Raw genomic sequence first — 57671 nt, 5'->3', positions numbered from 1 at the left:
CGCCGGATATGGGTAAGTCCAATCCCCGACGGATCTTTCTCATACGCCTATGCCTAAGTTTCTAGTTTAAAAAAATTGCAATAGGACCCACCGTCCCATGCCTGGGATGACGGGTCCTATTGTGGAATTCCGTGCTGCGAGGGCTTATGCCGTATCACCCGTGAACCGGGAGGAAGGAAGCTGACTAATTGGTTGTGCGCGCTAACTTCTCGGCGCACGGCCGCCCCGCAAAATCGCGCGCATTATAAAGACGGGCCAGGATCTTTACCAGCCTGGAAAGTCGTTAAGTGGCACTAAGATCGGAAATTTCTGTTGAAAAAACAGGGATTTGGGGAGGCATGGCGCGGCGACTGGGACAGTCGCCGGAACCCCGCAGTCGGCTCTGGGTACCGACTGCGGCGAGGAGGCTTGACGCCTTAGTCTTCTTTGGGGAACTGCTTATAACGAACGCCAGCCATATCTTCCAGGCAGCGAACCACCTGACAGCTATAGCCGAACTCGTTGTCATACCAGCAGTAGAGCACAGCGTTCTTGCCATCCACGATAGTCGCAGTGGAATCGAATACGCAGGCAACGCGGGAGCCAACAAAATCGCTGGACACCACTTCCGGGGAGTTGGTGAAATCGATCTGCTGACGCAGCGGCGAGTGCAGTGCCACATCGCGCATATATTCGTTCAGCTCTTCCTTGGTGGTCTCTTTACCCAGGTTCAGGTTAAGGATCGCCATGGAAACATTAGGGGTCGGAACGCGAATTGCGTTGCCGGTGAGCTTACCTTTCAGCTCGGGCAGCGCTTTGGCAACCGCCTTGGCAGCACCGGTTTCAGTCAGAACCATATTCAGCGCTGCTGCGCGACCGCGACGCTCACCTTTGTGGTAGTTGTCGATCAGGTTCTGGTCGTTGGTGTAGGCGTGTACAGTTTCTACGTGGCCGTGCTCAACGCCGTAGCCATCCATCATCGCTTTCAGGACAGGCACGATGGCGTTAGTGGTACAGGAAGCGGCGGACAGTACCTTGTCTTCCGGCTTGATGTCGCTGCTGTTGATACCGTAAACGATATTCTTGATATCGCCCTTGCCCGGTGCGGTCAGCAGCACCTTGGAAGCGCCTGGGCTCTGCAGGTGCTGGCTCAGACCTTCTTCATCGCGCCATACACCGGTGCTGTCAACGATAATCGCATCGTCGATACCGTGCTGGGTGTAATCCACTTCCTGAGGGGAGTTGGCGTAGATGATCTTGATTTCGTTACCGTTACAGATCAGGGAGTTGGTCTCCTCGTCCACACGGATAGTGCCCTGGAAGGCGCCATGTACGGAGTCGCGACGCAGCAGAGAAGCGCGCTTCACCAAGTCGTTGGGGGCCTTGCCCTTGCGCAGTACGATAGCGCGCAGACGCAGAACATCACCACTACCAGCCTTGTCGATCAGCAGGCGGGCAACCAGACGGCCGATGCGACCAAAACCGTAGATCACAACATCTTTGGATTCGGGCAGAGGCTTGCCGGCACCCGCTGCGTCGGACAGCTCTTCACGTACAAACTCGTCCACAGACAAGCCGCGATCGTCGCGCATGTACTTGTTGGTCATGGTTCCCAGGTCGATATGTACGGGACCCAGCTCCATCTTGCAGATGGCTTCCAATACAGGGAAGGTTTCAAACTCGGAGAGTTCATTTTCCTCAACCTGACGCACGAAACGGTGCGCTTTCATAATGCTCAGCACTGAGCGATTAACCAGGTTGCGGCCGTACATATAAATACCGACGTTGCTCTCACGGTTGAGCTTTCCAATCATCGGAATCATGGATTCAGCCAGTGCTTCACGCTGTTTCCAGTCCTTGAAAAAGTCCGCGGGCTTCGGTCGCTTCTGAGTCACTATCGGACACCTCTGCAATGTATTTAGTAGGCAAGAAATACGGCCTTGAAACCACTCAGGACCGCATGGCTGCGCATTATAGTGTTCGCTTTACACTGCGCAACTGAGCAAAAAAGAGCCAAAAAAATGTAGTAAAACTACCTTTTTGTAGTCCACCCGAGCGACATTGCGCAATCCATAAAAAAGCGTAGTTGTTCCCGACTGGAAACACAGGCAGGGTTAACATTCCCTGCAAGCAAAACTGTTCGCGGCTACAATAGCCGACCTCGAAGACATCTCGAATGAATGCGCGGATATATAAGGAAAGATGACAGAAATACAGCCCCTGACCCCACCGAAGTTTCGCTCCTCCAGTGACCGACAATTTTGGGGACAACTGCATGGCGCAGCTGCCGCGCTCGCCATCCTCAACGCGGCACGCAATAACAAAGCGCCCACCCTGTTAATCACAAAGGACAGTCTCGAAGCGCACCGTTTAGAGGTGCAATTGAAATTTTTTAACAAAGCGCGGCGAGATAAGGGGGAAAACAGGGAGCTGGAAATTTTCCATTTTCCCGACTGGGAAATTCTCCCCTACGACACCTTCTCTCCCCACCAGGATATCATCTCGGATCGCCTTGCCACCCTCTACCAGCTGCCGAAAATGGGGGCTGGGATCGTCATAATCCCAGTCAGCACCCTGATGCACCGGCTACCGCCCTGCAATTATATTGCCGGCAATGCGCTGATATTGGAGGAGGGGCAGCAGTTTGATATCGATATCCAGCGGAGACTGCTGGAGCAGGCCGGCTACCACTGCGTAGACACCGTCTACGAACACGGCGAATTCGCTGTGCGTGGCTCACTGATGGATATTTTCCCAATGGGCAGCCCCCTGCCCTACCGCATCGATCTGTTCGACGATGAAATTGAATCCCTGCGCACCTTTGACCCGGAAACCCAACGCACCATCGACAAGGTGAAAACCATTCACCTTTTACCTGCACGGGAATTCCCTTTGCACAAGGCTGCCCTGTCAGGGTTTCTGCAAAATTGGCACGGTGAATTCGATAGCGATCCCAGCCAAGTGCCAATTTACCAGGATATCAGTGCAGGAATTGCCCCGGCGGGCATTGAGTACTACCTGCCCCTGTTCTTCGATGGCAACTGCTCAAGCCTGTTCGACTATCTGCCCGAGGGCAGCCAGGCATTTTTACAGGGAGATATCCAACAGCCGCTGGACAATTTCTGGCGCGAAGTCAGCAACCGCTATGAAAGTCGTCGCGGCGACCTGACCCGCCCCATATTGCCACCGCGCCAGATTTTACTGGAAATTGATGAGCTTAACGGTGCCCTGAAGTCCATGCCCCGGGCAATCTTCTCTGCGGAGAGTCTTCCGGAAGCCCAGGGCAACTGTAATTTTGACACTTCCGTACCCCCCTCACTGCCAGTAGATGGCAAGTCCGAACAACCCCTGGCTGCACTGGAAAGCTACCTGATGGAATACTCCGGTCGGGTGCTATTTTGTGCTGAAAGTAGCGGGCGTCGCGAAGCGCTGCTGGAGCTATTAAAGGGCATACGGCTCAGCCCTCCCAGCTTCCAAAGCTGGCAGGACTTCCTCGCAGCAAAGGACACTATCGGCATTACCGTAGCCCCCATCGATCAAGGGCTGCTGCTTAAGGACCCGCAAATCAACCTGATCGCAGAACCGCAGTTATTTGGTGAGCGGGTACTGCAGCAACGCCGCCGTAAAAAAGCCAAAGATGAAGCGGACAACGCGGTTAAAAACCTGGCTGAACTGCGCATGGGCACTCCCGTCGTTCACATTGATCACGGCGTAGGTCGTTATCGCGGCCTACAGCACCTGGAGATCGACGGGCAACCGGCAGAATTCCTGACCCTTGAATATGCCGACGATGCCAAGCTCTACGTACCGGTAGCCAGCCTGCACTTGATCAGCCGCTACTCCGGTGCCGATGAAGCCCTGGCCCCACTGCACAGAATGGGCAGTGAACAGTGGCAAAAAGCCAAACGCAAAGCCGCCGAGAAAGTCCGCGATGCAGCTGCGGAGCTCCTGGATATCTACGCCCGCCGCGAAGCCCGTATTGGCCATGCCTTCGATAACCCTCAATTGGCCTACCGAGAATTTTCCGCAGGTTTCCCCTTCGAGGAAACTCCAGATCAACAACAAGCCATCGAGGCAGTTCTGGGGGATATGCTCTCAGATAAGCCGATGGACCGACTGGTTTGCGGCGACGTGGGATTCGGTAAGACAGAAGTGGCCATGCGGGCTGCATTTGTCTCGGCCCACGCAGGTATGCAAGTGGCCATGCTGGTTCCCACCACCCTGTTGGCCCAGCAACACTATCAATCCTTCCAGGATCGCTTTGCCGATTGGCCGATCAATATCGAGGTGATCTCCCGCTTCCGCTCTGGCAAGGAAGTGGACAGCGTGAAAGAGAAGGTTGCCAGTGGCAAGGTGGATATCCTGGTTGGCACCCACAAGCTGTTGCAAAGCGATCTGGACTTTAAAAATCTCGGCCTGCTGATTATCGACGAAGAACACCGCTTTGGCGTCCGGCAGAAGGAGCGCCTCAAGAGCCTGCGCTCCGAGGTGGATATCCTCAACCTTACCGCCACCCCTATTCCCCGCACCCTAAATATGGCCATGGCCGGTATTCGCGATCTATCGGTGATCGCCACCCCACCAGCGCGGCGTCTCTCTGTGAAAACCTTCGTGCGCGAGCGCGATGATGCCTTGGTAAAAGAGGCTATCCTGCGGGAGATCTTACGCGGCGGTCAGGTGTATTTCCTGCACAACGAAGTCAAAAGCATTGAGCGAATCGCGCGGGAGCTACAGGAGATGATTCCCGAGGCCCGTATCGGCATAGGCCATGGCCAGATGCGCGAACGGGAGCTGGAACAGGTGATGAGCGACTTCTATCACAAGCGCTTTAATGTCCTGGTCTGTACCACCATCATCGAAACCGGTATCGACGTCCCCACAGCCAACACGATACTGATCGAGCGCGCAGACAAGTTCGGCCTGGCCCAGCTTCACCAGTTGCGCGGTCGCGTGGGGCGCTCGCACCACCAGGCCTACGCCTATCTACTGACTCCCAACAAGCGCTCCATGACCAATGACGCCGTGAAGCGCCTGGAAGCGATTAGCGAGGCCCAGGATTTAGGTGCAGGCTTTACCCTGGCTACCCACGACCTGGAAATTCGCGGTGCAGGCGAACTGCTAGGTGAGGAACAAAGCGGGCAGATTCAGAGTGTCGGCTTCAACTTGTATATGGAGATGCTCGACAAGGCAGTGAAGGCCATTCGCGAGGGCCGCACACCGAATATTGACGAACCCCTCGAATCCCCTGCGGTGGACGTCAATCTGCGGGTTGCTGCGCTGATTCCCGAGGACTACCTGCCCGATGTCCACGGCCGTCTGATCATGTACAAACGCATTGCCAATGCCACCGACGGGCAGCAACTGAAAGAACTTCAGGTAGAGATGATCGACCGTTTCGGGCTACTGCCGGAATCGGTAAAACACTTGTTCCGCACCACGGAGATCAAGTTAAAGGCCGAGAATATGGGCATCCGCAAACTTGAGGCCTCTGCGGCAAGAGGGCGTATCGAATTTGCGGAGAATACCCGTGTAGATCCGCTCACTTTGGTTAAGATGGTGCAAACCCAGCCGGGACGCTACCAGCTGGCCGGCGCCAACCAACTGAATTTCAGTCTCGATGAGGAGGGTACTGATCGCAAGCTCCAGGAAATTAACGAAGTTCTGGAAAAGCTTGCACAGTGATACCATCCGGCAGGCAGCAGCGGGAGCTGGCGGCAAAACTAATTAGTCTCCTACTCCCGCTTAAACGGCCTGTCGGCAATGACACCCTCGGCACCCAAATAGAATTGTTTAAGTGGTAAACCCATGAAAAGGATAATTAGCCTCTGCTCAACCCTGGCGCTCACGCTGGCAGCAACCAGTGCCCAGGCCGTCAACTACGCTGGCAATACTTTCGAAATAGAAATGATCGTATTCGAGCGCCCCCAGGGGATGGAAAGAACCGCAGAGACCTGGCCGACGGCACCCCGTCTTCAGTATCCATCAAAGTGGATCGACTTTGACACCCTGCGCACCCCAACTCAGCCAACAGAGGATGAGGTGCTATCGCTTGAAGACATCATCTCGAGCCCAGAAACGAGCGGCCCAGCCGATATTGAATCATCGGAGCTTGAGGGCGACGCATCTACTAGTTCGCAGAACTCTGAGCAAGCACAAAGAAACTTGCTGCTAAGACCTGTACCCAGGCTGCTGGACAACAAAGCCGCCGCAATTTCCAGGGCTGGTGACAGGGTCCTGTTTCACAAGGCCTGGCGCCAGGTTTTAAATACCAAGAGAAACTCTCCGGCCATTCTGATTGATGGCGGTAGCCAGCTCAGCGGCCACAGCCAGCTTGAGGGATCTATCACCCTGAGTGTCGCTCGCTATTTACATATCAGTACTAATTTGTGGCTCAGCGATTTTTATACGCAACCCGGGGAACACAGTATTCTTCTTCCTCAACGCCCACAAAATAAAATCGAAAAGCCGCTACAAATCCTAACCGGCAATTACAGTGATATTGAAAATTCATATTCACAAAATAACGGGTTTGATATCGAAAATAGTCAGGGCGCAATTAACACAACTGAGCCACTCACACTGGGCGAGCCGGAATTTATAAAAGAAGAGCCATTATATGTAGCCCATACTGCGAGACTGCAACACGAGAGACGTTTGCGTAGCGGACAACTTCATTATATCGACCACCCTGCATTTGGAATTCTTATTGAAGTGCGCACTGTAGCCAAACCCAAAGAAGATTCGCAAAATATGGATATGCTTAATTCCGACCAAGAAAAAGATAACCGCACGGAAAGTTAATTTATTTAAATAATCGACTTTCGCCAAAAGCCCCAGCAAATCTTGCCGGGGCTGTTATTTTAAATATACCTTTAAAACTCTTCACCTCAAACGAATTAATTTCACCATCACTGCAAGCACACCCCACCCAACCGATATTTAATCAATTTATCTTTAATCAAAATACAGCCAGCAAACAAGCAAATACCGCCACCCCACAACAACAAAAAAATTACTATCAGTAGGCCAATATTCCGGGAGTATTAAAGTAATAATTAGCACAGGGTATTGCGCACAATAAACTCACTCATATACACACAATTACATTGGGGGCTTTAGGCGGGGCGGGATATGACCAAACCTACAAAGAGGGACACAAATGCAACTTAAAGAAGAAAAGCCTATATCCACTGCAAAGTAGCAAACAAAAAAGCGGATCATAAAGATCCGCTTTTCAGAGGCGCTGACAGGGCCGGCGTCAATTGAGCCGCAGGACCCTACACGACAACAGTTCTTTCAACGAGTGATCTATAAATCACTCACAGGGAACAACATCTTCCGCCAGCAGTCCTTTGTCACCTTGTTGCATTTCGAACTCTACCGCCTGCCCCTCATTAAGGGTTTTGTAGCCCTCGCCGCGAATGCTGCGATAGTGAACGAAAATATCTTCAGTTCCTTCTCCACAGGTGATGAAGCCATAACCCCGTGCGTTATTAAACCACTTCACTGTACCTGTAACGCGATCACTCATTGAGAAAACCTCATTATTGTTATTGCGCCTACCTCTTTTACCTCACTGCTCAATTCGGCAAGAGGGGCAAACGCCACCCCATTGTTAACAAACTGCTCCATGCAGAATGCTATCTTGCTTAATCCGATGAGCATATACTCAAAGGACGTACCCTGATTCTTAGATAAAACAGCGCCAGTGTCTAGTTTTCTATGTGAAATAAATACTACGTTTTTCCCAATATGCGTAATTAACCGTCAAAATCTTCAATAGTGCTCAATTAGAAACTAATCATTTGTACCTTATTGCACTCCCATTCCTCAACTGTCTAACGCGGCCTCTCGCGTTAATGAAGGTATATCGGCAATATGTAATGTTGAGGTTGGGAATGCACAGGATGCCCCATATCCCTCAATTATTTTAAGAATCGTTAATAGAACATCCTGTTTTACTTCATGATAACGAACCCAATCGGTAGTGCGGGTAAACGTATATATAAAGAAATCCAAAGAAGAGGAAGCAAAACTATTAAAATTAACAATAAGCGTACGATTAGAATCAATTTCCGGATGTTCCTGTAACATATTTTTAACATCCGCCACGATTGCCGCCATATGATGGGCATCTTCATAACGAATACCAATCGTTTCAAAAATCCTACGATTTAACATACGGGAAGGATTTTCTACCGCAATCTGGGTGAAGATGCCATTGGGAACATAGACGGGTCGCATATCAAAAGTGCGGATTCTGGTCAGGCGCCAACCGATATCTTCCACGGTCCCCTCAATCTCCTTATCGGGGGAGCGAATCCAGTCGCCCACCGCAAAGGGCCGATCCAGATAGATCATCAGGCCGCCGAAAAAGTTTGCCAGCAGGTCCTTGGCCGCAAAACCGACAGCCAGTCCGCCAATACCACCAAATGCCAAAACACCGCTGACGCTATAACCCAGGAACTGCATGACCACAATTCCCGCCGTGATCACGATTGAGGCCCTGACCAGTTTGCCGATCGCACGTACCGTAGTGGCATCCATCGGCTTGCCCATATAGCGCGGATCGCACAGATTGTGTTCCACGCTGTGTGAGAATCGCCAGGCAAACCAGGCCATCACCAGGATCAAGCCTATTTCCCGCGTCGGTGCAGCCAGGGAGAATATCTCGGCTCCAGTGGCGTCCCCCGCTCGCTGGGCAGCGACAGTCAAGCCCAGCAGCCATACCAGTACCTGCCCGGGAGGGGAGAGTGCCCCAACCAAAGCATCATCCCAGGGATTAACCGTCTTTTCCGCCTTAATGGCCATGCGCTGCACAAACCGGCCAAATAACCAGGCCAACACCCCAGACGCAAGTACTATGAGGAAAACAGAAACTATCCAGACCCGGTTCTCACCAAGCCAGGACAACAGCACGCTCTCAACGGACTCCACTCGAACCCCTCCGCTTTAACCAACAATCAGTAATATCCGTACAGCACCTTCTCAATAGACGACAGATTTAAACAACTTATCTCAACGCATTATGGAAGCTAACCACTCCCTGGTTCTGTGCCACCGCGCACTCTTCTCAAGCTCCTCCCAGGAGCCGATCACCGGCCTGCCACCCATGGCCGACAACCGATGAGTAGACTCCGGTTTGGGCACAAAGGTATCCAGTGCCGCCAGCGCCTCAAAAGCGCCGACACGATTGTTGCATACGATACCCATATCACAACCGGCTTCCAGGGCTGCGCGAATCCTATCGCCATAGCCTCCGGCCGCACCCGCCCCTTCCATAGACAGATCATCACTAAAAATCACTCCATTGAATCCCAGCTGTCGCCGCAATACATCCTGTAGCCAATAGCGGGAGAATCCCACCGGCTGGCTATCAATGTTGATGAAGCGGATATGGGCCGGCATCACCGCGGTAAGTTCCTGGGTTCCAATACAATCGATAAACGGAAGTGCATCGGTTGCCAAGACCTGATCCAACGAGCGCTTATCCTCTGGCAACTCCACATGACTGTCTTCCAGCACGTGGCCATGCCCCGGAAAATGCTTGCCTGTCGTGGCCATTCCCGCTTCGCGCATCCCTTGGATAAAGGGGCGAGCCAGTGCGGTTAACTGGGCCGGATCGGGACAAAAACTCCGATCGCCGATCACCCTGCTGTGACTGTCATCCGCATCCAAAACCGGCGCGAAGCTAAAATCCACTCCTACAGCCAGCAACTCTGCGGCCAGCAGCCACCCCACATCCTGCAACTGCTCGTTACTGGCGACAGCACTAAGGGCCTGCATTGAGGGTATTCGCGTAAAGTCATCGCGAAACCGCTGAACCCTGCCACCCTCCTGATCTACCGCTAGCAGGATCTCTGGTCGCACCGCACGGATGGAGTTAACCAATTGGATAAGCTGCTGGCGATCCCGATAGTTTCTCGCAAAAAAGATCAGCCCGCCCACCATCGGATGCCGAAGCAACTCACAGTCTTCCTCGGTGAGTTCAAGCCCCTCGATATCCACCATGACCGGTCCGGGTGGTAAAGACATATTAAGTTCCTTATCGATTTAAGAGTGCGCCCACTAATTATCTACCTTCAACATGGCCGAAGCAGCGGGTACCAATCGCTCAAGAGTCTGGGTCAGGGTACTGTCAGAACCGAAATCCTCCCGCAGGATAGCCTCAATCGCATCGTGGCTCGACAGTGTGAAAATGGTCGCTCCCAGCATAAAGTAGAGGCGCCAATAGAAAGTTTCTGGGTCCAAGCCCGGTAACGCTTCAGCCAGCAATCCGGCAAAACGGCGGTAAGTATCCCCGTATCGAGATACGATAAATCGACGCAAATGCCCCTGGAACTGGGTATAGGCCAATCCTAAAAGACGCATAAATCGCTGTGGATCCTTTCCCTCCAGCCCAAGGCTTCCCAACCCAACTCGATACAGGCATTCGATCAGCTCCTCCACCCCCAGGGGCTGCCCCAGGGCAATACGGCGATCAAGCTCTTCTTCCAGAGCGTTAGTGAAAGGCGTTAGAAAGCGTTCAAATACCGCCTGTATCAATTCTTTCTTGGAGCCGAAATGGTAGTTAACTGCCGCCAGATTAACCCCGGCCGTGCTCGTAATTGTTCTCAATGAGGTTTCAGGAAAACCCCGTTCAGCAAACAGCACTTCCGCTGCATCGAGTATCCGGCTGACCGTATCTATCTGGCTCATAAGTATCAAACCACCATTTAAAACATACGTTTAATCGACGCCAGAGTAGCATATTCTCACTGATCTAGAGCCCGCCAGCTAAGCTCTCCACTCAGCAAGGTACAAGAGTAAAAATAACAGGGAAATGTATGTCAGGCGGTAAGATCAATACTGCAGGAGTTGATCTCCCGCCAACTTGTGCAAGTACGCCACCCCACCAGCCGGCATAGCCTTTTAGTCCGGAGGCAGCTTTAACAAAAATAACTTTGAAAATTTTTTCGGTATTTTAAGATCGCCCGAATAATTATTCCTTCACCTGCATATATTTCATAATCAGGGCCGCAGCCTCCTCCACACTATCAACGATATGAAAAAGGTCTAGATCACTGGCATCGATACAATCGCGCTCTAACACTGTATCTACCAACCAATCGTACAGCCCGCTCCAGTAACGCTTACCTACCAACACAATTGGGAAACGCCGCACTTTCTGCGTTTGCACCAAGGTAAGAGCTTCAAACAGCTCATCCAACGTGCCGTAGCCACCGGGAAGTCCAACGAATCCAAGTGCGTGTTTTACAAACATAAATTTCCGTACAAAAAAGTATCGGAAGTTCAAACTAATGTCCTGATATGGATTTGCCGCCTGTTCAAAAGGCAGCTCTATGTTTAACCCAATTGATGCGCCGGGCTGCCCGAAAGCCCCTCGGTTACAAGCCTCCATCAGCCCCGGCCCACCACCGGTAATCACGGGGATCCCTTCAGCCGCGAGCAACTCTCCCAACTTTACCCCCTGCTGATATTCAGGACTGTCCTCTGTAAATCTCGCCCCTCCAAACACTGTCACTGCACCACCTAACGCTATCAGCCGCTCTATCCCATCTACCAATTCAGACTGAATACGAAGCACTCTCCAGGCTTCCGGCATTTTTGCATCCAGCATTATTTTTCCCTCTTTGTCAGTTCCTTCAACGCTTTCTTCTCTCTTTACTTTCTCCATCAATGTAGCAGCTCACAAAGACTAAAACCTGAGGATTGCACGAACAACAAATCTGTATATAATTCCAGCAACTGTATATAAATACAGAAAACTAGGTAAATCTATGACCAATCTCACCGCTCGTCAGTCCCAGGTTCTCGACCTGATCAAGTCTTATCTGGATGAAACTGGCTACCCGCCAACGCGGGCAGAAATTGCCCAGGAACTCGGCTTCCGCTCACCCAATGCCGCCGAGGAACACCTGAAAGCGCTCGCCAGAAAAGGCGCCATTGAGATGGTTGCCGGCGCTTCCCGAGGCATTCGAATTCCGGATCACCAATCCGGCTTGCCGATTGTGGGTAGAGTAGCTGCGGGGAATCCCATACTCGCCAGCGAACATATTGAAGATTACTGCGACTTGCCCGCGAGCTTCTTCCATCCTCCCGCAGATTATTTGTTGAGGGTGCATGGTATGAGTATGCGAGATGCGGGCATTCTCGATGGAGACTTGCTGGCAGTGCAAAAGACCGAGCAAGTGCGCAATGGCCAAATCGTCGTTGCCCGTATCGATGACGAAGTCACAGTGAAACGCTTTCGCCGCAAGGGAAATCAGGCAACCGTTCAGTTGCTACCTGAAAATGATGACTTTGAGTTAATTCAAGTCGATATGAGAGATAAGAACTTTGTGATTGAGGGATTAGCCGTAGGGGTTATTCGCCAAACGCCTTAAGCCCCCAAAAACGACAACAGCGGCCATTGGCCGCTGTTGTTAAGACTCGAACTAACGCTGATGTTAGTGAATAGTATGATTTACCGGCATTAAATCGTCTTCTTCCTCGAAGTAACCAGCCTCAAGATCGTCTAGATTTTGTACGGCTTCAATACCCGCTTCCAACATAGCCCTTGCCACAGCAACCTTGTTCTTGCGCAGAAACTGAAGGCTTTCCGCAGAAAAAGAAATGCTTACCAAAGGGTCCTCTTTATGGCCAGCACGACGCAAAGCTACATCGCCATTAGCCAGCTCGATTATTTCAAAAGTTTCGGAGGACATTCGCTTTTCCTTCACGGCACAACAGTTTGCGCCCAGTGTACCACAGGCTTGCGATAAGTTTCATTCCTCCAATTTGAGAGGCTTCTGGCTCCTGACTTTCGAGGCAGTCTATTACCAGCACGCTGTATCAAAGGATTATCTAAACCACTGAAGAGATCACAAGAGAAGAGTGAATTGCTTTATACGTTACACAGGTTGTGTCGAGTGGGCCACAACTACCCCATTGTGGCCCACTCAAAGGACAGCGAACTTTCTCGCAGAGGTACGCCTAATATCTACAACCTTCAAAATTCGCAGAAATATTACGAACCTATTCAGAAGTTCACCGAGGTCGAGTAAGCGTATTAGTTAACATTCATCCAAGTGAGCGCGCTGCCTCACCACCAACTCACTCAGCGAGCGATGCCACTGAAGCAATAATTCTTTGGACAAAGGTGCAAACTCGGGCTTGGCAACTTCGTTGTGTAGCGGGATTAAATTAACCTGTTGCTGTTTTTCATCAGCACCCACAGATATTTTCTGCTGCTCTTCCCAGGCGTAAAGCATATGGGATAACCAACTCTGCGGGTCGCCGACCAGGCCGGACAGCTCACTGGCCTCTGCACTAGCCCTACCCTGAACGCCCAGCGCATCAATGATCAACTGCGGAGACTCCGGTTCGAATCCCAGCTGAAGTTGGGCTGCCTGCTCTGCAAGAAAAGCCCGATAGGCCTTGCACAACTGCATCAACGCTGCCTCTTCCAGCGCATCGCGCTGGAGAGGTAAGTCCCACGACTGTTGCAGCAACAGCTGGCTCTTGCGTAGAGCCGAAGTGACATGAATCGTGTAAGAGTTACTCATTACCTACTTCTTTGCCGCTGTCTTTTTAGCTGCCGGTTTCTTGCGCTTGGCAGCAGTGCTCTTGGTGGAGGCCTCTACTTTCCAACCACCATCGCGATAAAAAGCACGCCAACCGGTCGCCTTGCCCTCTTCCTCAGATTGAACATATTGCTCCTGGGTTTTGCGGCTAAATCGAACTACGGTATCCCGCCCACTGTCATCTTGAGTCGGTGCAGAGAATAGGAAGCTGTATTTTGGATCGATCTCACTCTGGTGAGGCAGCAGCTCTTTAACCAGGGGCGCACGGGTCTCACGGTTTTTCGGGAACTGGCTGGCAGCCAGGAATAGACCCGAGGCACCATCGCGTAGGATATAGTGATCCTCCACTTTGATACAGGCCAATTCCGGCATGGGAACCGGATCCATTTTCGGTGGCGCCGGCTGCCCATTTTTCAGCAGCTTGCGGGTGTTTTTACAGTCTTCATTGGTACAGCCGAAGTACTTGCCAAAGCGACCAGACTTCAACTGCATATCACTGCCACACTTATCGCACTCAATAATGGGGCCGTCATAGCCTTTAATTTTAAAAGTGCCCTGCTCAATCTCGTAGCCATTGCAATCCGGGTTATTGCCACAGATATGCAATTTACGCTGCTCATCTAACAGGTAGCTATCCATAGCCGTGCCGCACTTGCCGCAGCGGCGCTTCTCCCGCAGCAACCTGGATTCAGCTTCCTCGTCCTTATCCGCATCGACCGCCTCATCACCAGAAACCAGGTTCATGGTATTGGTACAACGCTCTTTTGGCGGCAGTGCGTATCCAGAGCACCCCAGGAATACACCGGTGGAGCCAGTGCGGATCTGCATATGGCGGCCACATTTGGTGCACTCGATATCGGTGTCTGTCGGCGTATTGCGACGCATACCTTCATCGGCAGACTGGGCTTTTTCCAGGCGCCCGGAAAAGTCCTGATAAAACTCATCGAGCAGTTGCTTCCAACCCTTATCGCCGTCGGCAACCGCATCCAGGGATTCCTCCAGGTTTGCGGTAAATCCGTAGTCCATCAGGTTCTTGAAGCTTTCGCTGAGACGGTCGGTAACAATATCCCCCATTTTCTCAGCGTAAAAACGACGGTTTTCCAAGCGGACATAACCGCGATCCTGGATCGTGGAAATAATGGAAGCATAGGTGGAGGGGCGTCCGATACCGCGCTTCTCCAGTTCCTTAACCAGGGCCGCTTCACTAAACCGCGCAGGCGGCTTGGTAAAGTGCTGCTTGGGATCCAGCTGTTGCAGGGATAGCTTTTCGCCTACCTTCACATCTGGAAGCACCAGATCTTCATCTTTTTTGCCGCTCGGTGGCGCAACTTTCAGGAAACCATCGAAACGAATTACTCGACCCCGCGCACGCAATTCAAAGTCACCTGCGCTGACCACGATTGAAGAGGAGGTAAATTGGGCAGGCGTCATCTGGCAGGCCACGAACTGCTGCCAAATCAGGTTGTATAACCTCTCCGCATCCCGCTCAACACCGGACAACATATTTGGGGCGATACGAACATCGGATGGGCGAATCGCTTCGTGCGCCTCTTGAGCGCCCTCTTTACTGCTGTAGTTATTGGGGCTCTCTGGAAGATACTTATCGCCGTAATTCTCGGCAATATAATCCCGTGCAGATTCCACAGCCTCTTTACTGAGATTGGTGGAATCTGTACGCATGTAGGTGATATGACCGGCTTCATACAAGCGCTGGGCCAGGGTCATGGTCTTCTTCACACTGAAGCCAAGGCGGTTACTGGCCGCCTGCTGCAAGGTGGAAGTAATAAATGGTGCGCTGGGCTTGGAGCTGGTTGGCTTATCGTCACGGGCGGAAACAACAAACTCACTGGACTGAAGCTGCTTGGCAGCACTCATTGCCAGCTCTTCGTTGGTAGGACGGAAAGCCTCACCAGCCTGCTTTTTCACTTCGAGGCGCAGCTTGGAAGCCTTTGCCGTCGCCGTATCGGCAAACAAGGTCCAGTACTCTTCCGGGATAAACGCGCGAATCTCCCGCTCCCGCTCAACTACGAGGCGGACCGCAACAGATTGCACACGACCCGCAGACAGGCCCCTGGCCACTTTTTCCCACAGTAGAGGGGACACCATATAGCCAACGATTCGATCGAGGAAACGGCGCGCTTGCTGGGCGTTTACCCGATTAATATTCAGACGGCCGGGATCTTTAAAGGCCTCCTGAATCGCAGACTTGGTAATTTCATTAAACACTACCCGGCGGTAGCGATCGTTATCGCCACCAATTGCTTCACGCAAATGCCAGGCAATTGCCTCTCCCTCGCGATCCAAGTCCGTTGCGAGATAGATATGATCGGCGCCTTCGGCGAGTTTTTGTAACTCACTCACCACTTTCTCTTTACCCGGCAGTATCTCGTAGTGGGCTTGCCACTCGTGATCCGGGTCGATCCCCATACGCTTAATCAGCTGATCGCGGTTTTTCTTCCGCTTATAAGCCTCTTTCGCCTCGGGGGAAAGCTTGCGTGTTTCCGCTGCACGACGGGCGCGCTCCTTTGCGTCAACCGGCTGTTTATTGCCCCCACCTGTGGGCAAATCGCGAATATGGCCGACACTGGACTTCACAACAAAGTCCTTGCCGAGATATTTATTGATGGTTTTCGCTTTGGCCGGTGATTCGACGATGACCAGTGATTTACCCATAAGCCTTTGATTTCAAATGAAAATTTACTGCTATTGCAAGTCTTTCAAGCCCTCTTATCGGGCTTGTGCTGCGCGAATATATAAGCCTCACTTCAAGCGCGGTCAAGCAAAGCTGACAATTTTCCACTCACAGTCACCAAAATTGGCACTGGGCAGTCCGCCTAAATGCGACTCAGTAGACGCTCTTTTACACCGCTATTACGGCAATCAAGACAGCCCCTCAGTCGCCGCGCGCGAACTCACTTTTCGAATAGCTTCTTCTATTAAGGGGGTGTACTCATCGAGCGACGCCATTAGTTTCTGGAAGGCTTGTTTGCCTCCTGACTCCGGCCACTGAATACCGAGACCCACTGGTGTTGCAGTAATCGCACAGGCGTCCCGAGGGATTTTTTCCAGTAGCTCGCGCAAATATTTCCATGCCCCTTGCGGAGCTGGCTGGCCATCAGCCCAATCCCAAACACCGGAAAAATTCAGCTCGTGCTCAATCCGTTGTTTATCCAAAACCCACCCCACACTCAGGCCTTTACGGTTCTGCCAGCGGTGATAATAGACAGCTGCAGTCCCATCACCCAACGCCGCAGGCAGCGCTTGGATTTGTACGGTAATGCCAGCCTGGGCCGCCCGGCTACGCAAATCTGCAAGACGGCTGTCACGGGCATTGGGCTTGAGCCACATCACCGGCCCCAGCACCAAAGCGATGGCAAATCCGACGATAATCACCGGCAACCAATCAGACATAACCACTCCTCATCAGTGGAAAAAAGTGACTATTGTGCGGTGTTCCGCGTGATCTATGTCAATCGGTTTTTTTTGCGGTAGACTCAAAATAGGTGTCACAAGGGTGTTTTTCACAGTCAATAAAAGGGATAGGAGCAGGTAAATTATGGCGAAATACCGACACATCCTCGTGGGCTTGGACCTGTCAAAAGAGTCTTCCCAGGTACTTGATAGGGCCGCTGATATGGCTGAAGCATTTGGTGCAGAGTTAAGCTTACTTCACGCCATTGAGCCCCTGACTTTTGCCTATGGCGGCGACATCCCAATGGACCTCTCCGAGGTACAGGACCAGCTACAGTCCCAGGCCAAGGAGCAATTGCAAAAAGCCGCCGATCGGCTGGATATCCCCGCAGATCGCCATCACGTAATACTCGGCCAGCCATCTACTGAGATTCATCGCTTAGCCAAAGATATCGAAGCCGACTTAATCATTATTGGCAGCCACGGTCGTCACGGCTTAGCGCTATTACTCGGCTCCACCGCTAACGGCGTTCTCCATGGCGCCAAATGCGACGTTCTGGCGATTCGGGTACATATGGAAGACGAGTAATCCTTCAAAATTGAGGGGAAGCCGCAATGATTGCAGCTTCCCCTTCAACTTAGTCGTCTCCCCCCTCCAGCTCTGACCAGCGTTCAAATGCCTCTTCGAGCTGGGCCTGTCTTTCCGTCAGGGTGTTCAGCTTAGCCTGCACCAACGCCTGCTCCTGCTGATAAAAACTGGGGTCGGCAACCTCTTGCTCGATAGCCCCTATCTCTTCTTCCAAAGACTCAATTAAGGCGGGCAGGCTATCCAGCTCTCTTTGAAGCTTATAGCTCAGTTTCTTTTTCTTCGCTGGAGCCGCCTCCTGGGACTGGGGCTTTTCCTTTGGTTTACTAGCAGCTGGCTTAACTTCTTTCAGCTCAGCGACAAAGCTGCCACCTTGGCGCACAAAATCCCCATAACCACCCACGTATTCACGGATGCGGCCATCCCCCTCAAATGCGAGGCATGAGCCCACCACATTATCCAGGAAAGCACGGTCATGGCTCACGAGCAGAACCGTTCCGCCAAAGTCCAGGAGTAACTGTTCAAGCAGCTCCAGGGTTTCTACATCCAGGTCATTGGTGGGCTCGTCGAGCACCAAAATATTGGCGGGCTGGCTAAACAATTTTGCCAGCAAGGCGCGATTTCGCTCTCCACCACTCAAAGCGCTGACTTTAGTACGGGCTTTAACACCACTAAAAAGAAAATCAGCCAAATAAGACATTACGTGGCGGCTTTTACCACCAATAGTCACTGAGTCGCGCCCTTCTGCGACATTATCTAGCACAGTCAAATCGGGATTCAGCTGATCTCGGCGCTGATCGAAATAGGCCACTTGCTGCTTGGTACCCAGGCGCACACTCCCCCCCTGGGACTTTAGCTCTCCCAGCAGCAATTTGATCAGGGTACTTTTGCCGACACCATTGGGGCCTATTAGGCCAACGCGGTCTCCACGCATCAGCGTGAATGATAAATCCCTAATCAACGGTTGCTCATCGGGGTAAGCAAAAGTGACGCCCTTCAACTCAGCGACCAATTTGCCGGACATCTCACCGCTATCCAGGGCCATCTTGGCTATACCCTGCTGGGACCGGCGCGTTTCCCTTTGGCGACGCAGTGCTTGAAGCGCTCTTACCCGCCCCTCATTACGGGTTCGGCGCGCTTTAATTCCCTGCCGAATCCAGGTTTCTTCCTGCGCCAATTTTTTGTCAAACAAGGCCTCGTTTTTTGCCTCTTCTTCGAGAAGCTTCTCTTTTTCTTCCTGGTAACGATCAAACTTGCAGCGAAAAGTCCGCAAGTGTCCTCGATCTAAATCCCATACACTGGTGGCCAAACGTTGTGCCAATGCACGATCATGGCTCACAAACAAAAGAGCTCCACGATAGCTGGCGAGGAAATTCTCAAGCCATTCGACTGCAGCAATATCCAGGTGGTTGGTTGGCTCATCCAGTATCAGCAGATCAGGCTCCACCACCAAGGCGCGAGCCAGAGCAGCACGACGCTGCCAGCCACCGGAAAGGTCGGCAACCTTTTCGTCTGCATCGAGCCCCAAACGATCTAATACACTGTCCACTTTCGGCAGCAGCTCCCAACCGTGAGCCGCTTCGATTTTGGCTTGTAGCTCTGCTGTGGGGGAGTCCCTGTACGCCGACAAAACAGCGCCTATTTCGCCCAACCCCATAGCCACATATCCGTATACAGAGTCGGCGTAATCGGCAGGTAACTCCTGCTCCAAAACCGCTTGAACCATACCGCTGGCACGAACAATCTCGCCGTTGTCCGCGTCAACTTGCCCCGCGATCAAGCGCAACAGGCTGGATTTCCCCTCCCCATTACGCCCCACAAGGCATATACGATCTCCACGCTCAACTTTTGCGCTGACATTGTCTGCCAGTACCTGGGTCCCGTAACGAAGACTGACCCCATCCAATAGAAGCAACATAAATAGGCACTACAATTATCAAACCCGAACCTCAATCCCGCTGATGAAAGAAGCGAAGTCGGCTCTTTCGGGTTCTGTGAAAAATCAGCTATTTTACGCGTTTTTACCGTATAGTCAGTCATAGCTGGAAACACACGTCCAACTGAGGTAATTGAGATGTCAGCTGACGCAAAAGGAATCGCGCTTCTTTCCGCCCTAATCATCACCTGTCTCTGCACAGCCGTGCCCACAAATGCACAACCTGTTCAGGCAACCGCTATCGCACCGGAAGTATCCGAAGATAATCGTGCGGCGCAGAGAGAAAAGCTGCGCCAGGCCCGGCAGGCGATAAAATACAGGGATCGACGGAAACTTCGAGCACTTAAAGCTGAGCTCAAAGATTATCCCCTCGCTGCTTATATTGACTATTGGGCGCTCAGTGAAAAACTGCACCAACTGCCCTTAAAAGAAGTTGATCAATTCCTGGAGAGCAACAGAGGCACGGCTATTGGCGACTGGATGATGGTCAGGTTGTTGCGCCAACTCGGTAGTCAAAAAAAGTTCTCGACTTACCTGCGCTATTACCAACCTTCGCAACACAGTCGCACCTCCCTCCGCTGCTATTACGCCGATGCCCTATCGCGCCGAGACGGCTATCAGGCAGAAACACAGCAGTTGATATCAGAACTCTGGCTTGTTGGGCGGTCCCAAGTCGAGGAGTGCGACCCCGTTTTTGCCCGCTGGATGAAAAACGGCGGCTTGACGCAGGAACTCGCTTGGAAGCGGCACCTGCTGGCAGTCGAAGAAGGCAATCTCGATTTGGCACGTTATATCGCCAGAAAAATGACGCCAGCCCAAGCAGAGAAAGCCAAACTTTTACGCTCGGTCCATCGCAACCCACAGATGCTTCTCACTGACACCAAGTTCGCCTACAACCCACTGGAATATCGCGATATCGTGTTGAACGGATTGCACCAATTGGCGAAAAAAGACGCTATCAAAGCGGAAACTGCCTGGCACCGCTATCAGGCCAGCTACTTGTTTTCCGATGCCCAGCAAGAAGCCATGTTCAAGCACTTGGCGCGTCAATTTGCTCGCCAGGATAATATGCAGCGCTTACAACAGCTGGTTGAACATCACACAGTGACCGATGGCCGCACCATCGAGTGGCTAGCCAGACAATCCCTACGTGAATTAAATTGGCAACAGGTCGCGTTCTGGATTGACCGCCTGCCTGAGGAGAAACAACAACTCGACCGGTGGATATATTGGAAAGCCCGCTCACTGGAAGAACTTTATGGCACAGGAAGTTCTGAAGCTTCCTCTCACCTTTACCGCAAAGCCGCCCGCAATCGCAGTTACTACGGTTTCCTTGCCGCTGATACCTTGGGGCAACAGTACAGCTTTGAGCACAGGCCGGCACCAATCACCCCCATTCAAGTGCAGGAGATGGCAAAGCGCCCCGAACTGCAGAGAGTCCGAGAATTACAAGCAATAGGCGAACTCTTCCATGCCCGAAGGGAATGGAGCTATGCCACAAGAGCTATGGACCACCAGGAATTGCTTGCGGCCGGCAAAGTAGCTAGCGCCTGGGGTTGGTACCACAAATCAATCCAGTCAGTGCTTGCGGCTGACTACCTCGACGACTTGGAACTGCGATTCCCACTCGCTTTTTCCGATATTGTTCACGATGTAAGCAAACAGGTCGGCGCCCAGAGCTCGGCTCTTGAACCTTATCTGATTTACGCTGTAGCACGACAAGAGAGCCACTTTAGCCACGATGCAAAATCCAGCTCCGGGGCCCTGGGACTTATGCAATTGCTCCCATCGACCGCAAAAGCTACTGCACGCAGAGCGGGGGTGCGCTATCGACGCAGCTGGGACCTTTTGAGCCCCAACACCAATATTGCGCTGGGCAGCTTTTACTTAAGTAGCTTACTTAACCGCTTTGACAATAACCGCTTTCTGGCAGCCGCCGCCTATAATGCCGGGCCAACCCGCGTAGCGGGATGGCTAAAAGAGACCCGAAAACAGCTGCCCTATGATGTGTGGATTGAAACCATTCCATTCCGGGAAACGCGTAATTATGTGCAAAATGTACTTGCCTATTCGGTAATTTACGCCTACCGAAGCGGCACCAAGCTGCAACTATTAAGGGAGAGTGAAGCTGCGAGCCGGCTGTAATTTAAAGCCGCTCCTTCAGCCAATCTTGCAATTGCACCTGGTCAAACGGCCAACCGCAAACATCGTCGGGGTCTCCAAGGCCAACCACCGGAATGCGGATAGAAAAGCGCTCCATTAACGCTTCATCCTCGGCGATATCCACCTCGCGAAGACGCAAGTTGAATTTTTCCAGCGCAGGCCAAATTTCAATTTTGGCTTTTTCGCACAGGCCGCAACCCAAAGTGGTGTAGAGCAAAAGCTCTTTTATATCGCTCATCCAAAAACCCCCTGGCTGCTGCCCCAGAGATATCCCGCAACACTTAGCGCAAGCCCCACTATTAAAAGCCACGTTTTACTTTTAGCCTTTGGCTTATCGACTTCCTCAGGTACCTCCTCGGACAAACTGGGTTGCACTGCGTAGGGGACTGTATCGGCTTCTCCAGAGACAGAGGTAGAACTGGGCAATTCGAACTCCGGCAAAGCCGGGCGTACAGCCGTGCGGTTGTTATCGTCAGCTGGGCCGACAATTGAAAAACTTAAAGTGTCGAGCCGGAGCTCATCTCCCCTGCGCACCCGACTCTCACTAACCTTTCTATTATTGACAAAAGTCCCATTTGCCGAACCTAAGTCAATAACGAACAGTAAGCCCTCCCTTACTTCGAGACGAGCGTGCCTACGCGAAAGATGAGAAAGCGAAAAAGTTATATCACACTCATCGGAGCGCCCAATTACCGCACTCTCTTTCACAGGGAACACCTTTCCTGCAATAGCCCGGTGATTGGCTCTTAGCGCCCAGGCAACGCCCTGATTCGAAGCAGCCTTAGGGGGGCCAGACTTAAGCTTAGTTACCTTAGGGTCGATTACCTGGAGTAAACGGCTGCCCACTTTGACCTGATCGTTTATTTTTAACTGGCACGGTGTACCAGTTGGCTGACCATTAAGCAAGACACGGGCCGCGCCCGACAAATTGTGCAAAGTCAGAACATCGCCATTAACCGCAATTTTAAGGTGCGACTTCGCTACGGAATCATCGGCAATACACAAGTCACTACTCTGCGCCCGCCCCACAGTTACTCCCGGCGATACCAGCCATACGCTCTGGCTGAGATCATTGACATCACAAAGTTTGAGCATCGAAATCGCTCCTAAAGCCAAAATGGCCGTGTGAAATTGGCCAATTATTGAAGACAGTGAGCTTAACTAATGTTAAAAAGCAGCCGAAACACTCACTTTTATTGATAAAGTTGAGTTTATCATGGGCGATATCATTAGCGTGTGATTCGGTTTGCAGCTTAAAATGGCCCAAAGGTCTAGTATTTAACAGATTCAGCGATGACCTACAAAGTGATTGGCAACTTGAATAAGCCGAGAGCACAACAGGGAAGAGGCGTGTGATTACCGGAGGGTTATCACCGTTTGAAAGATTAAATAAATTACAGGTAGTTGCACGCCAGTGAGTGAAGCCAAAGTACGCGAAGTATCACGGCACAGCGGGATAGTTCAGCATAGCAAAGACGCTACACGCAGTGCCGGCGCAACCCATACCGGCTATAAGCGTGAACAGAACGAAGATGCCTATTGGGCTGCGGAAGACAAAGGTATCTGGGTTGTAGCCGATGGCCTTGGCGGTCACCACGCTGGTGAACTCGCGAGCAAAACTGTTGTTGAAGAAATCCAAAAGTCAGCGGAAACTGACAAGCACTACGAGCGTGCCTTGCAAAAAGCGCACGCCCTTTTACTGGGCGATGAACAAACCACAGCCAATATGGGCTCTACTGCGGTCGTTGTTGCTGAAGAGGGTGACTACTTTCATATCTACTGGGTTGGAGACAGCCGCGCTTACCTCTGGGCCCCCGAAGGCACAACAGGGAAGCTCACCCAACTAACCAGCGACCACTCCTACGTACAGATGTTGATGGATTCAGGCGCTATCAACTCCGAAGAAGCCGCAATTCACCCCAACCGGCATGTAATTACCCGATGTATCGGCGGTAGTACCAACCCCAAACTCGAAGTGGACCGAGTCTCCTATCGCTGGGCAGCAGGACAGAGACTACTCATCTGTAGCGATGGACTTAGTTCAGAAGTACCAGCAAATTCAATCAACCAGATATTGACAGAAAACAGTGATACACACAGAGCAACAGAACTTCTAATCGCTGCAGCATTGGATGCAGGAGGCAAAGATAACGTCACTGTTCAGGTCATAGATGCCCCATCCACAGCGCAACCTTCTTCTACCGCATCCCTCAACCCAATTAGCGAGCCCACCCTGCCCGGCTCCACACTCAGAAAGTATCGCCCCTTCATTCTCCTCTTCACAGTCGCCTTAGCCACCGCAGTTGCCTACGGACTTTCAACTCTGCTTTAAGATAGGGAAAGCACTTCATGGAAGTCGTCAATAGCGGCACCTCTTCACTGCAGATACCGGGCTACCGCATCCTCAAAAAGATCAATCAGGGGGGAATGTCCTCAGTCTACCTGGCTATACAGCGCAGTGTGGGCCGGCAGGTGGCACTAAAAGTTATGTCGCCAGTACTGAACGCTGATCCAATCTTCAGTGAGCGGTTCCAGCGGGAAGCAAATATCGTTGGGCAGCTGTCACACCCAAATATCGTCGGTATTCACGATATTGGCCGCTACCGCAGCCTGAACTACATCGCCATGGACTACATGCCAGGGGGCTCGGTTGCAGAGCGTTTAAGCAAAGGTGGGCTTGAGCCTCTTGAGGCGCTTAATGTTGTGCGCCAGATAGCCATGGCCCTAGACCACTCCCACAGCAAGGGGTATGTACATCGAGACCTGAAACCAGAGAATATCCTGTTTCGCGAAGACGGATCGGCCGTACTCAGTGATTTTGGGGTTGCCCGGGCTATCGCGAGAACCACCCGTATGACTAACAGCGGGATGGTTGTGGGAACCCCTCACTATATGAGCCCGGAACAAGCTCGCGGAGCAGCGGTTGACGGTCGTGCCGACCTGTATAGCCTTGGAGTTGTTTTCTATGAAATGCTCACGGGAGCCGTGCCCTATCAGGCAGACGAAGCCGTCGCCATAGCAATAAAGCACCTCACCGACCCAATTCCGCGACTGCCAGCCCGCTACGCACTTTATCAGGCTCTACTTGATCACTTCCTGGCCAAAGATCCGGATAAGCGATTTCAACGCGGACTGGATATCGCCGATGCCGCAGATGATTTGGTTGCAGCCCTCGCTGGAAAGCCGGCCAATCAAATCAGCCAGCTCAACAATTCAACTTTAAAAACTTCCAGCTTGGCAAAAGCACTTGTACTGACCATTTACGGCAGTGTGGCAGACCAACTCGGGAGAGTTGCTTCCAGTTGGAAACGGAAGGAAACGCCCGAGAAGCCAGAGCGTAAGGAGCAGGATACTGTTGTACGCCTGCGGCAGTTCCTCGCTGAGCCAACAAAACACAAGCGCTCCTGGCTTATGAGCAGCTTTATCGCTGTTGGCCTTACCTCAACCTGGGGCCTGTATAGCATCGTTGATCACAAGGCCGGCTGGCAACTTGGACTACCTATATTGGACGGCGCTGCCGATTTTACAGCTGCCACCCTACTAGGTACCGCGGAGCAGCCTGCCAATATTGCTCCAAATGCAAATACAGAGCCTGCGCCAACTGGATCAGCAGCAGATACCCTAGATTCACAGATACAAGTTACCCAGCTAAATCTACCCTCCACGCTCAATGCAGATGAACAACTACCCCTCAGTGGTAATCAGGCACTGATTGCCAAGAGTAATCTTGAGCCCCCAAAAGTACTCACGCCTGAGCCTGCAGAGCCAAGAGCAGAGAACCAACCCAAGCTGTACAGCCTAACGATTAACACAAAGCCTTCTGATGCCCGTGTGCGGATTATGAACATAGCCCCCCGCTACCAGCCGGGGCTTGAATTGAGCCCAGGCAAATATGATGTGGAAGTGAGCAAGCGCGGCTTTAGTAAAATTCGCCAGTGGGTCTTGCTGGAAGAACAAAACCTCAAAGTGGAGGTCGAGCTGGAACCTGCCTACTTTATCGGCAAGCGATTTCAATCAGAGTTGTCCTCTGGTGGCCTGGGCCCGAAAATGGTCGCCGTGGGAGCAGGCAGCTTTACCATGGGCAATAACCAGCGGCGATTAGCCAGCCCTGCGCACAGGGTAAATGTAGAGGAGGACTTTGCTATATCCATATACGAGGTCACCTTTGCCGAGTACGATCGTTTTGCCGAGGCCACCGGAAGCGCCAAACCCAGCGATGCAGGCTGGGGGCGCGGAGATAGGCCGGTTGTTAATGTCTCCTGGCGGGATGCACAAAAGTACGTAAAGTGGCTATCAAAGGAGTCTGGCAAGCAGTACCGGCTGGCCAGTGAAGCCGAGTGGGAATACGCTGCTCGGGGAGGCAATTCACACCAATACTGGTGGGCTTCCAGCGACGCCCGAGGAAAAGCCAATTGTCGCAGAGGTTGCTCTAGCGAATTCACAAAGCTGTTCAGCATCAGTACAGCTCCCGTAGGTCATTATCAGGCGAACCCTTTTGGCCTTTTTGACACTGCAGGGAACGTGGCTGAGTGGGTGGAAGACTGTTACCAAGCTGGCTACGACCCCGCAAAAACCACATCAGCACCGGTGAAGATTAGCGGCTGCCAACTTCACACCGTGAGGGGTGGGTCGATGCGTGATAGCTCTAACAAGATATCTTCTGACTATCGAAAAGGCCTGAATGAAACAGCGCTCACCAAGGATGTTGGGATACGTGTTGTGATGGAACTTGATCAATAAAACCAAAATATTAGAAGGAACTTCAGTGCAACGATTACTACTCACCACCTCTTTAATCTTACTTACCGGCTGCAACGGCATAGAGATACGAACAAACGCAGACACATATATGTCTGACAAGGTTAAATCCGCATTGATTGAAGAGTATTCTTTAGCTGAGGTTCGCCGAAGCAACGGAACATTACTCGGCAGCGTATCAGCCAATAGCTGCCAAGCATTGCCCTCCGATGCAAAACCCGAGCCGGCAAGCATCAAAAAGTTACTAAAAATCAAAACCCATAATCTAGGTGGGAACGCCATAGTTTTTGAGAATTGCACTACACAAAACTCTGCTGGCTGCCTGAAATTTATCGAGTGCGACGGCCTCGCTTATATTGTTCCAAAGCACAACGAACAACAAGAAGCAGATACCCCACCATACACCCCCAATCACGCATTTTGATTTTGCACCGGCAAACCGACTAATTATAGAAGCTATTAGACAGCTCCCATAATATCTGCAGACCTGAGGTCTGCAGATATTACTTGCTGTGAATACGCTTAAACTAAAGCGCCAAAGCAAGTGTAGTCAGATTATTTTACCCGTAGCTCCCAAACATTGTGAATTTTCGGATTGCGCTGAAAATCCTTATCCAGAAGGTTCAGCTTCTCTACTGAGTATTCACTGGAAACATCCTCGTCCATCTTAAAGCTGCGCAAGTTGTTGGAAAACACCAAGCGACCTTGAGGCGACAACAGGGACATACACTGACGAATCAATTTCCCGTGATCCCTCTGAATATCTAATACCCCGCTCATCTTCGCAGAATTGGAGAAGCTCGGGGGGTCCATGAATATTAAATCGTAATGGCCTTTCCTGTTCTGTTGAGCAGATTCAAGCCACTGCAAACAATCGGCCTCGACCAACTGATGGCGATAAGGATCCATGTTATTAGCACGGAAATTTTGTCCCGCCCAGTTTTGATAGGTTCGCGACATATCGACACTAGTGCTCTGCTTGCAACCACCCAGAGCCGCTTGGACTGTCGCACTGGCGGTATAGCAGAAAAGGTTTAGGAATGTTTTACCGGCAGAAATCTCTCGCAGATATTTGCGCACCGGGCGATGATCCAGGAAAAGCCCTGTATCCAGGTAGCTCCACAGATCTACCGCCAACTCAGCACCATACTCCCCAACCCAGAGTTCCTTTCTGGATTCCGTCTGCTTCTGGTACTGACTTCCACTCTTACCTCCGCCCTTGTGGCTGTGGCGACGGCGTTCTTTAATACTGATATTCGCGCGAGGCAATTCGAGCACGGACTGAAGGGCCCTTAACAAATCGCGCAAGCGCCCCCGAGCTTTCTCTTCCTCGATAGTGGCCGGCGGACGATACTCCTGCAAATGCGCGTACACGGCGCCATCCAGGGTTTTATAGATATCGATCGCCGCAGCATACTCAGGCAAGTCCGCATCGTAGAGGCGGTAACAATCCACGCCACTCCTCGCGGCCCATTTACCTGTAGTGCGCAGATTTTTGCGCAAGCGATTTGCTACCATCTCCGCCTGGGGTGACAACTTCGGCCCAGCAGCTTCACTCGCCGCCGCCCCACTTTGCGCACGAACCTCAAACATCAGCAACTGACTGGGGATACTGCCATTGTATAGCTGGTACTGCTTATGAGAGCGTAAACCGGTGCCATAACCCAGTTCCGGATTGCCGGTAAACACACCGACCAACCAGCCCGGGAACTCCGCCTTTAACTGCCGCCCCAGTTCAAAATAGGTCTCCCGCAGAGCTTCCTGCTCACCCAAGCGCTCACCGTAGGGCGGGTTTGTCAAAACCAATCCCGCTTTGACTTCTCTATGGCTCGGTACCCTAAACCCTGCTACTGGGCGGCAACTCACTCGCACCTGGCGCTCCAGACCGGCCCGGGCAATATTAGCCTCAGCCGCAAACAAGACTTTCGCATCGGCATCGTAACCGCGAATCTCTGGCAGTTCGCGCGCCAGGCCAACGCCTTGACGCTGCAATGCCTCTTCGCGAAGCTCGTTCCAAATATCGCTTTGATGGTTCAGCCAGCGCTCAAAACCAAAGCTATCCCGCATTAATCCCGGTGCCATATCCGCAGCGATCATCGCCGCCTCCACCAGAATAGTGCCCGAGCCACACATCGGGTCGAGCAAGGCTCCACCCTGCTCAGCAATCTTTGGCCAGCCGGCTCGCAGCAACAGTGCTGCCGCAAGGTTCTCTTTCAGTGGGGCTGCACCGATATGGGTTCGGTAGCCACGGCGATGCAAGCTGTCACCGCTTAGATCGATGGCGATATCCAGCTTATCCCGGTGCAAGCGCAGGGCAACCGTCAAATCTGGATGATGTTTATCAATACTTGGACGGGCTCCCGACTGGCGGCGAAGGCGGTCGACAATGGCATCTTTTGCTTTTTGAGCACCGAACTGACTATTGCGGATCTCTCGATTGGTCCCAGAGAATTGCATCCACAGCTTGCCCGAGGGGCGAATGTGGAGCTCCCAGGGTTGCTCGGCAACTGCTTGGTACAGGTCCTCAGCTGTGGCTACATGCACCTGCGCCAAACGCAACATAATGCGGTTTGCCAAGCGACTCCACAGACAGCAGCGGTAAGCCAACTTCAGGGAGCCGGAAAAATACACTGCCGCCGGCTGCTCCCTTACAGACCCTGCACCCAGGTCGCGTAATTCATTAGCGAGCAGCCCCTCTATTCCCTTGGGACACGTAGCCGTAAACTCAAATTCTTCGGTTTGTAAATCTGTCAAAATACTTACTCATTAAGCTCCTCCTGTGGAGGAAGTTTTGTGCGCCAATAATGACCGCCCACTTAAAGCTGCCGGCAACGTCTGCGCCGCCAGTACGCACAAATAAAACCTGGGGCAAAACCTTTACCGCCCCCAACTAAGGAAATTGAGCATTATCGCCATGCCCAAAAGAGGACGATTATCCCATTTTGTGGCAGAAGAGAATACGCCCTGCCGTTAATTACTACCTGCCCCATAAGTCATACTGTCATCTAGAGATGTTTTCCGATTCCCACGTATCCACTTTACTCTTACTAATAAGGTGGATTGGGTCGGTCCGTTCAAAGGCTTATTTCCTTCACTAAAATTCATTGAGAGACACCCCAAAATAGAGCCGTTTGCGAACCTGCCGACAAACTGTCCACAGACCGACAAAGTAGAGGTGCCGTATACGATGAAACGCCAAAAACGAAATCACGCCGACAGGGCATTTTACAAGGGCTATTTGGCAGCCCTGAACAACAAGTCTATGGATAGCTGCCCATTTGTCGAAGAGGATCCTCATCAGGAGTGGATCAATGGTTGGCGTGAGGGGCGGGAAGATTACTGGAATGGCTTCGACAGAGTGACCAAGGCCCAAAAACTGGAGATTTATGGCGCCGTTTCTACCGACATCCAATACCCTGACGGGTGGAGCACCATTTAGAGATGGCGAGGGGGCTTATCGTCAAAAGCCCCCATTTTCCTAGCAGTCAGCAACTGATACAGCTTACCCTTGCTCTGTTCGGCGACGCTCCAAAGCAATTGCCTCTGCCGCCTCACGAATCAATTCAGGCCCCCGATAGATAAAACCGGTGTACATCTGTACGGCAGTCGCCCCAGCACGAATTTTTTCAGCCGCACTGTCACCATCAAAAATACCGCCAACCCCGATAATCGGGATCTGCTTGCTCAACTCTTTCGATAACAGCTCGATGACCTTGGTGGATTGCGCTCTCAGGGGTTTTCCGCTCAAACCGCCCTCTTCGCTACCATGGGGCAGCTTGGCGACTGAAGACTTATCGATCGTCGTATTGGTAGCGATCACCCCATCGATATCGTACTCACACAGCGCCTCGGCTATCTGCGCCACCGCATCGCCTTCCATATCCGGGGCAATCTTGACGGCAACAGGGACGTAGCGATCACTCTTTTGAGCCAGCTCCATCTGCTTGTCCTTGATGCTGCCCAGCAAGCGATTGAGACTGTCACCAAACTGGAGGTCACGTAGCCCTTTGGTATTGGGAGAAGAAACGTTGGCAGTGATGTAGTCGGCGTAGCGGTACACCTTCTCCATACACAGGCAGTAGTCATCGGCGGCCTTTTTCACTGGAGTATCAAAGTTCTTACCCACATTGATCCCCAAAACACCGCTATAACGGCGCTTTTTCACTCTTTCAATCAGGTAGTCAACACCGAGGTTGTTAAAACCCATACGGTTAATAATCGCATCGGCCTCTTCCACCCTAAACAGCCTTGGCAGCGGATTGCCGGGTTGGGGGCGCGGTGTCACGGTGCCCACTTCAACAAACCCGAATCCCAGGGCTCCGAAACCATTAAAGGCCTGCGCATTCTTATCCAGACCAGCGGCCAAACCAACCGGGTTGGGTAGGGTGAGCCCCATCAACTCGACCGGATCATCCGGGACCGACTTTTTGTACAGGGACATCAAACCGAGGCGCTCTGCAGCGCCAATGGCATCAATCGACAAATGGTGGGCCCGCTCAGGGTCAAGCGCAAACAGGGCTTTACGCAGTGTTGAATACATACCTTTCCTTACGTGGGGAGGCGAACCCTTCAGAAAAACGAAGGGCTCTATCTTGTGATGACGATACTACAGGGGCCTTTGAGCGGCCCCTGGGCTCTATTCCGCTACTGTTCTGCCAGAGTTTCCCGGTCCGCAGTGGCGTGGGCGAGATACATTAGCTCGCGCAAAGCCACAGTGAACATCGCAAAGTCACCGACAGAAGTAGACTTCAACTCGGCAATCATATTGTGCCAGCGTTGAATTGCGGGCGCCATGATAGCGCTCCAGCGGGACATTGCACCCTCTACATCAAGATTTTCAGCCTTGCCCAAGCGGAGAATGTTCACCGCCAGTGTCGACAACTGGCTGTCCAGGTCATCCATACTGGTCTCCCGGGCCTGCGCCTGCCAGAAGCTGTCTACCGGCAAGTCGACGATCAGATTGCCAAACCAGTGCAGGTTCAACTCATCCGACAACCTGAAGTAAACCGTGGCAACTTCCTCTACGGGCGTATCGCTAGCTCGCGCCGACTCAGAAATACCCAGTGCCGAGTAGAGGTAAGTGGGCGACGCCGACAGCAGGGCCAGGGCCTCTGGTACCCCTGCTTCCAGGAGTTTCTGGTAGCGCTGCTCCCATTCGTTAAGGGGCTCGCCACTTAAGACCTGCGGCAACGCTGTAATAACCCGCTGTACCGGCTCCTGGAACAGCTCGCAGTTGGTAGCTGGCTCCAACTCATTGCGGCGATTGCGCAGGAACCACCGGGTTGCCCGGCGCACACGGCCTATCATCGAGTTCAGCAGTTCTGTTTGCAGCTCCGCTGGCACCTTGTAGTCCAGCGCAGCCAGCTGCTCCTGGAAGTCGTGCATCTCGTACACATCACGAGCGCTGACATAAGCGGCAGTTACATCGTTCACATCGGCGCCAGTGGCTGTACCGATACGGTTGTAGAAGGTGATACCCATACTGTTAACCATCTCATTGGCGACCTGGGTAGCCACAATCTGGCGCAACAGCGGATGGTCATAGACTTGGTCGCGATAACGCTCGACCAATTTTTCCGGGAATGCAGACTCAACCGCAAAACGCACCCGCTCATTGTCGGTGATTTGTGCATTTTGCAGCTCTTCTTTCAACTTGACCTTCACGTATGAGATTAGAACCGATAATTCAGGGCGGGTCAGGGACTGCCCTTTGTGCTCGCGTTCAGAAATCTGCTCGTTATCAGGAATAAACTCCAGCGCGCGGTTCAATCGGCCGTCGTCTTCCAAAGTGTTGATGGTTCTGCGGTACTCGTCCAGGCGCTTGGCAACCTGATATTCCGCCACACTGAGGGCAAAAGTCTGCTCATAGTTATTGTGCAGCACCAATTCACCGACAGCATCGGTCATCCCATCCAGCAGCTCATTGCGCTGCTTTTCAGTCAAATCACCCTGGGCAACAACTTTATCCAGAAGGATCTTGATATTTACCTCGTGGTCAGAACAATCCACACCGGCCGCATTATCGATAAAGTCGGTGTTACAACGCCCGCCATTGAGAGCAAACTCAATACGCCCACGCTGGGTCATACCCAGGTTGCCGCCCTCGCCAAAGACTTTGGCACGCAACTCCCTACCATCAACGCGCAAGTGATCATTGGACTTGTCACCAACTTCGGAGTCCGTCTCGGCAGTAGCCTTAACATAAGTGCCAATACCGCCATTCCAGATCAGATCCACCGGCGCTCTGAGCAAGGCACTAATCAGCTCGTTGGGGTTCAGTTGATCCTGTTTGATATCAAACGCTTCTTTCATTTCAGGCGTTATAGCAATGGCCTTGGCGCGACGCTCGAAGATACCGCCACCTTTGGAAATTAATTTACGCTCGTAATCCCTCCAGCTCGACCGGGGCAAGTCGAACAAACGCTGACGCTCTTTAAAGCTGGATTCTGCATCCGGATTGGGGTCCACAAAAATATGCAGGTGGTTAAAGGCTGCTTTCAGGCAGATATGCTCAGACAACAGCATGCCGTTACCAAAAACATCTCCGCCCATATCGCCAATACCGACAACAGAGAAGTTTTCTTTCTGGACATCCACCCCCATCTCACGGAAGTGGCGCTGCACCGATACCCAGGCTCCACGGGCTGTAATGCCCATTTTCTTATGGTCGTATCCCTGGCTGCCACCGGAGGCGAAAGCGTCGCCCATCCAGAAGCCATACTCCCCGGCAATGCCGTTGGCAATATCTGAGAAAGTTGCCGTCCCTTTATCCGCAGCTACTACCAGGTAGGGGTCATCCTCATCCCGACGAACAACATATTTGGGCGGTACAACTTCGCCATCTTTTAGATTGTCAGTGATATCCAAAAGGCCACGAATAAAGGTTTTGTAGCAGGAGACTCCCTCTTCCATCATGGCTTCGCGGCTGCCATCGGTAGGCGGACGTCGAACGACAAATCCACCTTTTGCACCACTGGGTACAATAACTGCATTTTTCACCGCTTGGGCTTTTACCAGGCCCAGAACTTCTGTGCGGAAATCTTCCAGTCGGTCAGACCAACGCAGGCCTCCACGAGCGACTTTACTGCCGCGCAAGTGCACACCTTCCACGCGAGGGGAGTAAACAAAAATCTCAAACTCCGGGCGGGGTTCAGGAATGCCGGGAATATCCCGGGGACTGAATTTGATCGAAATATAATCCTTGGGCTGCCCTTCATCATCCACCTGGAAGAAGTTAGTGCGCAGGGTCGCCAGGATTAATTCCAAATAACGGCGCAGAACCAAATCTTCATTCAGGTTATCAACCGTATCCAAACCATCGTGAATTTTAGCGATCAAGCGCTCGACACGGGGCTGCTCCTGCTTACCAGTGCTTAAACGGGGATCGAACATCGCCCTAAACAAGGCTACCAGGTTGCGGGTGATATCCACGTGGCTGGCCAGGGTAGCGGCAATATAGCTCTGGCTGGCACCGGACTTGGTTTGCTTCAGGTAACGGGCGTAGGCACGAAGCATGGATACTTCGCGCCAGTTAAGGCGGGCGGCCAGCACCAGGCGATTGAAGGCATCGCTTTCCGCTGTGTGATTCCAGATCGCCGCGAACGCATCCTGGAACAGGCCACGGGATGCCTGCGCATCAATTTTGGTGGGCAGACCAAATTCCAGATGGAATTCGTGCATCCACACATCGGTATAGCCACGGGGGCGAATCGTATAGGGGAATTCACCAATAACCCGCAAGCCCAGATTTTCCAGCACGGGAATCACGTCGGAGAGCGTCAGGCCGCTGCCCCAGTTGAATACCTTGAACCGCAGACTGCCCTGAGCGGCCCCCACCGGCTGGTAGAAACTCATTGCTACCCGGTTATCTTCACTGAGGCTCTGAACGGCTGCTACATCCTGCACCGCAATACGAGGCTCAAAGTCTTCACGGTATCCCGCCGGGAAGGCGCGGCCAAAAGTACGATAGAGACGGCTGCCCTCTTCTTCCCCGCTATTTTCAATTAGTGATCTTTGGAAAACATCTTCCCAGGAGCGGGTAATATCCACAATTTGCGCCTCCAGCAGCGCGACATCAAAATCAACAGGCTCATCAGGGGACACGCGGAAAACAAAATGAACCCGCGCGAGAATGGATTCGGAGAAGAAAGTGGTGAAGTCCGAGTCCTTCGCATTAATCGCTTTGGCAATATGCGCGCAAATCACCTCGCGCACATCACTGTTAAACAGCTCACGGGGAACGTATACCGTGGCAGTAACGAATTTACCAAAGGGGTCGCGACGCATAAACAGGCGAAGGTGAGCCCGCTCATTTAACTGCAGCACCCCCATTACCACGTCAAACAGCTCTTTGGTGCTGCCCTGGAAAAGTTCATCCCTTGGGAAGGTATCGAGAATCCGGCGCAGGGCTTTGCCATCGTGCCCCTGCCCGGAGAGACCGCTAGACTCTATGATCGAGGCCATCTTGCGGCGAATAATCGGAATTTTCGCCGGGCTCTCGGTGTAAACCGGCGAGGTGTAAAGCCCCATAAACGCCGCTTCACCAATCACCTCACCATCGGTGTTGTAGCGCTTAATCATCACGTAGTCCGAATAGGCCGTGCGGTGCACCCGAGACTTAACGGAGGACTTGGCAAATGTCAGGTAATTGGGCCCTTGGTAGAAACGCTGCTTGCCCTCACTAAAAGAGGTTTCCAGCATCGGCGCAGCTTCTTCCAGCTTTTTGAAAATACCGAGCCTGCGGTCTTCAACTTCATTGAGGATTTTTTTATCCCCGACAACACTGAACTCGTATTCGCGATACCCCAGGAAGGTGAAGTTACCGTCGCGCATCCACTGCAAAAATGCACTGGCTTCCAATAGGTTGGTGTCTTCGTCTGGAAGTCCCGCCTGTAACTGCCCCTCCATTGCGCTGCAGGTTTCCAGCATCGGGACATAGTCGTCCACTACCAGCTCCACATCGCCGAGTACGTCTTTTAAGCCAGTCATCATGCCTGAAGCGAACTCAGATGAAGTGTCGTGATTAATCTCGACATAAATCATCGCTTCGTTCGTAATGCGCTTCCCTTTTGCCTGCGGCTTTTCACCCAGTAACTCTTCCTCTGGCGGCAACAGGCGAGTCAGTTTCCCCTTGGCATCGCGCTCGACTCGAACTACCGTACTCTTTATCGAATGAGTCACTGTATTTCGGCGATTGATCTCCATGCGAATGGAGTCCACCAGAAATGGCATATCCCGCTGCAGCACACCAATGACCGTATGCGAGCACTCCCAACCATCGTCTTCGAGGCGGGGGTTAAAAACCTTCACCTTGGGTAGGCCGCCCGGGCGCTGTTGAATAAAGTTCCACCAGGTGTATATGCAGCCATAGACGTCAACAAGACGACGACCGGCCAGATCCTCTAATGGGTACTGATTGAGGAACTGCTGGGCAAAAGCCACAACGGGTTCGGCTTCGCTGGTCAGCTTGTCACGAATCAGCTCGCAAATCTGCGCAACTAATTCTTCACGGCTGTCGGTAATAACCGTCGCCATATTCACGGGGAACCTCCCAATCTCATTTTTGTCACATCGAATCCAAACACTGTAGATCCGAAAAGGTCATCATCTCAGCCCATACGCAGCTGCAGGGTCGAGTCCTAAAAATTACACTTTCAGTCAGACAGTGAGGAGAAGTCCATTCCACCTCAGAATCTAGTCGGCTCGGCAGAGGCCTACGTCTCAAGAGTTGCCTCTTCATTTGGTGCCGCTAAAATCATCAGTCGCCACCTTCTCGGCGGCGACTATATATAGATGGTAGAAAGCCAGCCAGGTCCGTGCGGCGGCTAAATTCTCAGAAGAAGAGATACTATGGAAGCAAACCAGACTATTAGGGATCATATCGCCGCTTTGGGCGATTGGTTGGAAGAGCAGATTATCGGTCAAGAGAGATTGGTTAACCGATTGCTGATCGCCATGCTGGCCGATGGCCACCTTTTGGTGGAGGGAGCGCCAGGCCTGGCCAAAACCAAGGCCATTAAAACACTGGGCGAAGCTATTGAGGGTGACTTCCATCGCGTTCAATTTACGCCAGATCTGCTTCCGGCGGATATTACCGGCACCGACATTTACCGGCCGGAAACCGGAGAGTTCCATTTTCAACCAGGTCCAGTGTTTCACAACCTGATACTGGCCGATGAGATTAACCGCGCGCCAGCCAAAGTTCAGTCGGCGCTGCTCGAAGCTATGGCAGAACGGCAGATCAGTGTCGGCCGAAAAACTTATCCCCTTCCCCAGTTATTTTTGGTAATGGCTACCCAAAACCCTATTGAGCAGGAAGGGACTTATCCTCTGCCAGAGGCACAATTAGATAGATTCCTAATGCAGGTAAATCTTGCCTATCCCAATGCGGAGGCGGAAGCAAAAATCCTGCGCCTGGCCAGATCCGAGGCTAGCCTTGGCGAAAATCGCCCCACTGAAATTATCAGCCAAGAAACCATTCTTCAGGCGCGCAACCAAATTCTGGAAATGCAGATGGTTGAGGCCGTGGAAACCTATACTGTCCAACTTGTCATTGCTACTCGCGAGCCGGCGAAGTATGACAGCGAGCTGGCGTCATGGCTAGATTTTGGTGCAAGTCCGAGAGCAACAATTGCATTGGATCGCTGCGCGCGCGCTCACGCTTGGCTCGCCGGGCGCGATTATGTCACCCCAGATGATGTGATGAATGTCGCTCCCGATATTTTACGCCACCGACTCCTGTTGAGTTTTGAGGCGGAAGCGGCGGGAATTACTACCGACCAGGTAATTGAGCGATTACTTCAACAGGTGCCTGCGATCTGATGTCCGCTGAAGCATCCCCAACTGAGCTCGAACTGCGCGGGGCTTATCCCGAAGTAACGCCGTTGGTACAAATGCGCTACGCCGCACGGCAGTTGCAATTATTCAAACCGCGCCTGGCCCGCAGTGATCAGGCCGGCAGCCTGCTCACTCGCTACCGCGGCCGCGGCATGAATTTTGAGGAAGTGCGGAACTACCAGGCCGGCGATGATGTACGCTCCATTGACTGGCGCGTAACAGCTCGAACCGGCCAAACCCACACCAAACTTTACCAAGAGGAGCGCGAACGCCCGGTAGTTATCCTGTTGGATTTGCGCTCGCCGATGTTTTTTGGCAGCCAAAGAGCATTTAAATCGGTGACGGCAAGCGGCATCGCTGCGGCGCTGGGTTGGGCTGGTTTACAGCACAGCGATCGGATCGGGGCGCTACTTTTCTCCGACCGGGAAATAGACACAGTGCGCCCGCGCCGCAGCCACCACGCCGTACTTTCGATGATTCACAGTACGGTTGCCCGCGCTGCGGAACTGAGCAGCCCCGTCCCCGAACAGGGCAGCCAAACACTAAAAACATTGCTGGAGGAAGCGCGAAGAATCGCACGCCCTGGAAGTGCGCTCTTTTTAATCAGTGATTGCCATGATCTCGACGAGAGCTGCTCGCAGCCACTCTACCTTTTATCCCGCCATGCCGACCTGCAGGTGCTGAGGGTATCGGACCCGCTGGAGCAACATCTGCCCGGCCAATCCCTCACTATATCTGACGGTCGCCAGCGCACATTCCTTCATGCCGGCAATCGGCCGGTTCACGAACATTTTGCCGAAAAGCAAGCCCGAGCCCGCGCCGAGGTTGAACAACTGTGCCGACGTTATCGGCTGCCGTTGCTGGACTTTGATAACACCCAACCGCTTATTCCAGCACTGATGTCCGTCTACGGCTCGCGGCAAAGAAATAATGGCTGGCAAAATACGAGAAGGCCCAAGTAGTAATGAGTTTGAAAGTGCAGAAAAAGCTAGTCGCCAATGTTTTGGCGAACCAAGGAGCGAAGGCAAAACGCACTGGCAATTTAATTGAGGGCCAGTCGTGATAAAAGGAAGTCTTCTGGCAAAACAAATGCAATCCCCAACACCGCAAGCGCCTTCGCCCGAGGCCCAGGAATTGTTATCGCAACTCCGCGATATACAAGAGCCCAATGCGGTTAATTGGTGGCCACCCGCTCCAGGCTGGTGGATGTTGGCCGTATTAATTCTTGTCTGTGTGGCCGCCGCTGTCCTATGGTGGCGGCAGCGGCGCAAAAAAGTTGAACGCAATCGCTATCGTGTCGAAGCAGCTTCACTGCTCGCCGCAGTAAATACTGAGGAGGCGGATGCAGTACCAGAAATTAATGAAATACTTAAGCGAGTGGCAGTTACAACCTATAGCCGTACAGAGTGCGGCAATCTTATCGGCACAGCATGGGTCGAATTCCTGAAAAAGTCAGCCCCACTCGAGTGCCCCTCTGATGCGCAACAAGCACTCGTCGAAAACCTCTATCGCGGCAGCTGTGACCCAGACAAAAACCGAGTGCTACAGGAATATGCCATTTTATGGGTGAAGCAGCACGGACAACCCACAAAAAACAGCCCACAACACCAGGGCGGGGAGGCCGCGCATGTTTGAATTCGCCTGGCCATGGGTTTTCTTTTTAGCCCCATTCCCGCTACTCGCCCGCTGGCTGCTACCCCGCTCCAAACCCATGAGCAGCGCCCTGAAGGTACCATTTTATTCGGAGCTATCCCAACGCGGCGGCGGCGAACAAAGCAATCTGCTCAATCTGTTTTTGCTGATTCTGATCTGGCTGCTTTTAATTAGCGCCGCAGCCCGCCCCCGGTGGTATGGGGAGCCGATATCTCAACCCAGCAGCGCAAGGGATCTCCTTATTGCCGTAGATATTTCAGGCAGCATGGAAACGCCCGATATGGTAATTAATGGCCGACCGGCGATGCGTATCAATGCAGTAAAACAAGTGGTTGGTGACTTTGTTGAACGGCGCAAAGGTGACCGTTTGGGGCTGGTACTGTTTGGTACTCGCGCCTACCTGCAAGCCCCACTTACCTACGACAGAGAGACGGTAGAAACTCTACTAAAAGAGGCCCAGATCGGCTTTGCTGGACAGGGAACTGCCATCGGCGATGCCATTGGGTTATCGGTCAAACGCCTGACCCAACGCCCCGCAGAGCAACGCGTGCTGATACTCCTCACCGATGGCGCCAACACTGCGGGGGAAGTCTCCCCGCTCAAAGCTGCCGAGCTGGCACAACAAGCGGGCATTACGGTTTACACCATCGGTGTAGGTGCCGACGAAATGGTTCAACCTGGCCTTCTGGGGAGCCGTTTTGGCAGCCGTAGAATTAACCCTTCGCGAGATCTCGACAGCAAGACACTCAAGGAAATTGCCGACAAAACCGGAGGCCGCTATTTCCGCGCCCACAATCCGCAGGAGCTGGCAGAAATCTATGCCGAACTGGATAAATTAGAACCTGTCGAACAAGAAGCGGAAAGTTACCGCCCCATGAAGTCCCTGTTCACCTGGCCCCTTAGTATCGCCCTACTGCTGGCTGGAATTTGGGCCCTGATTCCCCTGGCGAGCAATTTTCAGCTCCCTGCCAGACGAGAAGAGGTAAGTCGTAACAATGGAGGTCAAGCCCAGTGAATATGCTCGACCTAATCCAATCCTTCCACTTCCTTCGCCCTGGGGTTCTGTGGCTGCTAATTCCCGCAGCACTACTCTGTTGGGGGTTAGCAAAGATGGTGCTCAACAGCGCTCAACTGCAAAAGGTCATAGACCCAGATCTGCTGCCCCACCTTCTACTGCGCGGTGGCAGTAAAAGACCCTGGTTATTCGCATTAATATTTGCGCTGCTGGTCGCGATGATTATCGCTCTGGCCGGCCCTGCCTGGCGCAAGCTGCCAACCCCGGTGTACAGCAACCAGGATGCCCTGGTCATACTGCTAGACTTGTCACCGTCCATGATGGCGACAGATCTCTCACCCAATCGACTAACCCGCGCCCGCCTTAAAATTTTGGATATTTTGCGCCAGAGAAAAGACGGCCTCACCGCACTCGTCGCCTATGCTGGAGAAGCCCATGTCGTCACCCCTCTTACCGAGGACACGGCTACAATCGCCAATCTGGTACCCGCGTTATCGCCCTCAATCATGCCAGTCCCCGGCAGCAATATCGAAATGGCCGTCGATACCGGGATTCGCCTGTTAAAGGATGGAGCCGCAGGACGCGGGCAATTACTTGCCGTTACCGACGGCATAGACTCAATGGCCGCCGATGAGGTCGCCAAAGATCTGTCCAACGCAAAAGTTGAAATGAGCATACTCGCCGTGGGCAGCGGCGAGGGCAGCCCCATCCCACGGGGGAATACCGGTGGATTTGTGACTGATAGTAAAGGGGCCATCGTCATCTCCAATTTCGATGCCAGTGAGCTTCGCCAGCTCGCCCAGTCCAGCGGGGGGCGTTTTGCCAAAATTACGGTAAATGACAGCGATATCGACTATTTACTGCCTCAAACTGACAGCCCGCAACAAGCGCAGCTCACTGAAAGGGAGTTCGACCAATGGCGGGATGAAGGGCCGCTATTACTCCTTTTAATACTACCTTTTGCAGCCCTACTCTTCCGTCGGGGAGCTCTGGCATGCGCCCTGCCCTTACTACTACTAACTGGAATTTCAAGTGAAAGCCAGGCTATTGAGTGGCAGGATTTATGGCAACGCAAAGACCAGCAGGGCCAGCGCCTACTGGAAGAGGGACAGCCGGCAGAGGCCGCGCAAGAATTTCACAACCCCGAATGGAAAGGCACTGCCAACTATCGCGCAGGCAATTACGCAGAGGCCCAGGAGAATTTCGCCCAAAGTAATAATTCACAGAGCTTGTACAATCTTGGCAACAGCCTGGTGCAACAGGGGGACTACGATAAAGCTATCGAGGCTTACGATGAAGCCCTGCAAAAGCAGCCCGAGTTTGCCGATGCCGAGCACAATCGAGAAATTGCTGAAAAGCTGAAAGAGCTGCAAGAAAAACAGCAGCAATCCCAACAGCAGTCCGGTGAACAGCAGCAAAGCGAGCAGGAACAGAACCAGCAAGACCAGCAGCAGAGCCAGGAACAACAGCAAAACCAAGAGCAGCAAGCTGAGAACAACGAACAGCAGTCCAGCGAGCAGCAACAACAGGGCAATAATCAACAGCCCTCTGGTTCACCAGAGCCCTCTGAGCAACAGCCCCAAGGTGAGGAGCAGCAGGGCTCCCAAGAAAAGGGCCAGGAAGAGCAGGAGAGCGAACAACAACAGCAAGGCGAACAACAGGGTGAAGAACAGCCGCTGCAAGGGGAATCGCAACCTACTGGCGCTGAAGAAAGCCCTCTCGACCAGGAAACCCAACAAGCCCTGGACCAATGGCTCCGTCAAATTCCCGATGATCCAGCCGGCCTGATGCGCGAGAAGTTCAAATACGAGAGCCTGCAAAGGCGCCGTGCCTATCGCAGCGGAGAGTGGGAGCCACCGGAAAATGGGGCGACACAAAGATGGTAAAGAACAGTAGAACAATGTCGCTGGATTCAAGGACACTGATTTCAAAAATGCCTATGGACGCAATCATTAACAACCGAATAAAACTTTGGAGCCTCCCACTCAGCCACGCCTTCGCTTTGCTACTTCTTGCAATAGCACTTTGTCTGTCGACACCGGTTTTAGCAAGCGATCTCAGCGCAACGGTCGATAGAGATAAGATTGGAATTGATGAGACAGTCAATTTACGTGTGCGCTATTCAGGAGACAAAAGTGGTGGACAACCGGACTTTGACTTGTTGGAACAGGATTTCGATATTCTCTCACGCCAACAGTCCAACCAGTATCGCGTTATCAATGGCCGTGCAGAGAGTTTTGTCGAGTGGGTACTGGCGCTAGCCCCCAAACGGGAAGGCAAACTGTTTATCCCCTCTTTTAACTATCAAGGAGAGGTTTCCGATGCGGTTCCCGTCACGGTCACCGAGGCGCAAAGTGGACCTAACGGCGGTGAAAAGCAGGCTTTTCTGGAAGTAACACTCGACAAGGAAAAGGTCTATGTCCAAGAGCAACTGCTGGTAAAAATTCGCCTGTACACCACTATCGGCTTACACGATATCGCAACAGAACCTCTCAAGGTTGCCGGCGCTCATGCAGAAAAAGTCGATGAGCAGCGATATGAGCGCAAGCTCAATGATGTGAGCCATGCGGTTTACGAAGTTACCTACGCCGTTTTCCCTGATAGCTCAGGCAAGCTCAGCATCCCCGCACTAACCTACGTGGCCATCGCTGGGCGCAGGGACCCCTTCTCCCTATTTAATCGCAACAGCCAAAGGCTTCGACTTCGCTCCCAAGAGAAGTCTATCGAAGTGCTGCCAAAACCCGCTGACTACTCTGGCAGCCAATGGCTGCCCGCTGCCAGTCTCGGCATTGTTCAAAGCTGGAGCCAGGACCCGGACACCTTTGCCGTAGGCGAACCTATTACCCGAATTCTTACCGTACGTGCCGAAGGGCTCAGGGCCGCACAGTTGCCCCCACTTCCCAAACTCAACGTGGATGGCCTTAAAACTTACCCCGATCAACCGCAACAAGAAGACCAGGTTGGGCCCAACGGCGTTACCGGAAGCCGTATTGAGACAACCGCGATTGTGGCTACACAACCCGGGGACTACGAGCTTCCTCCCGTCACTGTGACCTGGTGGGATACAAAAAGCCAACGACAACGCACCACTCAACTACCGGCATTCCGCTTCTCAGTTTCCGGTACTGCTGCTGCAGTAACCAGCGACAATGAAACCAGTGCTAAAGTACCTCAGTCAGCTACACCCACCGAACAAGTCGGTACTGTGAGCCATTTTTGGCGCAACCTGGCTATTATCGCGATTGCCTCTCACTTACTGTGGGTCCTGTACTTTTTCTTTCAGAGGCGCAAACCCGCCCAGCAAATACCGAGCAACCACACCCAGGCTCCCAACTTACAACGTGAAACCCGTGCCCTTAAAAAAGCTCTGGAGAGTGAGAACCCCATCCATATCCAGCAAGCCACTTTAAAGTGGCTTACTGCAAAGTGGCCGCAAGTAAATGGTAAGAGCTTGGCTGAGACCGCGAGGCAACTGAACATCCCCGAGCTGGATCAGCTCCAAGCAGTTCTGGACGCCGCTATTTACAAGTCACCGGCTAGTCCTTTGGACATCAATAAGGTGAAAGCAATAGTCGACTTACTAGTGAACGCGAAACCTGAAAGTGAACCCAGTGAAACGGATAGCGCCCTGCCCTCACTGTTCTCTTAACAGGAGCCACTTCAAATCAAACAGGGAAAGGTTGGCCTTCACCGCCTATGGGTAAGGCCAATTCCTGTGTATTCGAGCAGTTTAAGAGGTACTTTAAATAGAATCAGGAAAAAGTTTGTGTAGATATGATTTTCTTTGCAAGCCCTAACAATTTCCAGATTTTGATGAATCCGCCCCCAAACGCCCTGGGAACTAACACCCCCTTCACGCATTTTCACAATACATTTTGGCAAGCGCCTGAAGCTGATTTTATCCCGATGAAGAAAACGAGCTAGCAATTCAAAATCTGCTGCAACACGGTAGTTGGTTTTATATAAACCTAGCTTTTTATAACAGTCACGCCGTACAAAAAATGTAGGGTGGGGTGGCATCCAGCCCCAGCGAAATTTAGACACCCTAAATTTACTGGAGCCATAAAAACGCACTCTTTGGCTTAAGTTATTGCGAGCCACAATCTCCAGGTCTGCATAGACAGATTGGGCTCCCGAAACTAAAAATTCATTAACAACATTTGAAATTACACGACTATCAGAATAGACATCATCAGAGTTAATTGTGCCGACTATATCGCCAGACGCCAGGCATATGCCTTTATTCATAGCATCATAAATACCTGAGTCTTTTTCAGACACAACTGCCGCGACTTGGCCTTTAAACTCAGATATTATCTCTAGCGTGCCATCAGTAGAGCCACCATCAATAATTATATGCTCAATATTTGCATAATCTTGAGCCAACACGGATAGTATTGTGTCGCGAATAGTGTCAGCACTATTTAGACAAACCGTTATCAGGCTTATTTTTATCACAAAAAGTCTCAAGTTGTCGTTTCGTGAAAAGTAAAACCTCTCTTGAGAACTTTAGTACAAATTACAATATCTGACATTCGATCAACGTAAAATACTTCTATACCAGTCGTATGTTTTCTTTAACCCTACCCCCAAGGAAGTCTGGGAATCCCACCCCAACTTCGATAGCTTTGAGGTGTCTAGCAACTTCCGCGGCACACCATCAGGCATTGACCTGTCAAATGTAATATTTCCCTCAAACCCAATGATCCCGGCGATTAAATAAGCCAGCTCCTTAACAGTGCAATCCACCCCAGTACCCACATTTAAGTGGGAGCACATAGGCTCTGTCACGGATCGATATACTCGATCTTCCAAACCCATTACAAACACCAACGCATCAACCATATCCTCTACATACAGAAATTCTCGTCGAACATCACCACTCCCCCAAATCCTGACATTCTGCACCCCTTCATTTTTGGCCTTATGGAAACGATGTATTAATGCAGGGATAACGTGTGAATTTGCAGAGTCAAAGTTATCATATGGACCATAAAGGTTTGTCGGCATAACACTGCGATAGTTACGTCCATACTGCCTTGAGTACGACTCGCACAACTTAATTCCGGCAATCTTGGCAATAGCGTAAGGCTCGTTAGTCGTCTCCAACCTGCCCCCAAGCAGGTCCTGCTCCCGTATCGGCTGGGGGGAATCCCTTGGATAAATACAAGACGACCCAATAAACAGCAAATTTTGGATATCGGCCTTGTGAGCCTGATGGATTACATTGCACTGAATCATCAGATTCTGGTAAATAAAATCAGCTGGGAGCTTGCTATTCGCCAATATGCCCCCCACTTTTGCCGCAGCCAAATAAACAGTATCAATCGACTCCGAATTAAAAAAATCAGAAACAGCATCAGCATCTGTCAAGTCCAGCGAATCTCGAGGGCAAGTAATGACTTCACAGTTTTTTAGCGGTCTCAGCCTCTGAATTAATGCCGAACCAACCATGCCCCGATGACCTGCGACAAAAACTCTCTGGGAGTATTTCACTAACTACTCCTCAAAAATAGGCTCAGTGCGATAACCATTCCCAGCCAACAACAAATTCCGCTTCGCTTCCCTCAAATCATACTTAACCATCTCCCCAACTAAATCTTTCAAGGTTGTTTTAGGTGCCCATCCCAGTTCTTGCCGAGCCAATGAGGCGTCACCTATTAGTGACACCACCTCTGTCGGGCGAAAATAACGAGAGTCCACTTTAACAATTACATCTCCACATTTAACTGCTGGAGCATCTTCTCCCACAATTGAAGCAACAACACCTACCTCTTTCTGCCCCTCTCCATGAAACTCTATCGCTATCCCCAACTCTTGAGCACAATTACGAACAAAATCCCTAACGGAGTATTGCAGCCCTGTAGAGATGATAAAATCCTTAGGACTTTCTTGCTGCAACATCAACCATTGCATTTCAACATAGTCTCTAGCATGCCCCCAGTCCCTCAGTGCATTCAGCTCCCCCAAATACAAGCAACGCTCTAAACCTTGGGCAACATTTGCCAAACCCCGGGTTATCTTTCGAGTAACAAAAGTTTCACCACGCCGTGATGACTCGTGATTAAATAAGATTCCATTGCAAGCATATAAGCCATAGGCCTCGCGGAAATTGACCGCAGTCCAATAAGCAAACAATTTTGCAATTGAGTATGGAGAGCGAGGATAGAAAGGAGTGTTTTCATTCTGAGGGGAAGCTTTGGCAGCACCGTAAAGCTCCGATGTTGAGGCTTGGTAAAACCTGGTTTTATCCAACCCCAGAAGACGCATCCCCTCAAGTATTCTGAGGGTTCCAAGCCCGTTCACATTTGCAGTATATTCAGGGCATTCAAAACTGACCGCAACATGTGACTGAGCACCCAAATTATAGATCTCATCAGGCCGCACCTCCTGAAGAATTCGGGTCAAATTGCTCGTATCGGTAAGGTCTCCATAGTGAAGAAAAAACCTTCTACTATCATCTTGCGGCCCTTGGTACAAGTGATCTATGCGGCTCGTATTAAATGAAGAGGACCTTCTTTTAACCCCATGAACCTCGTATCCTTTCGCCAATAAAAATTCAGCTAAATAAGAGCCATCCTGGCCTGTCACACCGGTTATTAGTGCTTTTTTCATTTAAAAATGCCTTACCTAATTATTGCCTTTATCATTCAACTCCAACAAGTAAACTAAAGTTAAAAGTTCAACATCTTTTTAACGGCGCTCCGGAGCCCCTCCCGCCATCAACTTAACAAGCTCAAAAATTTCAACAAACCATAATTTAAACTGAACCAAAATTGAAAATAGCCTAAACCTTAAGGGGTACTCACTCCGACTCAAGAAATAAAATACAGATCTTAATGGAGGAAAAAAAGTACGTACAATCACACCAAATCTTCCAATACCATGATTACTAGAATATTGACCTCCTTTCACTCTCCTAGCCTTGACCGCTAACCCCGACCAAGAACCTCTCACTCTATGAGCCACAATTGCTTGCGAAAGGTAGACCAGTCTCCCACCGTGCGCTCTCGCTCGATGACAAAAATCAAAATCACCACCGGAGTATAATTTTCCATCGAAAGCGCCCACTTGCTCAGCAAATTGCTTCCGCACAGCAAGATTAGCAGTTGCAGCCACTCCAACCTGTACATATTGCTCCTGAGGAATGCCTTTCAAACAATCATACATTTGATAAACGTCACAATCTGAAATATTTTCTGCGGATATAATTCGCCCAGCAAACAAGGTTCTTTGGTGATTACTTTCGAGAAGCGCAGAGTTAATTTTTTCAACCCAGCAAGGTTTTGGCAGGCAGTCTGCATCAGTAAAGAGGAGCCACTCTCCTCTTGCAAACTTCACCCCTAAGTTTCTAGCAGCATAAGACCCAGGTACGTAGCACCTGAGAACCCTCAGGGAAAAGGAGTAATTTCTCGCTAGAAAAGCAACAGGGGGGTCGTTTGCAACTAAAATCAGCTCAAATTCTGACTTTGCAAACGATTGATTTTCCAATTGAGATAAGAGCCCCCCAATAAAACACCAATGTTGATACACGGGAACAATTATTGAGAACTTTGGCTCCATTTGAGCATCCTTGCTCAATCCATCACATTATTTTTCAACCAAAAATAAATACAACTCTAACATTTAGCACAACATTTTAATTGAGCAAGTACGGAAAATAATAAGCAGTAGCTAATCACGCCAAAATTTAGCAAAGGGTCCAAAAAAATGCCATCTGGAAAGCAGAGGCCAGCTAGAAGCCTTCCCAACTTACCCTATCCCGCTATCACTCAGCAGAGAATTTATAGCCTAATTACATTACAGGTTTAGGCATGACACATAGAAAAGCTACAAAGAGTGTTACCCTCCTCATGTCCGACGAGCTTGGTAAGAACCTTCAAGAACAGACAACGTTTTAGCCGCAGACCTCTCCCAACAAAACATATTCAATCTAGCGAGAGCATTTCTCTGTAAACGCTCCACCAGCGCTTGTTCAGTTGTTAGCTTTACTAACCCCCTAGCCATACCCTCAACATCTAAAGGATTTACCAAAAGCGCAGCATCACCTGCAACTTCCTTCATCGCCCCGCAGTTCGAGGTTAAAACAGGCGTGCCTTGACTAAAAGCCTCAACAATTGGAAGCCCGAACCCTTCATATAGAGAAGGGATAAGCAATGCTCTAGCATTACTATAGAGATCGGGAAGCTGAGCATCCTCAACGTACCCTAAAATCTCAACTTTTTCGCTTAGCCCTAGCCTCTCGACAACCTCTTCAACCTTCACCCCCCCCCATCCTTTGCCGCCACACAACTTCAAAGGTAAAGCCTCTTTTGCAATTCTCGTATATTGACTATACGCCTCTAACAAACGCTGCAAGTTCTTACGGGGCTCTAGGGTACCCACAAATAAAAAGTAATCTCCCCGGCGGAGTCTGAAGCAAGGTGACTTAAGAAATGGAGCTTCAGGAATAACAACAACTTTGTCCCTACAGTAACTGAAAGAGCCCAAAATTTCCTCTCCAGTACTCTCCGACACAGCAATCACGTTATCAGCCAATCGCAATGAAGGAGGCATTAACAACCGCTCAAGCTGTAAGCCCAGTCGAGACATGGTTTGCGGAAACTTCTGCCATACCAGATCATGTATCGTAACCACTTTGGAAATACGTACAGGTAAGAAAAGGGGCAGATGATGGCGAGGAGACCAGAACACATCAATACGATCAAGCCTAGCCCAAACTGGAAATACAACCTGTGCAAATGGGGAGCTGAGGCTTCCCCAGCGAACACTACCACACCTAACCGTAATGTTATCTGCGCTTGAGAAGCTCCCCATCAGAGGCTTATGGCTGTAAAGATACCAATGATGCTCACTTTCACACATGCGATCGAACAAGGCCCGTGTATAACGGCCTATCCCCGTTGTCGACTCAGAAAGTGGCCTGGCATCGAGAGCAATCCTAGCCATTCAAGCTTCTCTATCTTCAAGAACATTTTGATACAATCGCTGGTACGAAGAAACCATCTTTTCCGCAGTAAACAACGCTTCAAAACGGCGTCGCCCTGCCTGCCCCATATCAGAGGCTTTGTTCGGCTCACGCCATAGCTTATCCATCGCCTCACGCAAGGCGTCGGGGGCAGCGGGCTCGACTACATACCCGGTTTCGCCATCTGAATTAACATAGCTGGTACCGGTCCCTATCTCACAAGACACAAGGGGCTTCCCGTTCATTAACCCTTCTACCAATGTTACACCGAAGGCCTCTGAACGCAGATGAGAAGGAAAGACTACCGCTCTACATAGCGACATGAGGGCCATTTTTTCCTCATCACTAACAAATCCAGCAAAGATAACATTGTCGGCACCTACCCCTTCAGCTAGAGCTTTCAAGTGCTCCATCTCCGGCCCTTTACCAGCTATAACGACTTTATATTCTTGGCCGGCTGCAGCCCTAACCAAGTAATCCAGGCCCTTATAGTACCGAAGAACACCCACAAACAGCATAAAGTCACGACCAAACCGAGAGACAATTGACTCAACAGTCTGACTGCTTGGGGGTGGGTAGTTTTCTTCAGATATGCCGAGCGGAATCACTTCAACCTTCTCTCTATACCTAGACAGCACAGGGCTAGTATCTACATAAGCTTGAGACGTGGCTACTATCCGGTCAGCGCGACTGAGAAAATATCTCATTAAAGGCCTATAAACGGCCCCCAAAAAGCGCTGTCGAACAATATCGGAGTGATAAGTAATTACTAAAGGCCGTGAACGACCAGCCAATAAGTAACTGATATCTCCAAATGGCCATGGGAAGTGAAAATGGAGGATATCTGGAGACTTTCTAAATAGTCGTAACAATAGCCCAGGACCAACACAACAGGACGCAATTGAAAACCACCTTTTGGAAGAACTAACATTGACACCTGAATATACTGATTGCCCACTAGGCACTTGCGACAGTGTTAAAACTTCACCTCCTGTTCCACGAGCAACCTCAAGAATAACCTGCTCCACCCCCCCTTGACTTTCCGGGAAAAATGTGCGGTAGCACTGTAGTGATTTAATCGAGGCTCCCAGCCCACCCCCTACTCTTTCAAAATCCACCAATAGGTCACCGACGTACATTATGACTGCCCAACCTACAACTTACGCCTGTAGGCTACTGTTTTTAAACAAAATATTGTATATTTAGCATTTCTCCAAGGTTAACAATGGAACTCTGATATGACAACAGCAATACACTGTACATGTTGGCAAAACCATTAGTTCTCTGTCTCTGGGACACTCTGAAAGAAAGAGCTCTTCTCTAGATGTTAAAAAACTATTTAAGCATTATTTGGATTCGTGGTACTGGTGCACTTAAGGCTGACTCCGAGAACTCCTACCTCGGATCACTTTGGTGGGTGCTCGAACCCATCCTTTTGACAGCACTTTTTTACCTCGCCTTTTCCACAGGGCTTAAAGGTGGCGGTAAAGGCACAGACTTCATTTATTTCTTGCTCTGTGCGTTAATCCCCTTCAAGTGGACCTCTTCTTCAATAACTGGTAGTGGAACCTCGATTAGTAGCAACAAAGGTATTCTTAGTCAATTCTACCTACCCAAGTGGATATTCCCAACCACCGTAAACCTATCTATGCTTTTGCGCTTTTCAATTGTCTTCCCGCTTTTGTGTTTGTTTTTTGTACTTAGCGGGTTTAATCTAAGTATAAATTGGATTTTTTTACTGCCAATTATAGTTTGTCAGGTGTTTATTAACTTAGGTCTTAGCTTTATAACTGCCGCTATTGTACCCTTAGTTCCAGATACGAAGCACATTATTAGCCTGGGCGTGACGACCATCTTATTTACCTCGGGTATATTTTTTGATATCAACAGCCGCCCGGAAGCAATTCAAGAAATTTTGCACCTCAATCCCTTCGTCAGCATATTTGACAGCTATCGCGCTATTCTAATCCGGGGTGAAAGCTTGAATAGCACAGAACTTCTGTACCCATATTGTTTTGCTGCTGCATCCTTTCTTTTAGGCTTAGGAATCTTACAAAAATTTGATAGGCACTACCCAAGGACGCTCTTATGAAAGATAAAGTACTCGCCTTTAATGAAGTTGGCGTTTGCTTTCGTAGACGCTTAACCCCCTTTTCTAAAAAGGAATATGTCCTTGAAGATCTTAATTTTGAACTATTTAAGGGCGAAACACTTGGTGTAATTGGCCGCAATGGTGCGGGAAAATCAACCCTTTTGAAGCTTTTGGCAGGCATCATCAAACCTGACAAAGGCCATATTTCACGGTCAAAAGGATTAAGATCTCAATTGCTATCTTTAAACCTAGGCTTTAATAAGAATCTCAGTGGTTATGACAATACTGTAATGGCTCTAGTTACGCAGGGTATGCCTATTAGCGTCGCAAAATCTCTAGTCTCAGAGATTGCACAGTTTGGAGAAATAACACACCTAATGAACCAACCTGTAGGAACCTACTCTGCAGGGGAAAGAGCTCGACTTGGCTTTTCAATTGCAATTCGCACCAACCCAGAGATTTTATTGCTAGATGAAATTTTAGGTGTCGGAGATAAAAAATTTAAAGAAAGATCATCCCACGAGCTGAAAAAAAGAGTTCGATCTAACCAAACAGTTGTTTTGGTATCCCATTCAACTAGAACTTTAAAGAAATTTTGTGACCGCACCCTCTGGATTGATCAAGGTAAAGTAAAGATGCTCGGTTCCACTCAGAATGTATTAGATTCCTACTCTTTAGAGACTGAATCAATATGAAGATATACGTCCATATTGGGTCGGACAAAACCGGAACCACATCTATTCAAAATACTTTAACCAGAAGCCGTAACGCACTAAAAAAATGCGGAATACTTTATCCCCAGTTAGAGAAAGCACCACACCAAGAAATTTTGGCAAGAGAACTCCTATCGGGAAATAAGGGACCTGGCTGGGAAGCTTTTGAGAAACATTTGAAGAGTAGTAACGAGAATGTCATTCTTAGCTCTGAAATGCTTTGCGGAGTTGGCGAAGCAGATATCCTGAGACTCAAAGATTGGCTGAATAGCCACGAGGTTAAAATAATCGCGTATATAAGAAAATCTGACGAATATCTAGAGTCAGGTGCAATGCAACGACTTAAGAGCTGCAAATCAAGAGTTGATTTTTTTCGCTTATACCGAAAGTTAAAATGGCTTCCTGCAATATTTAATCCTCTAGTCTACATTTCTGGATTCAAACCTTTATTCGTATTTAGGTGGTCAAAGGTGTTTGGTAAAGAAAATCTATATGTACGTCCCTACTGTAAGTCGCAGTGGGTAGACGGCAATTTAATATCAGACTTCATGAGTACATTAGGCTTTTCTTCACAAGTTAAAAACCTGAGGCAAATGCCACTCAAAAAAAATATAACGCCGAATATATATACGATTTTTGCTATGTCTACTTTCGCAACCACCTCACGCCCTTCGATGAGGCATCAGTTTTCTGAAGTGATGACCCAAAAATATGGGCAGGTAATGAAGCAACCCGTTAGCAGTCGCTTTAAGAGATATATGGCTTTAGCTATATCAAACATTATACTTAAGCGGGTAAGCAGCGAATTTAATTGCCCTCCTCCAGTTAAGAAAAAATTGTTAGCCGGCTTTGCACCAGGAGAATCATCTATTGCCGGCAAATCCCAACAGCTTCTACTTGAGTTTTCAATACATCAAAAAAAGCAAGTTAATCGATTAAGGAGAAAACTTGCACTTAAAGATGCTCAGCAGCCCCAACCATAACTTATTGCAAAAGTTTGATTTATATACCAATTGGCTCAAGGGCCCAACAATAATGGCTAATAATTGCAAAAATAAACGCATTCTGTTTTTTACAATGCAGTATGGCCCGGGCTACACTCAAGGTACAGAAAGGTATATAAGGAATATAACAAGCGGGCTCAGAGATATAGGTTGTGACATTATAATTGCAGCTGGTGATCCAGAAAAAAAGACTACGAATATATATAGTTCGGAGCTTGCAGGCAAAACTACATTAATTAAGATTCCAACAAAAGGATGGGGCGCACTTGATGGAGCACCTGTAGATTATTACAAAAAGCTGCTGCGTGAGGTTCAACCTGACATCATTCACATGGTGAACCCTGCCCATATTGGAGTTAATGCACTAATAGCTGCAAGAGCCCTTCAGCTACCTTACTTTATCACAGTAACTGACTTCTGGTGGCTATGCCCAAAACATACCTTGACATTAAGCGATGGTAGATTCTGCTCAGGCTTCAGAAAATCAACTGAGTGCTTAAAGTGCATTGCTTCAACACACTCAAATAAAATTATAAAAAAAATATCAACACGAACTGGTTTCAACGTTTTAGCTCAAGGCGCCATCCTGGGTAACAACCTCCTGAAATTTGGTGGCATTACTAAATGGCCGAAGAGAAATAGGTTGCTCCATCAAATTCTAAGTAACGCCCAAAAGGTTATCTGCCTTTCCAAGACAGGAAAATCTCGCCTAGAGAACTTTTTTAGAATTAACAATACCACTTACCTACCAACTGGACTTTCATCCGATTGGTTCTTACCCCCCACTGCAAAGAAAAGCATAGATTCATGTATTAGAATTGGATTTTTGGGTGCGATTGCGCCACATAAGGGAGTGCATCTACTTGTAGAGGCGATGTCCCAACTAGCATATAAGGACGTTGTGTTGAGTGTCGCTGGGAGAGTACATGACAAAGACTATGCCAACTTATTATTTAAAAGTAGCACAAATATAGAGTATTTAGGGGAAGTTGATGAAAAGAGCACCATCTCTTTTCTAGACTCCTTAGATTTGCTAGTAATACCAAGTACTAGTCCCGAAAACCAACCGCAAGTTCTACTTGAAGCCGGCGCAAGAGGGATACCCACAATTTCGAGTAACAGCCCAGGCTGCGCTGAACTATTGGAGGCCAAGCTAACATTCCCAATGAATGACTCAAATTCACTGACTCATCTTATCCAGAAATTTTTGGACAATCCTTCCTATTTTACGCCTCCAGAAAAACCTCTTTCTGTGGCAGAGGTCACGGCTAAGACCTGTAATATCTACTCGGCTAGGAAGCCTATCTTTAGTACAATTTCAAAAATTAATCTTTAAGGCCCAATAAAAGTTATGAAAAAAATACTTTTTTATGAGCCAATGCCAGACATTCTGCGGGCAGAACAGGTATGTGCGCTTGCACAACAAGAAATAAAAGAAGGCAATCAAGTTTTTCTCATAGTCGAAGAAGAAGTTCAGCTGCTTTTTCGAAACGCGCAGAACACCCCTCACACAGTTTGCTGTATAAACATTATAAAATCCATAGTTACCGAATCTGGCGTTCCATTTTTCGCCCTCCCAAGAAATGCGGCATTAAGAAAACTTTTTAATGACTCACCTGAGGCAACCCTGAAAAAAATACAGCAATATAGAAAAGCCGCATATGGGGATATTATTGCCGATTACAACCCTGATCTCATTATCCTCTGGAATGGACTAGTACACTACCAGCAAGACTTTATCTCTTTAACAAGAGCGTTAAACCCAAGACAAGAATATCGCTACATTGAAGCCGGCTGGTTTCCTCAAAAAGGAACTTACTATCAAGATGACAGAGGTGTTAATGCAGAAAGCTCAATCGCTTTTACATGCCCCATCAAAATTTCGACCAGAGAGAGGGAATCGATAAACAACTGGAAGAATAAATACTATACTCAACATGGCAAACACAGGATTAAAGACTGCGGCTATATATTTGTTCCACTTCAACTGGAAACAGATACAAATATTACTATGTTTTCCCCCTTCAAAACAATGGCCGAGTTCATAGAATGGGTAATCAAGAATACCGATGAAACACTAAAGATTATAATAAGGCCACACCCCATTTATCCTGCTATTCCCAAATTAAATGTAAAAGACATCCCAAATAGAGTTTCATTTGATAGCGAGACACCCATTTATAAACTATTAGCTGAATGCAGTGCAGTTATAGGAATTAATAGCACCGTGTTATTGGAAAGCCTGATTTATAACAAGCCTACATACGCACTTGGAAGTGGATTATTTAATTCCTCAGAAGCCATCATCAAACAAAATATTGACACCCCCATAGAACTAAATAGCGGTGAAAATTTAAAATATGAAAGTGATGCTCTTCTGTATTTTTTATTGAAAAAACAGAACAGCATCCCCCTTTTCAAAAAAACTGATAGCAAAACAAACACACCTTCGCCATATGGCAGATTATCTATACTAATTGCAAGGATATATCTGACATTAAGGAGAAAACTAAACACGAAGTAAGAGTTGCCGAGCACACTCTTTTAGCATGGAATACAACTCCTTTGAGCATATAGAAATTTATTGCGATATTACTTTAATACACTATGCAGAAGTACTGGCACCTTAATTATAGACTCCTTTAGTATCACTCCACTATAAACTTTCAACTTATTCCTAGGGGCTGGGGTCCCACTGAAACACGCTACTTTTTTTACCGTGGTCTGGATTACAGAATTTCTACAAACAACTAAACGATGCTAACGGTTGCGAAATCCCTGCAGATGGAGAGTGTTTTTATACTGTCACGATCCCCTTCCTATTTGAGTACCTTTCCCTCCACTCAGTATTTTTATGGCAACAGGTAAGCATACCTAGATTGCCAATATAAGTGACACACGCCTGCCCGCTAGAAATTCTAGTGAGCTCAAGTAATTTAGAGTTTTTTTGGGCAAGTGTTTATTCGAAACACTGCATCGTCAATACGGCTTTTGGGTATCTTACCAATTTTCATACCTTTCGGGAAGAAACGTCTCAAAGGGCCATTCGTATTTTCATTTAATCCATGCTCCCAGGAGTAATAAGGCTTTGCAAAATATATTTTGCACCCCAGTTTCTGCGCAATCGATTGATGACTAGCAAACTCACCTCCGTTATCGAAGGTTATCGTTTTACATATTGCCTGATACGGCTTCAGCATCTGCTTGATTGCCCGACTTACTGTCCTCTTACTCTTGTTGGGCACCCTACGAGTGAGCAACAATTTAGAGATTCGCTCAACTAAATTCACAAGATAGCTATCTTGGTCGTAAACCGTATCGCCCTCTCAGTGACCGAACTCGGTATTTCCATCAACAATCCTAGGCCGTTCTTCAATATCAATACGCTCCGGAATGAGCTTTGTTCCTGCCTCAGAACCTGTACGCTTTCGGTAGACTTTGCCTTTTCGTGGAAGCCGCAACCTCCAACCAAGCTGAGCTATCCAGCGATAAATAGTAGAACAACTGACCGTTTCTCTCATTTCTCAAGCTTCATCCGACCAGCAACTTGGTCGGAACTAGCGTTTTTTAGCTGATGGTCGATTTACACCTTCATGGCGAAATCAAACTTGGTATACTTACGAGCCCCATATCGCCTCCATAACGCTTGGCGATGAGCGCTATCGCGCAATAAGGATGAAAGCGATTAAGCTCTAGGGAGATAGTTTTGTTGGAGCGATTGAGGTGTAGTGCAATGGCTCGAGCCGAATAGCCCTGTCCATTGAGGACTTCGATTGTAGTGGTCAACTATTACCGGACAGTAAGTTAAGTTTTTCTTCCGCTTTTGCAGGTGGTAATCCGTCATTGTGTTGATGGGGACGCTCCCAGTTGTAGTAAGTCATCAAGTAATAGCTGATGTCTCGGCTCGCTTCTGTGATGGCGTTGTAACCGAGAGAGGGTATCCATTCACTTTTCAGACTCCGAAACACTCTTTCCATTGGTGCATTATCCCAGCAATTTCCACGTCAACTCATGCTCTGGGCCATTCGGTAGCGCCACAACCGTTGGCGGAACCGATGACTGGTATACTGACAGCCTTGATCCGAGTGGAACATAACTCCATCGGGCTTTCCTCGATGCTCCCAGGCCATTTCCAATGCTTTTGTCGTTAATGCCGTATCTGGGTGCCCTGAGAGAGCCTATCCAACGATACGGCGAGCATATAAGTCTATAACGGTAGCTAGGTAACACCAGTTTGAGCCAGCCCAGATATAGGTAATATCGCCACACCAAACTTGATTGGGTTTCTCTACATTAAACCGGCGGTCAAGTTTATTGGGTATATCTAAGTTCTCTACGATTGCTCTCTTATATTTATGAGAACCTGGTTGCTTACATACCAAACCCGCCTCACTCATGAGTTTTCGGACTTTAAAGCGTCCAATTGGTATCTCCTGCTCACAAAGTAAAGTTACGATTGTGCGGATTCCAGCAGAGCCTCGGCTGCGCTCGAAGAGCTCAATGACTTTAGAGCGAAGCTGCATTCTGGGTATATCTTTGGAAGGGTTGTTGATCGGCACTACTCGTTCAGAATGGATACTTCACTATCAGAAACTTGAAAAGGTTTAGGTGTCCGCATAATAGATACATTAAACGGATGGTTCGCCATTAGTTACATTACTTTCTGCATGGACCACTAGCTGTTTCACCCAGCGACGGATAGCCGTTGTACCAAAATCCAGCGATCGGGCCGCTTCAGGGATTGAATAGCTTTGATTTACAACTAGGCGGGCAGCATCTAATTTAAATTCGGGAAAAAAGGATCGACGCTGTCTACTCATTGAACACCTCTATCTTCGGTGGCAACTTTACCACCTAAATTGGTGTCCAGGTTTAGTAGACCACTACAAAACCCTAGCTATTTTTTAAAGGTTCTTTAAAATTATTTGTCTAAGCAAGTGGCAGGGCTTATAAATCACTATCCAGCGAAACAGGATAGGGAAATTACTAGGT

Annotated in this window: 45 protein-coding genes and 1 pseudogene (1 of these 46 running past the window's edge); 20 read left to right on the top strand and 26 right to left on the bottom strand. The window is 50.1% G+C overall.

The window, feature by feature from the left end; genetic code table 11:
• Together ACJJIS_RS07575 and ACJJIS_RS07570 are read right to left on the bottom strand one after the other, a co-directional pair.
• A protein-coding gene (locus tag ACJJIS_RS07575; protein ID WP_475709895.1) for a Na(+)-translocating NADH-quinone reductase subunit A crosses the window boundary here: on the bottom strand, positions 1 to 43 show its 5' portion. It extends 1298 nt beyond the left edge of the window; the window shows 43 of its 1341 coding nt (coding positions 1-43); its start codon is at positions 41 to 43; its stop codon lies beyond the left edge, outside the window.
• A gap of 373 nt (positions 44 to 416) precedes the next feature.
• The gene (locus ACJJIS_RS07570) at positions 417 to 1877 is read right to left on the bottom strand and encodes a glyceraldehyde-3-phosphate dehydrogenase (RefSeq protein ID WP_444916215.1); all 1461 of its coding nucleotides are present in this window, start codon (positions 1875 to 1877) and stop codon (positions 417 to 419) included.
• Between the two features lie 304 nt (positions 1878 to 2181).
• Here ACJJIS_RS07570 and mfd point away from each other — a divergent pair, with 304 nt between their 5' ends.
• Positions 2182 to 5661 carry a transcription-repair coupling factor gene (mfd, locus tag ACJJIS_RS07565; protein WP_475709894.1) on the top strand — a complete coding sequence of 1160 codons (3480 nt, stop codon included), beginning with the start codon at positions 2182 to 2184 and terminating at the stop codon, positions 5659 to 5661.
• Positions 5662 to 5784: 123 nt separating this feature from the next.
• Complete coding sequence (locus ACJJIS_RS07560) at positions 5785 to 6780, top strand: CsiV family protein (RefSeq protein ID WP_444897697.1); 996 nt, start codon at positions 5785 to 5787, stop codon at positions 6778 to 6780.
• A 514-nt stretch (positions 6781 to 7294) separates the two neighbouring features.
• Here the strand turns inward: ACJJIS_RS07560 and ACJJIS_RS07555 are convergent.
• The 5 genes from ACJJIS_RS07555 to ACJJIS_RS07535 form a co-directional block, all read right to left on the bottom strand.
• Positions 7295 to 7510, bottom strand: a complete 216-nt coding sequence (locus ACJJIS_RS07555) for a cold-shock protein (protein ID WP_020413094.1) — start codon at positions 7508 to 7510, stop codon at positions 7295 to 7297.
• 299 nt (positions 7511 to 7809) lie between these two features.
• Positions 7810 to 8916, bottom strand: coding sequence for a mechanosensitive ion channel family protein (locus tag ACJJIS_RS07550; protein WP_413662432.1), 1107 nt, complete (start codon positions 8914 to 8916; stop codon positions 7810 to 7812).
• A gap of 81 nt (positions 8917 to 8997) precedes the next feature.
• Positions 8998 to 10014 (bottom strand): beta-N-acetylhexosaminidase, encoded by a 1017-nt coding sequence (gene nagZ, locus ACJJIS_RS07545; protein ID WP_444897698.1) that lies wholly within the window; start codon positions 10012 to 10014, stop codon positions 8998 to 9000.
• Between the two features lie 33 nt (positions 10015 to 10047).
• Entirely contained in the window at positions 10048 to 10677 is a 630-nt protein-coding gene (locus tag ACJJIS_RS07540; RefSeq protein ID WP_282932323.1) for a TetR/AcrR family transcriptional regulator, read from the bottom strand.
• Positions 10678 to 10960: 283 nt separating this feature from the next.
• Positions 10961 to 11656 (bottom strand): LOG family protein, encoded by a 696-nt coding sequence (locus tag ACJJIS_RS07535; protein ID WP_475709893.1) that lies wholly within the window; start codon positions 11654 to 11656, stop codon positions 10961 to 10963.
• Between the two features lie 103 nt (positions 11657 to 11759).
• Here ACJJIS_RS07535 and lexA point away from each other — a divergent pair, with 103 nt between their 5' ends.
• The gene (gene lexA, locus ACJJIS_RS07530; RefSeq protein ID WP_444893501.1) at positions 11760 to 12365 is read left to right on the top strand and encodes a transcriptional repressor LexA; all 606 of its coding nucleotides are present in this window, start codon (positions 11760 to 11762) and stop codon (positions 12363 to 12365) included.
• A 63-nt stretch (positions 12366 to 12428) separates the two neighbouring features.
• Here lexA and ACJJIS_RS07525 read toward each other — a convergent pair whose 3' ends face one another.
• The 4 genes from ACJJIS_RS07525 to ACJJIS_RS07510 form a co-directional block, all read right to left on the bottom strand.
• Positions 12429 to 12686: a hypothetical protein gene (locus ACJJIS_RS07525; protein WP_282932320.1), complete on the bottom strand. Its 258-nt coding sequence runs from the start codon at positions 12684 to 12686 to the stop codon at positions 12429 to 12431.
• 348 nt (positions 12687 to 13034) lie between these two features.
• Positions 13035 to 13526, bottom strand: a complete 492-nt coding sequence (locus ACJJIS_RS07520; RefSeq protein ID WP_475709892.1) for a DUF6586 family protein — start codon at positions 13524 to 13526, stop codon at positions 13035 to 13037.
• A gap of 3 nt (positions 13527 to 13529) precedes the next feature.
• Complete coding sequence (topA, locus tag ACJJIS_RS07515; RefSeq protein ID WP_475709891.1) at positions 13530 to 16217, bottom strand: type I DNA topoisomerase; 2688 nt, start codon at positions 16215 to 16217, stop codon at positions 13530 to 13532.
• A gap of 207 nt (positions 16218 to 16424) precedes the next feature.
• A complete protein-coding gene (locus tag ACJJIS_RS07510) occupies positions 16425 to 16955 on the bottom strand; it encodes a hypothetical protein (protein ID WP_445354527.1) in 531 nt (176 codons plus the stop codon).
• Between the two features lie 145 nt (positions 16956 to 17100).
• Here ACJJIS_RS07510 and ACJJIS_RS07505 point away from each other — a divergent pair, with 145 nt between their 5' ends.
• A complete protein-coding gene (locus ACJJIS_RS07505; protein ID WP_475709890.1) occupies positions 17101 to 17544 on the top strand; it encodes a universal stress protein in 444 nt (147 codons plus the stop codon).
• Positions 17545 to 17593: 49 nt separating this feature from the next.
• Here the strand turns inward: ACJJIS_RS07505 and ACJJIS_RS07500 are convergent, their stop codons facing one another.
• The gene (locus ACJJIS_RS07500; RefSeq protein WP_475709889.1) at positions 17594 to 19459 is read right to left on the bottom strand and encodes an ATP-binding cassette domain-containing protein; all 1866 of its coding nucleotides are present in this window, start codon (positions 19457 to 19459) and stop codon (positions 17594 to 17596) included.
• 156 nt (positions 19460 to 19615) lie between these two features.
• Between ACJJIS_RS07500 and ACJJIS_RS07495 the strand changes: the two genes are divergently transcribed.
• Positions 19616 to 21622, top strand: a complete 2007-nt coding sequence (locus ACJJIS_RS07495; RefSeq protein ID WP_475709888.1) for a transglycosylase SLT domain-containing protein — start codon at positions 19616 to 19618, stop codon at positions 21620 to 21622.
• Between the two features lies 1 nt (position 21623).
• Here ACJJIS_RS07495 and ACJJIS_RS07490 read toward each other — a convergent pair whose 3' ends face one another.
• Positions 21624 to 21878: a glutaredoxin family protein gene (locus ACJJIS_RS07490; RefSeq protein ID WP_413662439.1), complete on the bottom strand. Its 255-nt coding sequence runs from the start codon at positions 21876 to 21878 to the stop codon at positions 21624 to 21626.
• On the bottom strand, positions 21875 to 22735 hold the full coding sequence (locus ACJJIS_RS07485; RefSeq protein ID WP_413662440.1) for an FHA domain-containing protein: 861 nt from the start codon (positions 22733 to 22735) through the stop codon (positions 21875 to 21877). Before ACJJIS_RS07485 ends, ACJJIS_RS07490 begins: the two co-directional genes overlap by 4 nt.
• A 319-nt stretch (positions 22736 to 23054) precedes the next feature.
• On the opposite strand from ACJJIS_RS07485, the gene ACJJIS_RS07480 reads away from it, so the two are divergent.
• From ACJJIS_RS07480 to rcsF, 3 genes are all read left to right on the top strand, one after another.
• Positions 23055 to 23972: a PP2C family protein-serine/threonine phosphatase gene (locus ACJJIS_RS07480; RefSeq protein WP_444897702.1), complete on the top strand. Its 918-nt coding sequence runs from the start codon at positions 23055 to 23057 to the stop codon at positions 23970 to 23972.
• Between the two features lie 17 nt (positions 23973 to 23989).
• A complete protein-coding gene (locus tag ACJJIS_RS07475) occupies positions 23990 to 26380 on the top strand; it encodes a bifunctional serine/threonine-protein kinase/formylglycine-generating enzyme family protein (RefSeq protein ID WP_475709887.1) in 2391 nt (796 codons plus the stop codon).
• A gap of 109 nt (positions 26381 to 26489) precedes the next feature.
• Positions 26490 to 26822, top strand: a complete 333-nt coding sequence (rcsF, locus tag ACJJIS_RS07470; RefSeq protein ID WP_475709886.1) for an Rcs stress response system protein RcsF — start codon at positions 26490 to 26492, stop codon at positions 26820 to 26822.
• Between the two features lie 131 nt (positions 26823 to 26953).
• Here the strand turns inward: rcsF and rlmKL are convergent, their stop codons facing one another.
• The gene (gene rlmKL, locus ACJJIS_RS07465) at positions 26954 to 29152 is read right to left on the bottom strand and encodes a bifunctional 23S rRNA (guanine(2069)-N(7))-methyltransferase RlmK/23S rRNA (guanine(2445)-N(2))-methyltransferase RlmL (RefSeq protein WP_475709885.1); all 2199 of its coding nucleotides are present in this window, start codon (positions 29150 to 29152) and stop codon (positions 26954 to 26956) included.
• A gap of 433 nt (positions 29153 to 29585) precedes the next feature.
• Between rlmKL and rmf the strand changes: the two genes are divergently transcribed.
• The gene (gene rmf, locus ACJJIS_RS07460) at positions 29586 to 29837 is read left to right on the top strand and encodes a ribosome modulation factor (protein WP_108733677.1); all 252 of its coding nucleotides are present in this window, start codon (positions 29586 to 29588) and stop codon (positions 29835 to 29837) included.
• Between the two features lie 63 nt (positions 29838 to 29900).
• On the opposite strand, the gene ACJJIS_RS07455 is transcribed toward rmf, so the two are convergent.
• On the bottom strand, positions 29901 to 30938 hold the full coding sequence (locus tag ACJJIS_RS07455) for a quinone-dependent dihydroorotate dehydrogenase (RefSeq protein WP_475709884.1): 1038 nt from the start codon (positions 30936 to 30938) through the stop codon (positions 29901 to 29903).
• Between the two features lie 104 nt (positions 30939 to 31042).
• Entirely contained in the window at positions 31043 to 35932 is a 4890-nt protein-coding gene (locus tag ACJJIS_RS07450; protein WP_475710343.1) for an NAD-glutamate dehydrogenase, read from the bottom strand.
• Positions 35933 to 36247: 315 nt separating this feature from the next.
• Between ACJJIS_RS07450 and ACJJIS_RS07445 the strand changes: the two genes are divergently transcribed.
• The 6 genes from ACJJIS_RS07445 to ACJJIS_RS07420 all read left to right on the top strand — a co-directional run bounded on the left by ACJJIS_RS07445 (position 36248) and on the right by ACJJIS_RS07420 (position 43551).
• Entirely contained in the window at positions 36248 to 37219 is a 972-nt protein-coding gene (locus ACJJIS_RS07445) for an AAA family ATPase (protein ID WP_282932305.1), read from the top strand.
• Positions 37219 to 38196: a DUF58 domain-containing protein gene (locus ACJJIS_RS07440; RefSeq protein ID WP_444907919.1), complete on the top strand. Its 978-nt coding sequence runs from the start codon at positions 37219 to 37221 to the stop codon at positions 38194 to 38196. Before ACJJIS_RS07445 ends, ACJJIS_RS07440 begins: the two co-directional genes overlap by 1 nt.
• 127 nt (positions 38197 to 38323) lie before the next feature.
• Entirely contained in the window at positions 38324 to 38869 is a 546-nt protein-coding gene (locus ACJJIS_RS07435; protein WP_444907918.1) for a DUF4381 domain-containing protein, read from the top strand.
• Entirely contained in the window at positions 38862 to 39902 is a 1041-nt protein-coding gene (locus ACJJIS_RS07430; protein WP_444914134.1) for a vWA domain-containing protein, read from the top strand. The genes ACJJIS_RS07435 and ACJJIS_RS07430 overlap by 8 nt, the downstream gene beginning before the upstream one ends.
• 2 nt (positions 39903 to 39904) lie before the next feature.
• Entirely contained in the window at positions 39905 to 41788 is a 1884-nt protein-coding gene (locus ACJJIS_RS07425) for a VWA domain-containing protein (protein ID WP_475710342.1), read from the top strand.
• Positions 41782 to 43551 (top strand): BatD family protein, encoded by a 1770-nt coding sequence (locus ACJJIS_RS07420; RefSeq protein WP_475709883.1) that lies wholly within the window; start codon positions 41782 to 41784, stop codon positions 43549 to 43551. Before ACJJIS_RS07425 ends, ACJJIS_RS07420 begins: the two co-directional genes overlap by 7 nt.
• A gap of 38 nt (positions 43552 to 43589) precedes the next feature.
• Here the strand turns inward: ACJJIS_RS07420 and ACJJIS_RS07415 are convergent, their stop codons facing one another.
• The 6 genes from ACJJIS_RS07415 to ACJJIS_RS07390 all read right to left on the bottom strand — a co-directional run bounded on the left by ACJJIS_RS07415 (position 43590) and on the right by ACJJIS_RS07390 (position 50009).
• Positions 43590 to 44360, bottom strand: coding sequence for a glycosyltransferase family 2 protein (locus tag ACJJIS_RS07415; protein ID WP_445361580.1), 771 nt, complete (start codon positions 44358 to 44360; stop codon positions 43590 to 43592).
• 81 nt (positions 44361 to 44441) lie between these two features.
• Complete coding sequence (locus tag ACJJIS_RS07410) at positions 44442 to 45398, bottom strand: GDP-L-fucose synthase family protein (RefSeq protein ID WP_475709882.1); 957 nt, start codon at positions 45396 to 45398, stop codon at positions 44442 to 44444.
• Positions 45399 to 45401: 3 nt separating this feature from the next.
• The gene (gmd, locus tag ACJJIS_RS07405) at positions 45402 to 46517 is read right to left on the bottom strand and encodes a GDP-mannose 4,6-dehydratase (protein WP_475709881.1); all 1116 of its coding nucleotides are present in this window, start codon (positions 46515 to 46517) and stop codon (positions 45402 to 45404) included.
• Between the two features lie 78 nt (positions 46518 to 46595).
• Positions 46596 to 47465 carry a glycosyltransferase family 2 protein gene (locus ACJJIS_RS07400; RefSeq protein ID WP_475709880.1) on the bottom strand — a complete coding sequence of 290 codons (870 nt, stop codon included), beginning with the start codon at positions 47463 to 47465 and terminating at the stop codon, positions 46596 to 46598.
• A gap of 288 nt (positions 47466 to 47753) precedes the next feature.
• Entirely contained in the window at positions 47754 to 48851 is a 1098-nt protein-coding gene (locus ACJJIS_RS07395; protein WP_475709879.1) for a glycosyltransferase family 4 protein, read from the bottom strand.
• Positions 48852 to 50009: a glycosyltransferase gene (locus tag ACJJIS_RS07390; RefSeq protein ID WP_475709878.1), complete on the bottom strand. Its 1158-nt coding sequence runs from the start codon at positions 50007 to 50009 to the stop codon at positions 48852 to 48854. It abuts the gene before it with no gap.
• Positions 50010 to 50194: 185 nt separating this feature from the next.
• On the opposite strand from ACJJIS_RS07390, the gene ACJJIS_RS07385 reads away from it, so the two are divergent.
• From ACJJIS_RS07385 to ACJJIS_RS07365, 5 genes are read left to right on the top strand one after another with little or no spacing between them, the layout of a single operon-like run.
• Positions 50195 to 50962, top strand: a complete 768-nt coding sequence (locus tag ACJJIS_RS07385; protein ID WP_475709877.1) for an ABC transporter permease — start codon at positions 50195 to 50197, stop codon at positions 50960 to 50962.
• Positions 50959 to 51657, top strand: coding sequence for an ABC transporter ATP-binding protein (locus ACJJIS_RS07380; RefSeq protein ID WP_475709876.1), 699 nt, complete (start codon positions 50959 to 50961; stop codon positions 51655 to 51657). The genes ACJJIS_RS07385 and ACJJIS_RS07380 overlap by 4 nt, the downstream gene beginning before the upstream one ends.
• Complete coding sequence (locus ACJJIS_RS07375; RefSeq protein ID WP_475709875.1) at positions 51654 to 52658, top strand: hypothetical protein; 1005 nt, start codon at positions 51654 to 51656, stop codon at positions 52656 to 52658. Before ACJJIS_RS07380 ends, ACJJIS_RS07375 begins: the two co-directional genes overlap by 4 nt.
• Positions 52624 to 54015 (top strand): glycosyltransferase, encoded by a 1392-nt coding sequence (locus ACJJIS_RS07370; protein WP_475709874.1) that lies wholly within the window; start codon positions 52624 to 52626, stop codon positions 54013 to 54015. Before ACJJIS_RS07375 ends, ACJJIS_RS07370 begins: the two co-directional genes overlap by 35 nt.
• Positions 54016 to 54030: 15 nt before the next feature.
• The gene (locus tag ACJJIS_RS07365) at positions 54031 to 55203 is read left to right on the top strand and encodes a capsular polysaccharide export protein, LipB/KpsS family (RefSeq protein ID WP_475709873.1); all 1173 of its coding nucleotides are present in this window, start codon (positions 54031 to 54033) and stop codon (positions 55201 to 55203) included.
• Positions 55204 to 55615: 412 nt separating this feature from the next.
• Here the strand turns inward: ACJJIS_RS07365 and ACJJIS_RS07360 are convergent, their stop codons facing one another.
• From ACJJIS_RS07360 to ACJJIS_RS07350, 3 genes and pseudogenes are all read right to left on the bottom strand, one after another.
• The gene (locus tag ACJJIS_RS07360; protein WP_475709872.1) at positions 55616 to 55969 is read right to left on the bottom strand and encodes an IS30 family transposase; all 354 of its coding nucleotides are present in this window, start codon (positions 55967 to 55969) and stop codon (positions 55616 to 55618) included.
• Positions 55970 to 56270: 301 nt separating this feature from the next.
• Positions 56271 to 56465 (bottom strand): helix-turn-helix domain-containing protein, encoded by a 195-nt coding sequence (locus ACJJIS_RS07355; RefSeq protein WP_475709871.1) that lies wholly within the window; start codon positions 56463 to 56465, stop codon positions 56271 to 56273.
• A pseudogene (locus tag ACJJIS_RS07350) lies at positions 56462 to 57499 on the bottom strand (IS3 family transposase). The gene ACJJIS_RS07355 and the pseudogene ACJJIS_RS07350 overlap by 4 nt, the downstream one beginning before the upstream one ends.
• Between the last annotated feature and the right edge of the window lie 172 nt (positions 57500 to 57671).

It is taken from the genome of Microbulbifer maximicatervae (SeqCode) (assembly GCF_056231245.1).
This window is presented reverse-complemented; position numbering and strand designations above follow the sequence as displayed.

What these genes read in the sequence shown, in the direction of transcription:
- mfd (WP_475709894.1), top strand. Translation starts at nt 2,182, where the DNA reads ATGACAGAAATACAGCCCCTGACCCCACCGAAGTTTCGCTCCTCCAGT.
- ACJJIS_RS07560 (WP_444897697.1), top strand. Translation starts at nt 5,785, where the DNA reads ATGAAAAGGATAATTAGCCTCTGCTCAACCCTGGCGCTCACGCTGGCA.
- ACJJIS_RS07555 (WP_020413094.1), bottom strand. Translation starts at nt 7,510, where the DNA reads ATGAGTGATCGCGTTACAGGTACAGTGAAGTGGTTTAATAACGCACGG.
- nagZ (WP_444897698.1), bottom strand. Translation starts at nt 10,014, where the DNA reads ATGTCTTTACCACCCGGACCGGTCATGGTGGATATCGAGGGGCTTGAA.
- ACJJIS_RS07540 (WP_282932323.1), bottom strand. Translation starts at nt 10,677, where the DNA reads ATGAGCCAGATAGATACGGTCAGCCGGATACTCGATGCAGCGGAAGTG.
- ACJJIS_RS07535 (WP_475709893.1), bottom strand. Translation starts at nt 11,656, where the DNA reads ATGGAGAAAGTAAAGAGAGAAGAAAGCGTTGAAGGAACTGACAAAGAG.
- lexA (WP_444893501.1), top strand. Translation starts at nt 11,760, where the DNA reads ATGACCAATCTCACCGCTCGTCAGTCCCAGGTTCTCGACCTGATCAAG.
- ACJJIS_RS07525 (WP_282932320.1), bottom strand. Translation starts at nt 12,686, where the DNA reads ATGTCCTCCGAAACTTTTGAAATAATCGAGCTGGCTAATGGCGATGTA.
- ACJJIS_RS07520 (WP_475709892.1), bottom strand. Translation starts at nt 13,526, where the DNA reads ATGAGTAACTCTTACACGATTCATGTCACTTCGGCTCTACGCAAGAGC.
- topA (WP_475709891.1), bottom strand. Translation starts at nt 16,217, where the DNA reads ATGGGTAAATCACTGGTCATCGTCGAATCACCGGCCAAAGCGAAAACC.
- ACJJIS_RS07510 (WP_445354527.1), bottom strand. Translation starts at nt 16,955, where the DNA reads ATGTCTGATTGGTTGCCGGTGATTATCGTCGGATTTGCCATCGCTTTG.
- ACJJIS_RS07505 (WP_475709890.1), top strand. Translation starts at nt 17,101, where the DNA reads ATGGCGAAATACCGACACATCCTCGTGGGCTTGGACCTGTCAAAAGAG.
- ACJJIS_RS07500 (WP_475709889.1), bottom strand. Translation starts at nt 19,459, where the DNA reads ATGTTGCTTCTATTGGATGGGGTCAGTCTTCGTTACGGGACCCAGGTA.
- ACJJIS_RS07495 (WP_475709888.1), top strand. Translation starts at nt 19,616, where the DNA reads ATGTCAGCTGACGCAAAAGGAATCGCGCTTCTTTCCGCCCTAATCATC.
- ACJJIS_RS07490 (WP_413662439.1), bottom strand. Translation starts at nt 21,878, where the DNA reads ATGAGCGATATAAAAGAGCTTTTGCTCTACACCACTTTGGGTTGCGGC.
- ACJJIS_RS07485 (WP_413662440.1), bottom strand. Translation starts at nt 22,735, where the DNA reads ATGCTCAAACTTTGTGATGTCAATGATCTCAGCCAGAGCGTATGGCTG.
- ACJJIS_RS07475 (WP_475709887.1), top strand. Translation starts at nt 23,990, where the DNA reads ATGGAAGTCGTCAATAGCGGCACCTCTTCACTGCAGATACCGGGCTAC.
- rcsF (WP_475709886.1), top strand. Translation starts at nt 26,490, where the DNA reads ATGTCTGACAAGGTTAAATCCGCATTGATTGAAGAGTATTCTTTAGCT.
- rmf (WP_108733677.1), top strand. Translation starts at nt 29,586, where the DNA reads ATGAAACGCCAAAAACGAAATCACGCCGACAGGGCATTTTACAAGGGC.
- ACJJIS_RS07455 (WP_475709884.1), bottom strand. Translation starts at nt 30,938, where the DNA reads ATGTATTCAACACTGCGTAAAGCCCTGTTTGCGCTTGACCCTGAGCGG.
- ACJJIS_RS07450 (WP_475710343.1), bottom strand. Translation starts at nt 35,932, where the DNA reads ATGGCGACGGTTATTACCGACAGCCGTGAAGAATTAGTTGCGCAGATT.
- ACJJIS_RS07445 (WP_282932305.1), top strand. Translation starts at nt 36,248, where the DNA reads ATGGAAGCAAACCAGACTATTAGGGATCATATCGCCGCTTTGGGCGAT.
- ACJJIS_RS07440 (WP_444907919.1), top strand. Translation starts at nt 37,219, where the DNA reads ATGTCCGCTGAAGCATCCCCAACTGAGCTCGAACTGCGCGGGGCTTAT.
- ACJJIS_RS07435 (WP_444907918.1), top strand. Translation starts at nt 38,324, where the DNA reads ATGCAATCCCCAACACCGCAAGCGCCTTCGCCCGAGGCCCAGGAATTG.
- ACJJIS_RS07430 (WP_444914134.1), top strand. Translation starts at nt 38,862, where the DNA reads ATGTTTGAATTCGCCTGGCCATGGGTTTTCTTTTTAGCCCCATTCCCG.
- ACJJIS_RS07425 (WP_475710342.1), top strand. Translation starts at nt 39,905, where the DNA reads ATGCTCGACCTAATCCAATCCTTCCACTTCCTTCGCCCTGGGGTTCTG.
- ACJJIS_RS07420 (WP_475709883.1), top strand. Translation starts at nt 41,782, where the DNA reads ATGGTAAAGAACAGTAGAACAATGTCGCTGGATTCAAGGACACTGATT.
- gmd (WP_475709881.1), bottom strand. Translation starts at nt 46,517, where the DNA reads ATGAAAAAAGCACTAATAACCGGTGTGACAGGCCAGGATGGCTCTTAT.
- ACJJIS_RS07400 (WP_475709880.1), bottom strand. Translation starts at nt 47,465, where the DNA reads ATGGAGCCAAAGTTCTCAATAATTGTTCCCGTGTATCAACATTGGTGT.
- ACJJIS_RS07395 (WP_475709879.1), bottom strand. Translation starts at nt 48,851, where the DNA reads ATGGCTAGGATTGCTCTCGATGCCAGGCCACTTTCTGAGTCGACAACG.
- ACJJIS_RS07390 (WP_475709878.1), bottom strand. Translation starts at nt 50,009, where the DNA reads ATGTACGTCGGTGACCTATTGGTGGATTTTGAAAGAGTAGGGGGTGGG.
- ACJJIS_RS07385 (WP_475709877.1), top strand. Translation starts at nt 50,195, where the DNA reads ATGTTAAAAAACTATTTAAGCATTATTTGGATTCGTGGTACTGGTGCA.
- ACJJIS_RS07380 (WP_475709876.1), top strand. Translation starts at nt 50,959, where the DNA reads ATGAAAGATAAAGTACTCGCCTTTAATGAAGTTGGCGTTTGCTTTCGT.
- ACJJIS_RS07375 (WP_475709875.1), top strand. Translation starts at nt 51,654, where the DNA reads ATGAAGATATACGTCCATATTGGGTCGGACAAAACCGGAACCACATCT.
- ACJJIS_RS07365 (WP_475709873.1), top strand. Translation starts at nt 54,031, where the DNA reads ATGAAAAAAATACTTTTTTATGAGCCAATGCCAGACATTCTGCGGGCA.